Origin of the sequence: Microcoleus sp. w2-18bC1 (assembly GCF_036700365.1) — a bacterium.
Taxonomy (GTDB): domain Bacteria; phylum Cyanobacteriota; class Cyanobacteriia; order Cyanobacteriales; family Microcoleaceae; genus Microcoleus.
Map to the genome: position 1 here is coordinate 1 of NZ_JAUBOS010000015.1, position 57,671 is coordinate 57,671.

The window sequence follows — 57,671 nt, forward strand, 5'->3', positions numbered from 1 at the left end:
GCCGGATGCGGGGAAACCAGCACGTCCGGATCTAACTGAGAGGTGCGGAGGATAATACCTCCCATCGACTCAAACAACGTGCAATCCCCCCGAACTGCAATAAAAAAATAGCCAACCGATCTTTACCTATGAGTATCACCCTCACCCCCGAACAAGAACAACTCATCCAAGCCCAACTCGCTAGCGGGCGCTATACCAACGTTACCGAAATCATTGCTGACGCGCTACGGCTGCTGGAAAAACGCGATCGATACAATAGCTGGGTAGAAGAAGTTTGCGTCAAAATCGACATCGCCTCCACACAACTCAATCGCGGTGAAGGAGTGGATGGTGAAACGGCGATCGCTCAAATCCGAGCCAAATTTCACAAAGCTCGATCGGTATAATCGCCAATGAGCCAATATATCATCTCACCTGAAGCGATTCGCGACCTGGACGAAATCGCAGACTAAGTAAGTCGCACGCAACGTTGAAGCAGGCGAACAATTCATCGACGAATTCACTAAAAAATGCCGCTACTTGACACAATTTCCTCTGATGGGACGCAGTTATAGTCAACTTCGCCCCTACTTGCGCGGTATTCCTGTGCAAAACTACATTATCTTTTACCGCATCGCGAACGATGGAATTGAAATTATGAGAATTATCAGAGGCGATCGGGATTTAGAAGCTTTTTTTGAAGAGAATGGAGCATAGGTTAGGAAATTTGCAATTCTAATGGATTTGCTCGATACTATTTTAGATTTTGGCGATCGATTATGACCATCAAAGAACAACTTCTCCAAACCATTGAAACACTGCCTGATGACTTGCTAGCACAAACCCTACAATTCATCCAAACCCTTCATAATCCCATTCACAAAACTCCAGGAATTTGTGGCGGTGCAGCGCGAATTCGCGATACCCGCATTCCCGTCTGGACGATTATCGCCTACCAACAACAGGGCGCAACTGAATCCGAACTTCTCTATAATTATCCAGGACTCACCCTTCAAGATTTGCAAGCGGTTGCGAACTATTACGAACACAACCGAGAAGAAATCGACCTGTGGCTTGCTGAAAATGAGTAACTAAAAATCCTAAAGTTTTACTCGAATGAAAACTTTCTGATCGCAATGGTTGATTTACTGCGATCGCGTGGCTATGATGTTTTGACATCCTATGAAGCTGGACAAGCCAATCAAAAAATTCCCGATGATGAAGTCTTGATGTACCCGACAAATGCAGGGCGAGTAGTCATTACAGACAATCGTCAAGATTTCATCAATCTCCATTCTACAACCTCAAATCATGCAGGAATGGTAATTTGTAAAGCCGATCGAGACTATGCAGGCAAAGTGCAGGTACTTCATGATTTTTTCACCCAAGATACACAGCAAATGGATAATCGTCTGCTTCGGGTGATGAAACAGAATCTTAAAGGTAGTCAACAGACATTTATACTTCAGGAATACCTAACGTTTTCTTAAAAATAATTGTGACTTTAACTGCTGCTGAGATTCCACCGCGATCGGATAGCGATACTGTATAATTATAATTCCCGTCTTCGCAGTTGGTTCATCGCGACTAAGACCAAATAAACCTGGTTTCTCTGAAAAATATTTGCTTTCTCAACTATATCTACGAATAAACCCAGTTTCTAGCCTCGACGCGCATCAGCCCTGTTTAGATAAACTGGATTAACCTATTCTCAAACAAGCCCGTGAAGCGTAGCAATGCCTAGGGAATCAGCCTTTTCTTAGATAACTCAAGACAGAAGCGATCGCATCACCAATCACACATAACAAACAATTAATACCTATTAACTCACAACTGAATTATTGTCAACAGTATTTTTTCTGAAATATTAAAGCTTAAATAAAAATTGCTACCGACATTTGCGAATTATAGCACTTTGTTCAAACTATTTGAAAATGCTAAGTTAATTAAAGATTTTATAAAAGTGACGCATAAGTATTTACATTGTCGATCGCTATTTTGTTATTCTATTAGTAAGTTTCATTCGAGCGACTGAATTTTTGTACTCCAGTCCTACCCCTAAACAGAACGGCAGTTTCCACAATGAGAATTTTAGTCACAGGCGGTGCGGGTTTCCTCGGTTCCCACCTAATCGATCGCTTAATGGCCCAAGGACACGAGGTAGTCTGCCTGGATAATTTTTACACCGGGACTAAACGCAATATCCTCAAATGGCTGGACAACCCATACTTTGAGCTGATCCGCCACGACATCACGGAACCGATTCGGTTAGAGGTAGATCAGATTTACCATCTGGCTTGTCCCGCTTCCCCTATACACTATCAGTACAACCCTGTCAAGACAATTAAAACAAACGTCATCGGCACGATGAATATGTTGGGATTGGCAAAACGGGTAAAAGCAAGATTTTTTCTCGCTTCCACTTCCGAAGTGTACGGAGATCCTGACGTACATCCACAAACAGAAGATTATCGCGGCAACGTTAATTGTATCGGGATCAGATCGTGTTATGACGAAGGGAAGCGAGTAGCTGAAACCTTATCTTTTGATTACCACCGTCAAAATGGGGTAGACATTCGAGTTGTCCGAATTTTCAATACCTACGGCCCCCGGATGTTGGAAAATGACGGCAGAGTAGTGAGCAATTTTATTGCTCAAGCTTTGCGGAATCAACCACTGACTGTATACGGCGACGGTTCCCAAACACGGAGTTTCTGCTACGTTTCTGATTTGGTAGAAGGATTTATTCGTTTGATGAATAGCGACCAAATCGGGCCGATGAATTTGGGGAATCCCGGCGAATACACTATATTGGAACTGGCACAAAAAATTCAAAACACGATTAATCCAGGGGCAGAAATTATCTTTAAACCGCTGCCGGAAGATGATCCAAAACAGCGACAACCGGATATTACTCGTGCTAAAAATTGGTTGGGGTGGGAGCCAACTGTGCCGCTGGATCAAGGTTTAGAGTTGACTATAAAGGATTTTCGCGATCGCATCGAGGGAAACCAAAAGTAGAGACTGGGAGAGTGAGGGATGGAAAAAAATTTCCTAATTCCCAATTCCCAATTCCCAATTCCTAATTCCCAATTCCCAATTCCTAATTCCCAATTCCCAATTCCCAATTCCCAATTCCCAATTCCTACCTGATTTATTTACTAGCTTTGAGGAGATTTCTATGCAGGTTTGCGTCATCGGTACAGGATATGTTGGCTTAGTCACCGGCACTTGTTTGGCCCACATCGGCCACCACGTGATTTGCGTAGACAACAACGAAGAAAAAGTTAAATTAATGAAGTCTGGACAGTCGCCTATTTTTGAACCTGGACTGTCTGAATTAATGTCTTCTGCATCTGCGTCTGGTAATCTAGAATTTACTTCGGATTTAGCAGCAGGAGTGTCTCACGGGGATATTTTGTTTATTGCCGTGGGAACGCCTCCATTGCCTACTGGGGAAAGCGATACTCGCTACGTGGAAGCGGTTGCTCGTGGCATTGGAGCTCACCTCGACGGCGATTACAAAGTAATCGTAAACAAATCGACAGTGCCCATCGGTTCGGGGGATTGGGTGCGAAGAATTGTACTAGACGGTTTAGCAGAACGTCAAAAACCTCAAAGCGGTGAGGGCGCTACTGGTGAGGAAGTCGCAGCAAAAACAGGTGTTCAATTTGATGTGGTTAGCAACCCGGAGTTTTTGCGGGAGGGCTGTGCTGTTTTCGATACTTTTAATCCCGATCGCATTGTTCTTGGCAGCAACTCTCAGCGCGCTATGGATATGATGCTACAGTTATATCGGCCGATTGTCGATCGCAAGTTTGCAGAAAATCCGTCTTTGCCGGAGGTCCCTGTGGTGATGACGGATATCAGTTCAGCGGAGATGATTAAGTACGCAGCTAATGCTTTTTTAGCTACGAAGATTAGCTTTATTAATGAAGTTGCTAATATTTGCGATCGCGTCGGTGCAGATGTTAGTCAAGTTGCCCGAGGTATCGGCTTAGATTCACGGATTGGCAACAAGTTTCTCCAAGCTGGCATTGGTTGGGGCGGTTCTTGTTTCCCCAAAGATGTCTCGGCTTTAGTTCACACGGCTGAGGATTACGGTTACGAGGCGCATTTGCTGAAAGCGGCAGTGGAAGTTAACGAACGCCAGCGGTTGATTGCTATTGAAAAGTTGCAACAAGTTTTGAAGATTCTCAAAGGTAAAACCGTCGGACTTTTGGGTTTAACTTTCAAGCCGGATACTGACGATTTGCGAGATGCTCCGGCGCTGAATTTAATCGAGAGTCTGAACCGATTGGGAGCGAAAGTTAAAGCTTACGATCCGATTGTTTCTCAAACGGGGATGCGTCACGGTTTGTCGGGAGTTTTGGTAGAAACTGACCCGGAAAGGTTGGCAGACGGTTGCGATGCTTTGGTGTTAGTGACTGACTGGGAACAGTTTCGTAATTTAGATTACGAGAAAATGGCAAAGTTGATGAATCATCCGGTGATGATTGATGGTCGCAATTTCTTAGACAAGAAGGTTTTAGAAGCGGCTGGTTTCCAATATGTGGGGATTGGAAGGTAAAGAATGAGCGTGAAGTTGCGATCGCGATTATATCTTGAGGATAGCGATCGCAACTTATCCGTTAGGTAAGAATTCAGGCTGAGAGGGTGACAACCAAGGGAAAACCCAGACGGGGCAATTGTTTGAGATAATGGAGAAGTCGTAAAAAAGCGAGTGGCCTTGGGAGCCACCCCACAAAAAATACTAAAGACATTATACCAAAAGTTATTACGAATCCACTTGAGCGAGAGTCAAGCACTCACCTTAGAACTCTTAGTTCTAATGCTTCAAAGCCATCGACAAGTCAGATTATCAAGATTGGCTAACATCTTTCCACAACCGATTCAATACAATAGTCGCGTCCGAAGTCTCCAGCGATTTCTTAAGCTCCCCCAGCTCTCGGCCAAGTTGCTGTGGTTTCCTATAATCAAAGTGGCTTTAAAGTCTGAATTTAGAGAGCAAAGATTTAATAGAGCGCAACGGAGAAACCGTTCAAAATTAACATTCTCAACTAAAAAATATGTAGCCGTTGCTCTCGAAAGAACTCAATGGCGAGACCGGAATCTAATCATAGTCACTATAATTTGGGGCAATCATGCTTTGGAATGAAAAATCAATAACTTGATGAATTATTAGATATAATCAAGAACAAGGCTAGATCGCTGAGTTTACCAAAACACCAGAGCAACTTGCAACAGTTTTTTTATTACCGTACACTATTTTACCTTTAAACCCATGTTTTATTCGAGTTCAATTGCGTCTAAAATGAAGAAGTTTTATAACTCTTTATCAGAGAAGGATAAAAGAAGGTATGTAGGGATTGAGGCTCAAAAATTGGGGTTGAATTAGCTATATAATACGACTTTGGGGATGTAGTCGAAATACCGTGGTTCATGGAATTGAAAATTTAAAAAAAATGGAGCAACAGATAGAGACAGTCAATAATTCAAGAATTAGAAATTCTGACGGTGGTAGAAAAAATATTTTTTCTAGCCAAATCGGAATTGATGCCGCATTTTTATAAGTTTTAAAATTTGCGAGAGCCGGAGACCCAATGAATGAGTTAATTTAAGGGACTAATTTAACACATAAAGAAATAGCTTAGGGACTTAAGTCGGTCGGATTTATTATCAGTATTCCCTAGTAAATAAACTCTTAAAAAAGCATGAATATGTCAAGCAACAAGCACAAAAAAGCAAACAATAGGAACTAATAAAAATCGTAATGCTCAATTTTACAATATTGCCATGCTCGACACACAGTATAGATGAAGCAGGCAATCCCATTATTAGTTTTGATACCAAAAAGAAAGAAGTTTTAGGTAATTTGTATCGTTCCGGTACTCTTTATACAACCGAACCTGTCATTACTTTAGACCATGTTTTTTGGAGTTTAGGTTGCGGGAAAGTGATTCCACATGGAATTTACGATGGCCAAAAAAAACGAGGTTATGTAACATTCGGTAACAGTAAGGAGACCAGTGAATTTGGTTGTGAATCCATCAAACACTGGTGGAACAATTATGGAAAAGCTACCTATCCTAATCCCAATTCGATTTGAGCTAAGTGTGATGGTGGTGGCAGAAATAATGCTAATCATTATATCTTTAAACAAAATTTACAAAGTTAGTAGATAAAACCGGAATTGAGCTTGAAATTGCTCATTATCATCCCTATATATCTAAATATAATCCCATTAAACATCGACTCTTCCCTCATATTACCAGAGCTGGTCAAGGAGTATTTTTTACAAGTCTCGATTTAGTCAAGAGTCTCATGGAAAAAACTCACACTAACTAACGATGGTCTATCTGTAGTTGTAAATGTGGCAGATAAAATATATAAAATTGGTCGAAAGGTGACTGATGATTTCAAAAAAAACATGAAAATTGTTTTTGATGAATATTTACCCAAATGGAATTATCGAGCTGTACCTCAACTCACTCACTCATCAATCAAGTTATTAATTTTTCATTTCTTAGCAAAACATGAACGCAACCTGAAAAAAAAAGCAGCAAAAACTAGCCAGAAAGGAGAAAAGAAGCAAGTATAGAAATAAAGCCAGGAAACTGGTTGCTAGGGTTCACGAACAAATTAACAATGTTCGTCAAGACTACTTACATAAGCTACCCTTGAAAGCTTGTTGACGATAACCAAGTCATCGTAGTCGAAAGTCTCAACACAAAGGGCATGGTTCGTAACCACAAACTAGAAGAGAGCAATTTCTGATGTATGTTGGAGGATGGTTGTCAATTTCTTGCAGTACAAACTAGACCGTGAAGGTAAAGTGTTGGTAAAGATTGACCGATGCTTCTCTAGCTCGAAACTCTGTTCAAACTGCCACTATCAGGTGAGTGAAATGCCATTAGATGTTAGGGCATGGACTTGTCCTAGTTGTGGTATCCATCACGATAGAGATGGCAACGCTTCAGCAAATATTAGAGCAGAATGACTCAGAATGCTATCAGTCTTGGAAAGCAGGACTGCTGAGTAGAGGAGGGGATTTGAGCCCGAGACTGGGACGCAAGTCCAAGTTGACGCAATCCCCGTTGAAGTCAGAAGCTCACGCTGTACCTTTATGTCAGCGCTGGGTAGTTCACGAAAACAGGACGCTCTCCGTTCTATGTGAAAATCATAAAGATGTTGTAAAGACACCGCAAATACTTAGTAATGTTTGACGGTCTGTGGCAATATTTAAGTAGAATTACGTAATCAATAAGTCGGACAGCGGCAGGCTGGCAAATTCAGTAACTCCCTGCTCTGTTGCCGGAGTGGTAAACTTTTGCCAGTCTAGTAGAAAAAGGGTTGCTATGAATCAGCAAATATCAGCTCAATCGCAAAAGCTTTTACTCCAAATTGGCAGAAATATTCGTCGCACCTTGGATCTCAATACCATCTGGCAGCAAACAGTTAACAGTCTGGGAGAAACACTAGGCGTCAGCCGCTGTATACTTTGTCCCTATGAAAGTTCTAGCCTGCAAGTCAAAGTAGCTGCTGAATACTGCCAAGAACCATTTTTACCCATGCTGGGAATGGAAATCTCGCTCACAGCAGCACCTCATTTCCTTCAAGCTCTAGCCACCCTCGAACCGGTGGTAGTAGAGTCCTTTGCAGCCAATGACTCTTTTGGGCCGCAGTCGCTGCTAGTGGTGGCTACCGCTTACCAAGAGCAACCTAACGGCATAATTAGCTTGCATCAGTGCAAAGGTCGATCGTCGGGAAAGGGTAAGACCGATCGACGTTGGACTCAATCCCAGATCGAATTCGCACAAGAACTTGCCGAGCAAGTAGGAAGTGCGATCGCCCTTGCTACCCTCTACCAAGAGCGCACCAAGCGAGTACAAGGACTATCCCAGCTCAAAAAGCAATTTTTGTTGAAAGCGTCCCACGAGCTCCGCACTCCCCTAAATCACATCATCGGCTATCTACAACTAACCATAGACGACCAAGCTGACGATCCCATAGAGGAGAGAGATTTTATCCAAGAAGCTCACCGTTCGGCTATCCATCTTTCTCAGGTAATTTCCAATATCTTAGATTACATTGAGTTAAGTGAAGCTTGCCAAACTCACGCAGAGTTAGCCACTTTCAGGAGTCAGGAAAAATCGGGGCATCAGTAAACCTTATAGTGGCGTATTTAACAAGTCTAATATTTACGTTTACACAAGTTTTACACAGGAAAAACCTGACAATTTATCGATAGATTCCCTCAATAAATTCGATAGGTGGTTCATCAATTATTTTTAGGGAATTATAGTTTTACAAAGTACAGCATAGCAACTACTACACGTAGTAAGCTGTCGAGCATTTAAATTACATATTGTCTGTTCCCCGTTTCCAGTTTCCTGTTCCCTTTCACCAAATCCTCACACCCTATTTAAATGCACAACAGCTTAGCGCGGTGTATTTATCATATTATGTCCGCTCGCACGACTCACATCAAATAGGTTATTTTACCGGAAAGGATATTGCAAGCATAAGATTACACTTTTGCACTTTTAATGCTTTTAACTTGTGCTTGATAGAATTACCCGCCGCCCTTTTTTTTCGGAGTTTTTGGAGGGCTGACATAGCGCGCCCAAAAAGGTTCCTCCATATCTTTCATCGCTGCTAGTTTTTGGCGCTCTTCCTCTATGCGCTTGCGTTCTGAAAGACTAGAAAATATGTTGATACTGCCGACAGTCTGGCCGCCCGCATCTCGCACACGTGCGGCCCAAAGCCAAACATCGATCGAACTACCATCTTTTTTCAACAAAGATATTTCCAAACCGTTTTGCGGTTTGCCATTAGACGCAGACTTTAGCAGCGCGTAAAAATCTTGCTTTTGGCCTTCAGGAATATTCGGTAAAGGTTTCCCTAAAACCTCAACTGCAGTCCAGCCAAAAAGTTGTTCGGCGGCGCGGTTCCAAACAACGGTATTGCCGTCATTGCTGGTACAGTTAATCGCCAGCGGCGCCGATGCTATCTGGGCTTGCAAAACTTGGTTAACGAGTTGCAGTTTCAATTCTACTTGCTTGCGATCGGTAATTTCCTGACAAGCACCCCACAAACGGACAACCCGTTCAGCAGTTTTGTCCCACACCACTTGCCAGTAGTCCCGCACCCAGCGCACCTCGCCTTTTTGATTAATAATGCGATACTCATTAGCTCCAGTGCGGCTGAAAGTACAGCCTTCTAACTGTTTAATTAGCATTTCCCTGTCGTCTGGATGAACGAGTTCAGAGTTCCACCAACCAAACGATTCTAATTCTTCAGGAACGCAACCGGTGCAGCGCTCAAAAGCTTCTGTCGCCCACTCGCAGGCGAACTTGCCGTCGGGCTGCCCCTTAAAAGAATAGGCAAAATCCGAAGTAATTTGCGACATAACTCTGTAGTGGAGTTCCGACTCTCGGACTGCAATTTCGGCTTGCTTCCGTTCCCCTATTTCCCGCGAATTAATTATAATTCCCTGCACGCTAGAATCGTAAAGCAAACTGTTACCTATCGACTCCATGTAGATCCAAGAACCGTCAGCGTGGCGTTTCCGATATTCGATTACCCCTCCAATTCCCGGAGATTCTAACAACTTACCAAAATACGTCTGCCAAGCCAGCAAATCGTCTGGATGGATTAACTCGCCGTGAAATTTGCCAATTCTTTCTTCGGGATTGTAACCCAAAAGCCGCTGTAGGGCTCCGCTGTGGTATCGAACTCGCCCGTCGGAGCCGACAATGGTAATTAGATCGGGAGAATTACGCAGCATAGCTTGCAGTTTGGCTTCACTTTTAGTTAATGCTTGAGTGTCCCTGCGATGCTGGCTGATTTGTTTTTCCAACTGCTCCCGTAGCTGTCTGATTTGCCCTACTTGCTGGGCTACAGTGCGTTCCAAAAGGCGATTATTTTTTTCAATTTCAACGAGCTTTGCGGCGTTATTTGTGGCGCTTTCAAACAAGCGGCTGCCTGCCATTTCCTGTAGAGAATTTGATAAATCTTCCAAAACTTTTGTGAAAATTGCCTGTTGCGGGTGTGGCAATTCCCTAGCTTGTTCCTGCAATGTTTCTAAGTGTTTGTAAACAGTTTCTAGCATTTTATTAAGGGGGGAATCTAATAGTTGCCTGCGGGTGCAACCCCTAAAAAGCGGACACAAGTTTTTTCAACATAACCCATAACTAAGACTGGTGTCTGGCGATCGACCCATCGCGCTCTCAATAACCAGGCATTTTGGGACTTTATCTTCAAATCATAGCAACCGATAGAGAAAGTAAATTCTTGTTGCGCCCTAATTGCCACCCCAGCCGCTCCCCCAACAAGTGTTCGCCAGGAGTGCGGGTAACTCCCCTACCCAGTGAATGTGGGGCTTCTCGCGGTTAAGCTAAACTAGATTGGTGTCAAGAGAAAGAGGGATTTATGACAGAGCAAGCCAACGCTCGCGATTTGTTTCGCGCTGCTTACGAACACCGCTATACCTGGGATGCCAATTTTCCCGGTTACAGTGCCGATATTGAACTCAAACAGGGCGACGAAGTATATACGGGTCATGTTTCCATCAAACCCGACATGAGCGTGGAAGTCAGCGGCATTGAAGATGAGGAAGTGCAGCAAAGCGTCTACACCCAAATGCGCGATATTGTCACCCACCGCAAACGATCGACATTTGAAAAATCTCACGGCAAAAATAGCTTCACCCTGGGCGAGAAAGACAGCACCGACGCTGTGGACATCTTGGTGCAAGGCGACTCAATGGGATCGAATTATAAAATCCGAGGTCTCTCAATTTGTCAAGTCAGCCGGGTGATGGGTCGCATGGCTTTCGTAATTGACACGCACAAAAGCTTAGAGACACCCGAAGGTTCTTTGGCCAGCCACTACGATGCCGTTTTCCGCAACCCTCAAACCGACGAAATTATCAAAGAACTCGAATTTGAAGATACCTTTGAGAAGATAGGCGACTATTATGTCATGACCAAGCAAGTAGTTCGAGCCAAAGAAAAAGGTCAACTGACAACAACCGAGTTCAACTACTCCAATGTCAAACTGCTAGAACCAGCAATAGTGTAGCGGCTTCAAAAACCCGATTTCTTAAATAAAACGGGTTTTTTTTAGTTAACGTATCAGAATCAACTTGATTTGGCGACAAGTAACGCTACGATCGAACAAGAGAGCTAATTGGGATCGAGCATCAGCGTGACAGAAACCGGGTTTCCTGCCGCGGGCTCACCTGAGTGCCTAAGTCTTTTATCAAAAAACCCGGTTTCTTAAATCCCGCGCGGGTTGAGAATGCTGCCCTTGAGTCAAATCGAACTTTCATCAACTGCAAGAAATCATCACAGAGGCGAAATATGACACTAGCACTAACCAGAGATAACGTCGAAACAGTTCTCGATGAAATGCGCCCCTACCTGATATCGGACGGTGGCAACGTCGAACTCGTAGAAATTGACGGCCCAGTGGTACACCTGAGACTGCAAGGAGCTTGTGGCTCTTGCCCGAGTTCCACAATGACTCTGAGGATGGGCATTGAACGTCGCCTGCGCGAGGCTATCCCAGAAATTGCCGAAGTCGAACAGGTAATGTAATTAGTCAGTTGGCAATTGGTAGTTGGCAGTTGACGGTTGACAGTTGACGGTTGACAGTTGACGGTTGACAGTTGACAGTTGACTTTGACTGTTACCAATTACCAGTTGACCGTTGACAGTTGGCAGTTGGATGTTAACAGTTGACTGTTACCAATTACCAGTTGACTGTTGACTGTTTCCAATTACCAAATTTAATTGCCAATTACCAATTACCAAATTTAATTACCAATTACCAAATTTAATTACCAATTACCAATTACCAATTACTAAATTCAATGTCTCATCCCCTTTATGTAGCCTTCATTTGGCACCAACACCAACCGCTCTACAAATCCAGAGTATCAGCTAGCCCAGGAGCAGCTCAGTACCGACTGCCTTGGGTGCGCTTGCACGGAGTCAAAGACTACTTGGATTTAGTGCTCCTCCTGGCAAAATATCCCAAGCTTCATCAAACCGTAAACTTGGTTCCCTCCTTGATTTTGCAGATAGAAGACTGCATCGCAGACAAAGCATTAGACCCTTACTTGACGGTGACATTAAAGTCAGCAGAAATTTTAACCCTCCCAGAAAAAGAGTTCATTTTAGAACACTTTTTTGACGCCAATTACCACACTCTTATTCAGCCGCACCCCCGCTACGCTCAACTCTACACTCAGCGGCAGGAAAAAGGCATTCAGTGGTGTTTGGGAAACTGGAAATTGCAGGATTTTAGCGACTTGCTGGCCTGGCATAATTTAGCTTGGATTGACCCGCTGTTTTGGGACGACCCGGAGATTGCAGCGTGGCTGAAACAAGGACAAAATTTTAGTTTGGTAGACAGAAAAAACATCTACTCAAAACAAAAAGAAATCCTCGCTCGCATCATTCCCCAGCACCGTAAAATGCAAGCTGAGGGACAGTTGGAAGTCTCCACAACCCCCTACACGCACCCGATTTTACCGCTGCTTGCCGACACTAATGGCGGCCGCATAGCTATTCCAAACATGACGCTGCCACAACACCGGTTTCAGTGGGCAGAAGATATTCCCCGACACCTGAGAAAAGCCTGGGAAATGTATCAAGACCGGTTTGATTGCCAACCGCGCGGTTTGTGGCCGTCGGAACAAGCAGTTAGCCCGGAAATTTTGCCCTACATTGCCAAACAAGGCTTTAAATGGATAGTCTCGGACGAAGCTGTATTGGGGTGGACAATTAAACACTTTTTCCACCGCGACGCGACAGGGAATGTCTACGAACCAGAATTCTTATATCGCCCTTACCGTTTAGAAACTCCTGACGGCGATTTAGCTATAGTATTTAGAGACCACAGATTGTCCGACTTGATCGGGTTTACTTACGGTTCGATGGAACCGGAAAAAGCAGCATCAGATTTAGTGGGACACTTAGAAGCGATCGGCAGAACTCTCAAACACCGACAACCCGACGGTCAAACCGCTTTAGAAAATCCCTGGTTAGTGACGATCGCCCTAGACGGCGAAAATTGCTGGGAATTCTATCCCCAAGACGGCAAACCCTTCTTAGAATCCCTCTATCAAACTCTCAGCGATAATCCCGATATCAAATTAGTCACCGTCTCAGAATTTCTCGACAAATTCCCAGCAACCGAAACAATTCCCGCAGCCCAACTGCACACCGGTTCCTGGGTGGACGGTTCCCTCACAACTTGGATCGGCGATCCCGCGAAAAATCGTGCTTGGGACATATTAGGGCCCGCCAGACAAATGCTGGCAAACCATCCAGAAGCCACAGAAGAAACCAACCCAGAAGCTTGGGAAGCGCTTTATGCGGCTGAAGGTTCCGACTGGTTCTGGTGGTTTGGCGAAGGCCACACGTCGAACCAAGATGCCATGTTCGACCAGCTATTCCGCGAACACGTAGCGACAATTTACGAAGCTCTCGGCGAGCCCGTACCCCCGGAAGTGCGGCGACAAGTAGAGGTGCACGAGGTTCAAGGCGACCACCTGCCGCTGAGCTTTATTCACCCGGTGATTGACGGTATCGGCAACGAACAGGATTGGGACAAAGCCGGTCGGATTGAAGTTGGGGGAGCAAGGGGTACGATGCACCGGAGTTCGGCAATTCAGCGTCTTTGGTACGGGGTTGACCACTTGAATTTTTACATTCGCGCCGACTTCAAGGTAGGCGTGCGGCCGGGAATTGATTGCCCGCAGCAGTTAAATTTGTTCTGGTTTTATCCCGATCGCACGATGAACAACAGTCTGATCCCGCTGTCAGGTTTGCCTGACGAAGCACCGCTAAACTATAGATACCACCATCAGTTAGAGATTAATTTGCTGACGAAATCGATTTGGTTTCAGGAAGCAGAAGAGGGCGATCAGTGGCAGCCCCGCATTAGCCGCGCTCAAGTGGGAGTGGATAAATGTTTGGAGGTAGCAGTGCCCTGGGCGGATTTGCAGATTATGCCCGACTGGCAGGTGAGGCTAATTGCGGTTTTATCGGAAGGAAGTCGTTACTCTAGCTGTATGCCGGAAGATGCTTTGATTCCGATCGGAATGCCGTAAAAAGTCATTAGTCCTTAGTCATTAGTCATTAGGCTGTAGGGGCGGGTTGCACCAGCTTTCATAGAACTGCCAACCCAAATAAATATAAACCCGCCCCCTGAATTAGTCCTTAGTCCTTAGTCATTTTTTGAACCAACAAACAATTAAATAATTATCAAATTATATTAAATTGGGGCTTCAACTCTGGCTACTTAATGCCTTAATAACTTCGATCGCGTCCGGTCTATCTAAGGCTATAAAATTTGTTGTAGTGAAGGCTTCATTGCCTCCTAGAAAAGAGGACTTAGGTCCTGACTACCAAACATATAATGGTTAATTTACCGGACATCATATCATTAGTCATGGGGAAATTAACAAACTAATGAGCCGCATTTTACTCTTGGTCGATCGCCACCAACAACTTAATTTGCCGATCGCCCACCTCAACACCGAGCATGAGGTGATCGTACTCGATCGCGCTTTAGATCCCAACTCCGAATTTCCCATTCCCCAAATCGCTTTTGACTTGTGCATTCTTGACGAGGCAAATTTCGATCGCATCGGGCCGCTGGTAGAATCATTAAAAACAGCCGCCGAGCCGATATTTTTACCGTTCTTGCTGGTTAGTAAATCCCAAACGCCTGCTCTTGCTGAGCAGCTATTTTCGCAGCAGATCAAACAACTCGAACGCAGAATAGACGATGTGATAGTAAGTCCTGTCGAACCCACCCAACTGCACTTGCGGGTAGAGAATTTGTTGGCCCGAAGGCGACTGTCGGTAGAACTCCACAGACTTCAAGAAGTAATTAAAGAACGGAATTTTACAGAAAGTTTGTTAAAGGACTCGCTGCAAACGGCAAACGAAAACCTGCAACGGGAAATCGCCAAGCGGGCGGAGGTAGAAACTGCACTGCGAGAAAACTCCTATCTCGACTTGCTGATGAATGCCATGCCAGATATTGTCTGTTTCAAAGATGGCGAGGGCAGGTGGCAGGAGGCAAATCAAGCGATATTGGAAGTGTTCGAGCTAGAACAAATAGACTACCGTGGTCTTAAAGATTCTCAGCTAGGAGAACTCAGCATTTTTTACCGCGAGGCGCTACAGGCGTGCGAGGTGAGTGATCAAGAAGCGTGGGAAAAAGGTGAGCTTTCTAGGGGAGAAGAAGTGATTCTCCGCTCAAACGGTACTGTGAAAATCTACGACGTGATTAAAGTACCCGTATTTCACCCCGACGGCAGACGCAAAAGTATAGTGATTTTGGGTCGCGACATTACCGAACACAAGCAAACTAGAGACGAACTCGTGCGCTTGGCGTCGATTGTCGAGTCTTCCGACGACGGCATCGTCGGCAAAACCCTCGCCGGGACAATTCAGAGCTGGAACGCAGGAGCAGAGAAGATTTATGGCTACTGTGCTGCGGAAATCAAGGGGCAGTCGATCGAGATTTTAGCCATACCCGAACGCCCCAAGGAAATGCCCCAAATTTTGGAAAATATTAGGGCTGGAGCCACCATCGACCATTACGAAACCGTACACTTGCGGAAAGATGGTCAACAGATAGATGTGTCCCTGACGATTTCTCCGATTAAAGACGCGACTGGAGCGGTAACGGGGGTTTCGACAATCGCTCGCGACATCAGCGACAGCAAGCGAGTCGAAAAAGCCTTTGAACAACTCCGCCACCAAACAGAAATGATTTTGTTCTCCGCAGGAGAAGGAATTTGCGGGTTGAACAAACAGGGAAAAGTAACTTTTGTCAATCCTGCAGCGGTGAGAATGGCTGGGTGCGAATCGAAGCAATTGATCGATCGACCACTCTATGAAAGTTTACACCGTTCACAGCAAGAATGCTCAAGGGCGATCGAGCAACTCTCACCTGCAACAGACATCTATTCAGGCTCTGAACTTGTCCCACACTGCGCCGCACCGCAGGCGGACAAACGGCTGCCGCCGAGGGTAAGTTCTCAAAGGGTAAGTTCTCAAATTTTAGCCACATTGGAAGACGGAGAGGCGCGCCGCGTCACGGATGAGGTTTTTTGGCGGCGAGACGGCAGCAGTTTTCCGGTTGAGTACGTTGTCGCTCCGATGCGAGAAGAAGGCGAAATTATTGGAGCTGTGGTGACTTTTAAAGATATCACGGAGCGGCTTGCCGTCGAGCGCATGAAAGATGAATTCATCTCTGTTGTCAGCCACGAACTGCGGACGCCCATGACCTCGATTCACGGTGCCCTGGGCCTCCTCAACAGCGGCCTGCTTGACGCTTACCCCCAGAAAGCTAAGCGGATGCTGGAGATTGCTGTCACTAACACTGACCGTTTGGTGCGCTTGGTCAATGACATCCTAGATTTAGAGCGGATGGAGTCGAGTTACAGCACTGCCATCAAACAAACTTGCAATGTGGCTGACCTGATGTTGCAGGCGGCTGACGAGATGCAGGGAATGGCTCAGCAGGCGGGAGTTACTCTGTCGGTGAAGCCTGTGGGGGCGCAATTGCAAGCTGTTCCCGATCGGCTAATTCAAGCCTTGACAAATTTACTCAGTAATGCTATAAAATTTTCCCCCTCCGGCGCTACGGTTTGGCTGAGCGGGGAGTTGACCCACAATCCCGATTTGGCAGAAAAAGCAGCGCACAAGTCGGTGTCGTCTCCGTCTTTGTTATCTCCTGAGCCTGCCGCCGCGCCTCCGCATTTGCCAGTTCCGAGCTCGTGGTACATCGTGATTGCTGTGAAAGACCAAGGGCGGGGTATTCCGCCAGACAAACTGGAGATGGTTTTTGAACGCTTTCAACAGGTTGATGCTTCTGATTCTCGCCAGAAGGGAGGTACTGGTTTGGGGCTGGCTATTTGTCGCAGTATTGTGCAGCAGCACGGGGGGCGGATGTGGGTGGAGAGCGTTGTGGGGGAGGGCAGCACTTTTTTCTTAAGTCTGCCACTTCTGAGGGAGGGGCTTGCAACTGAAAGTTAATTTCTACCTAGGTGTACCCAAAGTTACTGATTTGGTGCAGATTGTTCGATCGAGTCATCGACAAACAATCTCAGCCTTTTCGGCAGTTTGGGGACTGGGGGCAAAAAGCACAATTTGAGGTCGAAAAGTGGCTGTTTTTGGGTGGGATATTTTACAGCAACCGCGCCAGACGGTTAGGATGTTCTTAGTTGAAATCCTGCAGCTCGATTGCAACTTCGGTCTTCCTTGTTCCTTCTTCCTTCAACATCTGCTATACAGTTTTGAAAATTTACTGTAAAGTCCGATCGGGTAAGATAATTTGCTTTACAAAATATTCGCATTTCGCATCTAATCTATGATCAGTTCTCATTCATAAAAAAATGTTAATTTTGACTGCCAAGCGCATCTTGGTTATTGACGATGCGGAAGATATTCGGGAAGTAGCTCAAGTCAGTCTTGAACTGGTGGGGGGCTGGGAAGTCCTGACAGCGAGTTCGGGCCGCGAGGGTGTTGCTAAGGCTCTTGCCGAACAGCCTGATGCTATTCTATTGGACGTGATGATGCCCGACCAAGACGGGCCTACTACTTTTATACAGTTACAAGCTAATAAGGCTACGCAGCACATTCCGGTAATTTTATTGACAGCTAAGGCTCTGGCTGGCGACAGGCGGATGTTCGCGGATTTGGGGGTGGTGAGTGTGATTGCTAAGCCTTTTGAACCGATGTTTTTGGCGGCTCAGGTCGCTGAAGCTTTGGGCTGGGAGCAAGAATAGATCGATCGCCCGCATTGAATTGTGCAGCTTTTCAAGCAGTAGTTTTGCAGGCAAAGAGAGTTAAAAAAACTTGGTTTCTTTGCTAGGGTTCCTTAGAGAAAATCCGGTTGATCGGACAGGATATATGTAGCGACTTAGGCGCCGTGCCTATCGTCCTGTCAGCTTCAGACTAAAAACCGCAGTCCCGAAGGCGTTTAGGCGTTTCAACCCTGCCGATATTTGAGGTGAAATTGACACAGATAGATGATGCCTAAGTCCCTATTTCTAGTGCGTTCATTTAACCGAATTCGGCCTCAGCCATGAGAACAGTATTCCTACTGATGTATCGGGAAAATATAAGCTAGCAGGATTATTTTACTTTTTGTAACAACTCACTCGTCTTCATAAGTTCTTCAGGTTTTAGTTTTATGTTTAAGCAGAACGTCAGGGATCGCTCCTGACTGTTGGCAGACACATTGGGAGAAGACGACTATGCCCTCAGCTTACATTTTGCTACTAATAGTTTCTCTGGCAGCAGTCTGGGTTTACTGGCAAACCTCTCAAGATATTTTTGTTCTTGTGGCTTGGGCCGGGTTGGGTTGTTTTATTTGGGGTTTCTCTTGGGCTCCTTGGAGCGTTCAGCTTTTGATTGTGGTGTTACTGTTGGGCCTCCAAAAGTGCTACTTGCGCGACGCTCAAAGCTGTGAGTGAAAGAGATTTTTTATTTTTGTGCCTGGAATTGAGATGTGCAGGCATTTGTGAATCTCTCTAATGATTTGGTTATCGCTCCATATCTTCAAAAAAGGTTTAAAATATCATGAATAGTTGCCCTTGTTGCTCCTCTAAATTGCTCCGCCACGCTCGCCACAATCGCGTTTATTGGTTCTGCTCGCACTGCTGGCAGGAAATGCCGGATCTGTCGGAGATGATTTTACTTAAGGGGGGGCGGACTAACAAACGCGACGGTTTGGTGAAACATCCGGCTTTGACTCCTAAATTGAGGATTTTGGATTCCGTAGGAATTGCTTAGTTTGCTGGAGTTAGTCTCGCGATAAATATTGAGACGGAAAAGATTTTTGATTGTGCCATTTGTTGGATTTTTTGATTAAAAATGCAAAAGCCCCCTCCGTGTGAAGTGAAGGGGACTTATTAGCGGGGGGCTTTTGCACTTGTGATGGGGTCGATCGCCTGAATTTCAGCTATTAGTATGCAGTTAAGCTGATTACATCAAACCGATTTGAGAGAGAATGCCTTGACCGGTGAGGAATTCGGTAGCTAAGCCGATAACGAAGCCCAACATTGCCAAACGGCCGTTCCAGGTTTCAGCAAACTCAGTGAAGCCAACTTTTGCGTTTTTGTTTTCCATGACCAGAAACCTCGTTTAATTTCAACCTTATGTAACTAAACTTAACACAGCAGTACAAAGTTTGCAACATATTTTTACATTTACTGTTCAAATGCCGGAGATCAGCGGGATGATCCCGCAGGGAGATGGGCTCGCGGGCGATCGCATCGGAGGCGAGAAACCCGGTTTCTACGAGATTTTGCGACGAGCCACGAAAAATACAAGAAGAAACCGGGTTTCTGAGGTCAGGGCGCGTGGGTCGAAGGATGTCAGAAAAATAATTTTTAGTTAACATAAAATAGCAAAAATCTAGTGACACTCCGCCTGGGTTGCCCCGGAAGAGCAAACCCTAATTGTTTCGCACACAGCATAATTCCGGGGCACCATGCAATCTGAATCTATTAGATGCGAAGGTATTTCACAAAAATACTCATCACCTCACCACTTTTAGCAGTTGGTAGCAGGGGACTCCAGACACCAACCTCAGCGTACCCGCGCGCGTGGAGTAGGTAAATTGTACTCCTGACAGCTTGGGGAGAACCTATCAGCAGATGTTTGAGGGGTTCTTTCTCAGGATTTGCTGTGTCGGGAGTTAGCTGGGACGCGGGAAGTTGAATGGCGTCGCTGCTGGAATTGGATAAAAAACTCTGTGTCACAGTGATTAAAGGCTTTTGCTAGTTGAGTGCTACATCCAAAAAATACAACACCCAGCCCGCTTGACGCCACCAATTCAGTGTAAATATTCCCCTATTTTCTTAGATTTGTTTTTGATTCGTTCTAGTACCTCCTCCAAAAAATCTTCATTTTTGCCAGCAACCTCTATCATCTCTCGCAGCGTGTCAGCGTATGACAAGGTACGCTTGTGGTGGTCTGGCATTTTTTCAAAACTCGGCCCCCACCGCTTGACGGCATCAATATTAACGCCTAAAACCTTTACCAGAAGCAGGTTGCAACGCGCTTTGTAGCCTCTGGCTTTTTCTTCTTCTTGTGTGGCGTGGAACCACCGACGGCAAAAATCCCAAGCTTCCATTGACTCACTCAGCCAGCTAAACCATTTGTCGCGTCGCGACGTTCTGCAAGTTCGCAACATAGGGTAAAAATTACACTGTTTTAGGATTATGGTATCATCCCATTTGGTGTAAAATTTCCCCTAATAGACTATAGCTGAGAATTGAGACTTACCCACAAGTAGCCAGAAACCGGGTTTTTTTGCGAAAATACTTCGCTGCATCCCGCAGATTCGATAAAAAACCCGGTTTCTTTTGTCGGATCGCATAAGTCCCGTTCATAAAATCAAGCTCAAAAAATAAATCAGATTACCCATTGACATTTTAGAATTAATGTGCAAGCATCAAAGTAGTATAGCTGAGATAAACACCCTCATTCAAAAGCAAGGAGTGTTGGTTAAGTCGTCTCAGCGAGGATGATGGGTTTATTTCGGCTGGCACAACATTTGTTTAAATGTGTATATCAACGGGTTTTTAGAACCCCTAGCCGAAGTTTACACATCGTATCGCTGAGACGCTAACCAAACAACTACAAACTAAATTCATAGTTTCTTACTAGAGCCATTTGTTAAATGGGCGAGCTCATTTTTGAGCGAACCCAAAAACAATACTTCGTGCTAGATGGGTAATTTATTGATGCTGTCTGCTCACCCTTTTTTAGGAACGATTCAATGACAGACAATCATCGAACCACAGGCCAACAAAAAAGCCAGTCTCAGCCTTTAGTTTCCATTTATTGGGATCATCAGAACATCCCAGATAAAAAGCTAGCAAACAACTTCTTACTTTTGGGAAATTCATTGGGATATGTAGTCAACAGAAAAGCTTACGACTATTGGGAAAAAGACCACAAGGTTTATCAAGAAAAAAAAAGAACCTTAGTTAATCTTGGCTGGGAATGTGTTAATGTATATCAGACAATCAGAAATGCTGCTGACTTTAGTTTGTTGTTCGACTGTTCTGGTGAAGCAGCAATTAGTCCATATTCACATACATTTATCATTGGGTCTGGAGACGGCTATAACGAAATCTTGATTCCTAAGCTGCAAGACAAGGGTAAAAAGGTGATAATCGTGGCTCGACGAGATAGTGAAAATAAGAATCTGGAAAGGCTCGCCAATGAATTCTACTTTCTGGATGAATTACCGAAGTTGCTTGAAAGCTACAAACTAGCAGCCTAAATGTCCCTGAAATTTACCTCGCCGCAGATAGCAAAAATCTAGTTTATTTGATAAACTAGATTCTCCCAACCTACCGCTATTTGCGGCTCTTTCATGTCCACATAATAACACCAAAGTCCACAAACAATAACCCTTACAAAACTCCCATGCAATTAACTAACCCAACAAAAGAAATACAAATGACCATTCCCGAATTCAACAATGAAAAACTGCTGCGCCAAGCACTAACCCATCGTTCCTACGTCAACGAAAACCCCACATTCCGCGAAGAAGACAACGAACGCTTAGAATTTCTCGGCGATGCTTTGCTGACTTTTCTCAGCGGCGAATATCTCTATCAGCGTCATCCAGAAATGGGAGAAGACCAACTGACTCGCCGGCGTTCTGCATTAGTAGATGAAAAACAATTAGCCAGATTTGCTACTGAAATAGGTTTAGACTTAAAAATGCGGCTCGGAAAAGGAGCTTATCGAGAAGGTGGGATTACTAATCCAAATTTGCTCAGTAGCACTTTTGAAGCATTTATTGGCGCTTACTATCTCGACACGCAAGACATGGACAAAGTTCGCAGCTTTGTCCAACAAATGTTTGATTCTGTTCCCGAAAATGTAGTGGAAACTCGATCGACTGTAGACTCGAAAAATCGCTTCCAAGAATGGGTACAGGCCAATGGTGACACGACTCCCCCCAAATACGTGACTATCCAAGCAGGAGGCACACCCCACAAGCCGGAATTTCTCGCTAAAGTTTATGTTGCAGAGAAACTCTATGGAGAAGGTAAAGGCAAAAGCAAAAAAGATGCTGAGAAAAATGCGGCAGAAGATGCACTAGCAAAGCTGAAAAAACGCGGATTGATCTAAATTTGAAAACATCGGTAAAAACTACTAACTTTTTTGTGCGATACGGGCATTGGCGAAGTCCTCGAAGACGATCGCCCGAATTGATTGCCAGAGCACACAATGGGCTATAATCAGAACTTGTGCAAGTGTTACCGCCGTCGATCGAGGGTCGCAATGGCAGAAATTCGTTGACGAGTACCCCAGTGTCGATCCTAATTTTGGGAAATATCAGAGCAATTCATGTCTACTCAAAACCCGACTACCCTAACTGTTGAAGAAGCACAGCAAATCCTCAAAGATTTCACTTGTCTGGATATGCAATCTGTAGCATCGCCGTTGGAAAAAAAGGCACTCCGTCAAGCGATTTTGCTGGTAGCAAGTTTGTCGGATTATCAAATGTTGGGAGTGTGCGCTTCTTCGATGGATGAGGGGTTTTTAGCTTTAGAAGCTTATTTAAAAGCTTTGGGATATCAAGCTGTTTTAGAGCCCAATGCTGTCTCGACCTTTGCGGGTTCCGTTTATATTAAGTTCAATACTTTGAAGGGGTCGTATTATGTTGACGGCTATCCCGGAACTTACCGGGGCGTTTTGATTTCGTGTCAATCTGCCTCAGAAGATGGAGTTACTGGCACTTATGGTCATTTACCTCTCGATTTATTTGATTAATTGGTCATTAGTCAGTAGTCATTAGTCAGTAGTCAGTCGATCAACTAAATTGAATCAAAAACCGACTGAAAGCATCCAGGATACAAGCCCCCGAATTTATCCGTGGGGTCAATGCTTCAATCTAAAATCTAAAATCTAAAATCTAAAATCGATTGACTGACTGCGGACTAAGCTGTAGGGTGCGTCAGCCGATCGCCCTTCGATTCAGTCGAATCAAACACCGACTGACGCACCTTACTAAGATTAACCCTTACCAACGATCAATTCTGGCTCTTGTTCCGGTGCGATTCCTTCGGGTGGCAGTCCCAAAATATCGCTGTACAAGTTGACGTATTTCCGGGCCGAAATATCCCAGCTAAAATCTTCTCTCATGCCGCGCTGTTGCAGTTCTCTCCACTTATCTTTGTAGCGGAAACCTTCCCAAGTTCTGATCATGCAGGTGAACAAGTCCAGGGGTTCGTAGCGATCGAAACAGTAACCGGTACCGGTATTGTCGATCGGGTTGTTGTGGGAAACGGTATCGACTAAACCGCCGGTGCGACGAACCATTGGCACGCACCCGTAGCGGAGGGCGAGCATTTGACTGATGCCGCAGGGCTCGAAACGGCTGGGCATCAGGAAGCTGTCGCAGCCTGCGTAAACGCGCCGGGAGAGGGCCTCGTTGTAAAGTAGTTGGGTGGACATCCGACCGGGATAGCGGGCTGTCATTTGCCAGAGTTGGGTTTCGTAGTAGCGATCGCCCGTTCCGAGTACAATAAATTGAGCGTCGGTATAGGCCATGAACAGATCGAGCATTTGAATTATCAAATCCAATCCTTTCTGTTCTACCAGCCGCGTCACCATGCCGATCAAAAAGGCATTTTTATTTACTTCCAAACCGACTTCTTCTTGCAGCGCAATTTTATTAGCGGGGCGCTTTTCAATAGTATCAACACTAAATTGTTGATGGAGGTACTTGTCAGTTGCTGGGTTGTAAGATTCTGTATCAATTCCATTCAAAATGCCCGATACTTTACCGCCGAGGTAAGACAGCAAACCTTCCAAAGTTTCCCCATAAGCTGGGGTTTTGATTTGCTCGGCGTAAGTCGGTGAAACTGTATTTACTCGATCGGCAAACTGTACTGCGGCAGCCATTGTATTGTGACCTTGCATATACCAAGGACACCAAGTCATCTGCTCCAAACGCCAGCGCCACGGCCCTTGATAAGCTAAATTGTGAATAGTAAAAACCGTGCTGATATCGGGGTCTTGGCTCATCCAAACAGGTATCATCCCCGTATGCCAGTCGTGACAGTGAATAATTTGAGGCTTCCAATGATTCCAGGCAAATTCAGCCGCAGCATTGGCAAAGAAAGTGAACCTCCAATCTTCATCTACACCGCCGTAAACGCGGCGCGGCAAGAAAGATGGATGTTGTAATAAGTATAAAGGTACATCGGTTCCCGGCAAAACAGTTTCAAACACCGAGAAGCTTTGGAACATGGCAGACCCATCCCAAACAGGTTTTTTGGGAACGTCCATTTTGTCGGGGACGAAACCGTAGTAGGGCATGAAGATGCGGACATCGTGGCCCATGCGCCGCAGAAATTTCGGCAAAGCGCCGACGACATCGCCCATACCGCCGACTTTGGCGAGGGGTGATGCTTCGGCGGATACAAATAAAATACGCATTATTTTTTTGTGTTCCTTGAGATTGTTAGTCTAGATTAAGTTTAAATGGCGAGTGGCACAATATTAACGCGCCTGCCAAAAACAAGTATAAATCTGAGTTGCTGTAGCGATCGCAGTTTACTCAAGAATGCGATCGCCCTTTTTCCATCCGCGTCGCTGTGCAGTGAAAAAAATAGTCCTCGCCCCGACTCCCCTCCCGCGACAATTTTCAGGTTCTAATCAAATTTATATGTCACTTTCTGAATGACGGTAAACATCAAAAATGGTATGCTGTTTGAGATTTTTTACGCATTAGTAAAACTGAACGCAAAGCCCTCAATATGTAATTCAGTATGTAATTAAAAAAATAGCGATCGCCTTTTCCATCCCCTCTGAGAACAAGGGCGATCGCCCGAATCACATATTACGGATAACTCCCGACTAATTCTGAGAATTCTCCTCAAATGTCTCCTCAAATCCCGCTAGAAAATCATCCAAAGCTTCAGAGGCGATCGCCAAATTAATACTGTCGGCATCTTCCAATCCCCAGGTATTCACACCAACCACTTGACCAGCCATATTAATCAACGGGCCGCCAGAATTTCCCGGATTAATCGCCGCATCAGTTTGCAACACCTTCACCTCAGCAACATCATCTTCATCGTCGCCTTCCTCATATTCCTCTGGTTCGCGAATTGCACTCACAATACCTTGAGTTACAGTTGAAGCAAACTGCCCCAAAGGATTGCCGACGGCAATTACTCTATCTCCCACTTTCACATCAAAAGACAACTCTAGGGGAGGATATTCTTGGGGAGAGTCCACTTGTTCCCCTGTATTCGGGTCGAAGGTAAAATCGCTAATTAAGAGTAATGCTAAATCTTCTTCAGCATTACCAGTAAACACCACCTCGGCCAATCTCAATTTTCCGTCGTGAGTTTCGACTAAAACCTGTTCGATTTCATCTTCTTCATAGAAGTAATCTTGATCGGCAATATCTTCTACGACGTGATAGTTCGTAACAATTATGTCCGGCGATACAAAGAACCCACTTCCTGAAGAAATCTCTTCTTCTGTATCCCAATCCATGACGTAAATTGAAACTAAGGACGGCAAGACTTGCTCGACTACATCAGAAAAATTTCCTGCTTGAGTTTTGAACTCTTTCAATTGCTTCTGCAAAGCTTGTTGGTCTGCTTGCATTTTTCTATATAGTTGCTGAACCTTTTTCAATTCCAGCTTTAATTGAATTTCTCTAGCGCTCATATTGGGCCTTTACCTGAAATAAATTGCTGATTAATTTTGGATGTTTGATTGTAGATTGTGGATGGGGATGTTAAGAATTATAGGACTTACGAAAAAAAAACCGGTTTTTACCATAAATCTTGGGCTATACAGCGAGACTTACATCAGAAACCGGGTTGCTTAACACCCGTGCGGATCGTCCTAAATTAGTCAGATATTTTTGAAATCTATCGCACAAGTCCTACCTAAAATCCCATCAAAAATCTACAATCAGACTGCTACTCTACCTGTGAAAGCCAAAGCAAACCGCCTGTTATTTTTATTTTACAAAAGGCGATATATTGCGTCTCAAAGCATTTACAAACAGATGCGAATCGGTTTTATGAACCACGTTGAACTTCGACAAATATTTCCTCCAAAATTGCACTAGCACCCTGTTGGCGCAGTCGGTGAGCGAGGTCAATTCCCAGCATTTCAGCAGTCTCGGCGGCGCCGGAAACAGTATCTTTGACGAATCGCTGGCCGTCGAGACTCGATACCATTCCGGTTAAGGTTAATTGACCGTTTTCTATTTTGGTATTGACGCCGATCGGCACTTGACAGCCGCCTTCTAATTCCCGCAGAAATGCGCGTTCAGCATAACATCTTTGGGCGGTTTCCGAGTGTTCAAGAGCTTTAATCACTGCCATGATTTCGGTGTCTCCGGCGCGGCATTCGATGCCCAAAGCACCTTGTCCGACGGCGTGAAGGGAGATTTCAGCAGGGATAATTTGGTGGATGCGATCGCCCATTCCCAATCTTTCGAGGCCGGCAACTGCTAAAATAATCGCGTCGTAACCTCCCTCATCTAATTTAGCGAGTCTAGTATTGAGATTGCCGCGAATATCTTTAAATTCAAAATGAGGGAAATGGTGTCGCAGTTGAGCTAGCCGCCGCAGGGAAGAAGTGCCGATTACTGAACCTTCTGGGAGGGTGTCGAGTTGCTTGTCTTTGTGCTTGGAGTGAACTACCAGGGCGTCAGCGGGATTTTCCCGTTCGGTGACGCATCCTAAAATTAAACCTTCGGGCAAATTGGTAGGCAAATCTTTGAGGGAATGAACGGCAAAGTCCGTTTCATTGTTAATCATCCCCGTTTCTAATTCTTTGGTGAAAAGTCCTTTATCGCCAATTTTAGCGAGGGCGACATCAAGAATTATGTCCCCTTGGGTGGACATGGTGTGGACTTCAAAAGTGTGTTGCGGGAAGTGTTTCTGTAGCTGTTCTTGCACCCAGTGGGTTTGCACGAGAGCGAGTTGGCTTTTGCGGGAACCGATGCGAACGGTTCGGGAAGGGGCAGATGTGGTTGGGGACATAAGATCGATCGGAGGATAGCTTGAAATCAGCCAATATATTCACCTGATCTAGCGTACCGCAGGTGGGGACTTTAATTGCTGGTTGGGATAATTCGGGCGATCAAATAGAAATACCAGATTTTGACCGCCTGTTTGAAAAAAGGATGCAACGGTAGGCAAGCTCCAAACCTTTACATAATAAGCCCTTGCCAATCTAAAATCTAAAATCTAAAATCTAAAATCTAAAATGGTATGACCGCCAGTAGCAGTGAGCGTTGATGATGTTTCCCATCCAGCATTGGGCGTCGCTGGCATGGGGGCGATCGACATTCCGAAGCAAAGGCTGCCGATGATGTACTATTCACTGAGAGGTTGCACCATTGTCAATAAGCCTTTTAGGAACTGGCAAGATGCCCGTTCCACAAGAAAATCTACTCTTTGTGGAACAGGCATCTTGCCTGTTCTTGAGAATGGTGCAAGATGTACGATTTACCTAGGGTCGATCCGGATGAACCTGGTTGGCATGACGAGTTAGCTCAGCAGCAGCGAGAAAGAATTAGCTCAAAGGTTGCGGGATTTGGGGAGAGAAATGTAGTTGCGAGGGGAAAAGGGCGATCGTAATTGCGATCGTACTTCTAAAGCCACCAAATAGCTTAGCATCAAAAGTGAATTTGTCAAATTACTAAAATCCTAAAACTATGAAAAGTGCTCTTGACGTAGCTCGTTACTTTTTATGTCGTGTCGATCGAGAAGCAGGCGATACCATTTCTCCTCTGAAACTGCAAAAGCTCGTGTATTATGCACAAGCTTGGAGTTTAGTCTTTAGAAGCCAGCCGCTATTTGAGCAAGATATTGAAGCTTGGGTTTCCGGCCCCATTGTCCGCGATGTTTGGGATGAGTACAAAGCTTACAAATATAGCGATATTCCAGCTCCAGATAATTTTGAAGAAGAATTTGATGAAGATGAGATCGAGGTTCTCGAAGAAGTTTGGAATGCTTATGGAGAATTAAGTGCTAAACATCTTGCAGAATTGACGCAATCAGAGACACCTTGGCTCAACGCCCGCAAGGGATTAGAACCTGCCGAAACCTCAACTAAAATCATCTCCCGCGAGGATATGAAATCCTGCTATGCACCTTTGGTGGAGGCGTAAGTGGGGAAAAAAAGTCAAATACCAAAGCCATCTCAAAAAAAGCAACAAAGTAGAATTCCAGAGCAAGCAACTCAGTTAAATCGACCAAGCAGTACAGATGATGAGCATCCTAGCTTCAGATTTACCTATGCAGATAAAAATCGTTGGCTTTTGTCTGACTGGACATCATCAGAAATCAATGACCTAATTGAAGGACTAAAGAAAATTGATAAATATACTTGGGGCCAAATCAAAGGTCACGGATCAAAAAAACGAGGTGAATCAGTGGGAACTGGTTATAAGTTGATTAACCTTCATCCGACTTTGCCTGACAATATTCCTGAAGATGAGAGGTTATCCGAAATGCGAATTGATGAGAAAAAACGGATATTTGGGTTTCGCGTTCAGTCTGTTTACTACATCATTTGGTTTGACCGCGACCATTCAGTTTGTCCAGAATAAAGTTTATGAGGAGTGAAAAAGGTCGATTCCCTACCCTGCGGGAACGCACGCGCGTTCGGGATAGCTTGGCTCGCCCGTACCTTTTCCATTTATCACCCAAATTTAACGTTGGCCTGCTTGAAGTGCAGAATTTGCTATCTGGACAACTTCTTGCTGCCGTGCGTTTTTCCTTGTGACTCGGTACAGCACCCCCAGCCTTTGCCACTCAACAAAAGCAGTGCAGTAAGCACCGCAATTATTGAAATAAATCCCCCTGAATCCGCCCGCCAATTCAACGCTTCTGTAAGTATCCTGCGGCAATCGGGAAGGAGGCGAAAACGGTTCATTTCTTTTAGCTTCGATTGTGCCGAAATAACAGGCTCCGGCGCGGCATCCTTTGCCTAAATACATTCCCACAATGTAACCGTTGGCACCGGCTTGCACATCAAAATCAAGTTGCTGAATGTCTGATAAAGGAAGTCTACTCGGAAGAAAAACAGGCACTCGCGTTTTGCCTTTGATTTGTCTGAAGATGTTACTCGCAGGAAAACGACTGTTAGCCTGTTTTGCGCCTGAATAATCGGGGATTGAGGGAAACTTTTGCACAAACTCTCTCCACTGCACAACTCTATTTTTAGCAATGTTGAGAGTGGGAATCGAGTATTTTTCTAGTGCAAAAGAAGGGCGACCGTTGTTCAGGTTGAAGTTGCGGCGAATCACTGTAATTTCGGGTTTTCCTAAGCCGTAAGCTGTGGCTATGGAACGGGCGAGATTGCAGGTAATTTTGAAGCGTCCCATCTCAATACTGCCATTTTCTGCTTGATAAGACCAATTGTAACCCTCAGAAGCACGATCGCGATCGCACAAAAAACGCGAAATCTCAAACATCTTGGCAATATGAACATCGTACAACCGCAACTTGCGGCTGCCGGCAGATGTTGCAGTGTTGCGATCGGGTACAATAAATTGTATCGGTTGCCAGCTATCTTCAGGGGAATAATTAAACCAGCGGATTTCTGTAATCGGGACTTGAGTCCTTGCTAACGCTGAGTTTGGTGTCAAAGGTGCGTGAAGCGAAGCTATCCCGTTCCCCGCAGGGGTTCCCGAAGGGTAGGGAATCGTAAAAGCAGTCACCACACCAGTAAAAATCGCCGCCAATAGCCATTTTCCCCTCATCCTCATTTCTCCCTAAGTAGGTAAGCGCAAAAAAATATAGCATCTTGTAAGGGGCGAGTGCGAGTTAAGATATATCATACAATAAACGTAAGGTGCGCCCTTACGCACCCTACATATAGAAGTTGTGCCTCTCCGACTGCCAAACTTAACGCTTCCCACCTTGAATAGCAGAATTTCCTATTAAAATTAAATCAGATTCTCGTCCGTTCTTAATGGCGACGGTATACATAAAACCCTGAGTTTTCCATTGAAGAGTTGCTGTGCAGTAAGCCCCGCAACCGTTATGATAAACTCCTTTCACTCCGCCCGCAAGTTTGACATTTTTTAACGTCTTAGTTACCCCTTCTAGTTTTGTAGTAAACTCCCCGCCTTTTTGACCTAGAATTGACCCAAAAGAGCAAACTGTCGTACCGCCGCAATCTGGTTTATGATCGATTGAAATAGCATAGCTGTTTGCTTGTGCTGTAGTTGGATAGTACATTTTTCCCGAAAGCGGAATCCTGCTGGAAATAAAAATAGGCACTTGCGTTTTGCCTTTTAACTTTTGCAAAATTTGATTTACCGGAACCGCAGTGCCTCCTTGAGCAATTTGTGTTGTTCCCGATTGTCGCTGCGACAATTGCGAAGAGCCAAAAACAACCGAGAGAGGTACTAAAGCAGTCAATACACCAGCAGAAGTAGCCAAAAGTAATAATTTCTTCTTCACGGTCTTTTTCCTTAATATTCCAAGAGTTTAGTTGGGCGGCAAACCGCATTCACCTATCTACAACCCTAATTCAAAATACCAAATTAACACTCGCTTTTCCGGGAAAAATGTTTTTTGACTATCTTGACAAGGTTGCCAGAATATGAAGTCATCTATAATATAGAGAAGGCGAGCAATTTAGGAGTCGATCGTGGAACTGCAAGAGTATTTGCGCCAGTACGGATTGGAAACTTTGTCCGAAACTTATCATATCAAAGTTACCCGCCACCGCCAATATCCCGATTTAGTCTGTCTGAAATACTCGCAGATAGAATCTCCCCTGGGCGAAAAAATAGTCCAGCAGTGCCGAGGCATTATTTTAGATTCATCTCAAAATTGGCAGATAGTTTCTTATCCCTACGACAAATTTTTTAATTACGGAGAAATTCACGCCACTGCAATTGATTGGACAAATGCCAAAGTTTACGAAAAACTAGACGGTTCTCTGACTGTACTGTATTTTTACAAGGGAGAATGGAGAGTGCAATCTAGCGGCACTCCCGACGCCGCCGGCGAAGTTAATGGTTTTGGGTTCAGCTTTGCCGAACTTTTTTGGAAAGTCTGGCAAGAATTGGGATATCAATTGCCACAAGAAACCGACCAGTGTTTTATCTTTGAGTTGATGACGCCTTACAATAGAATAGTTGTCCAGCAACAAAACAATCAAATCGTGCTGCACGGGGTTCGCAACACTCAAACGCTGCTAGAAACAGACCCGAGTCTTTGGGCAAATAAATACGGCTGGGAATTGGTAGCATCCTATCCTTTAACTAGCTGGAAAGAAGTTATTGAAGCGGCTCAACATTTAGATCCGATGGATTCGGAAGGGTATATTATCTGCGACGCTAACTTCAACAGAGTTAAAGTTAAGTCTCCGCAATATGTCGCGATTTCCCATCTCCGCGAAGGGTTTTCGACCCGCCGCCTGATAGAAATTGTTTTAACTAATGAAGGAGAAGAGTTTTTAGCTTATTTTCCTGAGTGGAGTGGGTTGTATCAACAAGTTAAGGACAAATATCAATCTTTGGTTGAAGAAATCGAGGAAGCTTACCGACAGCATGAACATATCGAAGTTCAGAAAGATTTTGCCTTAGCTGTGAAACATTTGCCGTATTCCGGGATTTTGTTTTCTTTGCGGGCCAGAAGAGTTGCGGGAGTGAAAGAAGCTCTCCGCGATGTTACTATTCATAAAATAGAGGATCTATTGGGTTTAGATTACATCCATCTAGGTTTGTAGAAGAAGGCACGACACGGATTTTGACACGGATAGACGGATTAATTATCGAGCGTGAGGCAGATGTTTAAGGAAGAGGGAAAAGGGAAGTTCGGCAACGGATTATGTAACGGATGTAACGGATGTCAGGAAGAGGTAAGTATTTAAACAATGCCCAATGCCCAATGCCCAATGCCCAATGCCCACTGCCCAATTACCAATTACCAATTACCACTTACCAATTGCCATGAAAAGAGTTATTGTACTTGTCGGTTTACCTGCTTCGGGAAAATCTCAATTTGCTAGGGAATTGCTGCTGTCTGAACCTGCCAAGTGGGTGCGTAGCAATAAAGATTTGCTCAGAGAAATGGCTCACGCTTCTCATTGGTCGCCGGCAAATGAAAAGTTTATTGTGAAATTGAGAGATACGATTATTTTGATGGCTTTGGAAAGTGGCAAACACGTCATTGTTGATGATACTAATTTTGGTCATCACATCGAGCATATCAAGGAGTTGGTTAAAGGTAAAGCTGTTGTCGAAGTTAATGATTCTTTCCTGCAAGTTCCGGTTGAAGAATGTATTAAACGGGATTTGAAAAGGCTTAATTCGGTGGGCAAAGATGTGATCATGAAGATGTACAATAAGTATGTGCGGGTTCCGGTTGGGCCGCCGGAATATAACCCGGATTTGCCGGATGCAATTATTGTTGATATGGACGGTACGCTGGCACTTCTCAACGGTAGAAATCCTTTTGATGCTTCAACGTGCGATCGCGATTTACCGAATCAGCCCGTCTTAGATACCGTTCGCAAGTGGCAAACCAGCGCCCATATTATTGTAGTGTCGGGCCGAACAGATGACTGTCAGCCTCAAACTGAAAAATGGTTGCAGCAGTATGAGGTTAATTATGCTGCCCTTTATCTGCGGAAAACCGGAGATATGAGGAAGGATGCGATTATGAAAGAAGAGTTGTATCGGCAGCATATTGCAGGGAAATATAATGTTAAGTTTGTGTTGGACGATCGCCAGCAAGTTGTTGATATGTGGAGAGGCTTGGGATTGACGGTATTCCAAGTAGATGAAGGGGATTTTTGACCTATGGTTTTTCTGACAATTGTCCCATGCCTAATGCTATAATCAAAGTAACATTACAAAAAATTTTGTTATGATAGCCATTCCCCAAGCACCCCAAAAAATGACGGTTGAGGAATACCTAGAATGGGAAGCTCAACAAGAGATTCGCCACGAATATGTCAACGGCGAAGTTTTTGCCATGACAGGCAGTACAATTCCTCATAACGATCTGGCACTTAACTTTTACAGGAACTTGTACCCGCATCTGCGTTCCAGAGGCTGTCGAATGAACGTGTCAGATGTTAAATTGCAAGTTAACTTTCAAAGCCGTTACTACTACCCGGATGTGATAGTCAGTTGCGATCCAGAAGACATTAATTCACGCAATTTCATTCAGAATCCTAAAATCATTGTGGAAGTTCTTTCTCCCAGTACAAGTGCTAAAGATCGGGATGAAAAATTCACTTGTTACCTAAAAATTCCGACTTTGCAAGAGTATATCTTGATTGATTCACAAAAGATTTTTGTTGAGCGTTACTGTCGGGGCGAGGGCAGAATGTGGCTGTACTATTCTTACACTGCTGGGGAGATTATCACTTTATCAAGCATTGAGTTTGATTTGCCGATCGCACTTTTGTATGAAGGTGTTGGATTGGAAACAGAAACAGAAGGATAAAAACACACCTAATTTTGCAGCTTTTTTATGAACAGGCAAGATGCCTGTTCCACAGAGAGTGAAATTTAGTTTGTGGTGGGCTTAGACGCCGCCCATAAAAGCCGATAATGAACAAGCAAGATGCCTATTCCACAATTATTTACTTATCGCGTCCAAGCCAGCCAGCGATTAAACAAATTTTTCACAAACGGAGTCAAACGAGTGCGATTGTAAGCATCTCCCGCTTTCCGGATTGCATCAGCTTGTGTGGGATACGGGTGAATTGTGCTAGCAATCTTTCCCAAACCAATATTGTTAACCATTGCCAAAGTAATCTCGCTAATCATATCCCCAGCGTGCGGCGCTACAATAGTTGCACCTAATATTTTATCGCTGCCTTTCTTGACGTGGATTTTCACAAATCCTTCCTCTTCGCCGTCAATAATTGCCCGATCGACTTGACTGAAAGGAATTAAAAATGTATCTAGATCAATGCCTTTTTCCTTAGCCTCGTGTTCCCCAATTCCCACGCGCGCAATTTCCGGGTTTGTGTAAGTACACCAAGGTATCGTCAAAGCGCTGAGTTTTTTGCGCCCGAAAAATAGAGTGTTTTGAATTACCATTCTCGCGGCAAAATCAGCAGCGTGAGTAAATTTATGTTTCATGCAAATATCGCCGGCGGCATAAATGCGGGGATTAGTAGTTTGCAAGTTGTCGTTGACAAATACGCCCGTGTATGTATCGTATTCAACGCCGATCGCCTCCAGATTCAGCCCTTCCACATTGGGCGATCGCCCTGTACTCACAATAATTTCATCTACTGTTACCGATGCTTCCTTACCCTGAGATTTATAATAAATTATTTTGCCTGCATTTGTTGGCTCAACGCGCTCTATTGTGGATTCTAGTATTAGTTGAATTTCTTCGCGTACAAAAGCCTGCTGCACGATTTTAGCAGCATCCGCATCTTCTTTGTCTAAAATCTGAGCATTTTTGTGCAGCAATACGACTTCCGAACCCAGCCGCCGAAAGGCTTGACCCAATTCGCAGCCGATCGGCCCTGCGCCAATTACTGCCAAACGCTGAGGTCTTTCCGTCAGGTTAAACACAGTTTCATTTGTCAGATATCCAGCTTCTTGTAAGCCGGGAATTTGTGGTTGTAGCGCCCTTGCACCTGTGGCAATTACTGCTTTTTTAAAGCGAAGAGTTTGACCTGCAACTTCTATGGTATTATTGCTAGTAAAACTACCCGAACCTAAAAAAACATCAACTCCTAATTTGTACTGGTAGCGTTCAACAGAATCAACATCGCTGATTCCCGCCCTGATGCGGCGCAGCCGTTCCATCACAGCGGCAAAATCCACTTCTACACTGTCAGAAACATTAACACCAAATTTATTGGCTTCCCAGATATCGCCAACAGTGCGAGACGATCGAATTAAAGCTTTTGACGGCACACAACCGACATTCAAACAGTCGCCGCCCATCAAATGTTTTTCAATCAAAGCAACTTTCGCGCCCAAACCCGCGGCACCGGCAGCAACAATTAATCCAGCGGGCCCCGCGCCAATTACTACTAAATTATAAGAACTAGCCGGCTGCGGATTTACCCAATCGGGGGGATGCAAATAGGAGACTAATTTTTGGTTGTGCTCGTCCATCGGGGGGACAGTTACGCGATCAACTTTTGACTGCGACATTGGCCAATTCTCCTAATTAAATACTTTTTTCCAAAGCTTTGCTGGCTATGCGAGTGATAAATACAGTAACAGCGACAGTAGCAAGAAAACTGATAATATTAATCAACCATTTTACTGCGGAATCTTGAGGACTTTCATACACAGTTGCCGTGCCTATCGCAGCAACCTCTCCCACCAAAGAACCGGAGTAAACGTACATAATTGTACCCGGTATCATGCCAAAGGAACCTAATACGTAATCTTTCAAAGAAACTTGAGTGATTCCCAGAGCGTAATTCAATAAATTGAAAGGAAATAAAGGACAAAGACGAGTCAAAAAAACTATTTTTAATCCTTGTTGGGAAACTGCGCGATCGAGAGCTTTAAACTTGGGGTGAGATTCCATATATTTTACCACGCGATCGCGGCACAAATAGCGCCCGATCGCAAAAGCAAATACAGCACCTAAAATGGACGCCGCAAAAACGTAAACAGAACCCCACCACAAACCAAAAATCGCCCCCCCTCCCAGCGTCAGTAGCGAACCCGGTACAAACAGCACAGTAGCCAAGTTATAAGTAGCTACAAAAGCCACTGGCCCCCACCACCCTAAATCCTCGATCCGCATTAACAGAGTTCTCAAAACATCTTGAACGTAGGCAGATCTAGTTGCTACAATTAAGATAGCAAGCAAAAGTGCGATCGAAAAAAACAACAGTATGCGTTTAAATTTTACCCTAGCATAATCTTGGATTCGTGCTTTTGCCATGATTCACCCGCAAATATTGATCAGCATTATACTCCAAACTTAAATTATTACTGTCAACTACCATAAAAGCGATAGGTTATGACACCAAAAGCCCAACTCCCAATCCCCGAACATTTTGACCCCAAAAAAATAGGCGAAGTCTGGCGAGTCCCCTACCAAGAACGCGCCACCCAAGCGAAAGATTGGGCAAAGCAGCACAACATCCAACCAGCATCCAGCGACAAAAACCGCATTTGTTTGATGATAATCGATGCCCAAAATACCTTTTGTCTGCCCGAATTTGAATTATTTGTGGGCGGGCGTTCGGGTAGCGGTGCTATCGATGACAACCTGCGGCTGTGCGAATTTATTTACCGCAATTTAAACGCGATTACAACCATTGCGCCGACAATGGACACCCACACCGCCATGCAAATTTTTCATCCAATTTTTTGGATAAACGAAGCTGGCGAACACCCCCTACCCGCCGCAACTTCTATTACACTTGAAGATGTCGAAAAAGGCATTTGGAAAGTCAATCCAGCCGTCGCCGCTAGCATCAGCGGGGGCAATTTTTCAGCACTGGAAAAACAGGCTTGCCACTACGTCAAAAAACTCAGCGCCGATGGGAAATACCCCCTGACAATTTGGCCCTATCACTCGATGCTGGGTGGCATCGGACACGCGCTGGTTTCTGCGGTGGAAGAAGCAATATTTTTTCATACTATAGCCCGCAACAGCCAAGCACTTTTTGAAATCAAAGGGGGGAATCCACTGACAGAAAACTATTCGGTTTTGCGGCCGGAAGTTTTAGATGGATTCGACGGCAATCCGATTGCGGAAAAGAATGCTAAGTTTATTGATAAATTACTCGATTTTGATGCGGTAATTATTGCCGGACAAGCCAAAAGTCACTGCGTTGCTTGGACAATTGATGATTTGTTAACGGAAATTTTGGCGCGAGATCCGAATTTGGCAAACAAGGTTTATTTGCTGGAAGATTGCACTTCGCCTGTGGTTGTTCCGGGTGTTGTTGATTTTACGGAACAAGCAGATGCAGCTTATCAAAAATTTGCGGCGGCGGGAATGAATATTGTTCAATCTACTCAGTTAATTCTGGGGGATTAAAGACGTTTGTTTTCTGTTGAGGTTTTCAGTGCAAAAAAGTATACCTTATTCACCAGTGACGGTAATTTTTGTTAGCTGGGAAGTTTGCTGCGATCGCATTTAACGGATTACTTATGATATCATATCCGAAAAATCACTTACTGTAGAAGTGTAATCAAGGAGTTTCCTGATGGCTGCAAGCGAAATTTATAGTGTTGTTCCTTTTCGGGATGCGAGTGTGCGAGCAATTTCAAAACTCTCGGTAGCCATCGCCACGACTCTTCTGAGCACAGTTGTCACTGCAACCCAAGCCTACGCAGTTCCCGTAACCTACGATTTCACCATCACTGTTACCAAAGGCGGGTTAGCGGGCAATTCCTTCGACGGTTCTTTCAGCTACGATGATGGCAAATTGAAGGGAACGGGAGTCGAAGAATTGGGAATTACTGAGGGATTAACTACCTGCCTAAATTACCTGGGACGCACTTATCGCGAAACCGATGATACCAGTTATCCTAACTTTCCCACACTCAGATTTGAGGATGGTAAGATTACACAACTAAACTTCTGGATTCAGCCGAATCAGCGAGTTAATTGGTGGAATTTACCTGGATGGGAAGTCAAGCTGTCTGAGCCTAAAATGAGCGACTCAACTGTTCCCAATTGTCAAAAACGGTGAGGCGTACTCAAGGTGCAATCGAGGGTAAAAATATACGAGAAATTAGATGCAACTGCCTACGCTTACGGTAATTTCAGGCAGCCATGCTACCAAGGTGCGATCGCCGATCATCTGCTGGGGCGATCGAATATTTGCGATATCGAGGAACGAATGACTCAAAGATTGTTTGAAAAAAACCGCATGATTCCTCTTCTCTGTCGGTCAATAGTTCCTCTGCAGTTGACGATTTTCAATAACTATTTCCCATCTAATCTGGGGACTTCTTGCAAAAAACTGCCGCTCAACATTAACTCAGTCATTCGGTCTAATTTGCCGCTGACCTTTAACTTTTTCTCTGTTTGAAAGCGCTCGATATCTGCTTGCAAATTACCAGAATTATATCCTAATTTACTCAAATAGTCAACAGCTTGTTTGTCACTTAACAAGATATCCGCCGAACGAAAAATCGGCACGTATTCTTCGCGCCAAATCTGGGTAAAAGTTGCCCTATCTAAATAGAAAATCCTGCCCCGCGCCGGGTCTCCAATGGCAGCTACACTGTCATTCATGCCCAGCAAAGCGACCGCGTGGGGTAGCTTCCGAGGGCCGTCAAATAGCCAAACTGCTAGCACTCCGGGGCGATTAATTTGCTGAATTTGCTCCCAAGTAGGCCTTAGTTCGATCGCATTTACGCCCAAAGCTCTTGCTGCTATAATTAACTGCGGCATGGAAGTTCCCAAGCGACTCGTCCGGGCAAAACGCGCTACACTCGATTCCGTCGCCTCGATTCCCCAACGCCTTAACACTGTTGCTAGGGCCGCGGGGGCGCAACTGCTGTTAGATGTTTGCCGAAATACACCGTTTGGCTGCAAATTATCTATTAAATCATCGTAAATTGGCGCCATGAAATAGTTTTCAGCGCCTGTAAATCCTCCCAATCCCAACAAGCAAATTAAAATTACTGCGATTACTTGGGGTCGCGCTGTCAACCAACTTATACTAAAGCCAATACCGCAGACTCCCATCAACATCACTCGTAGCAAAGTCCAAGTAACTTGCATCCCGTGAAAGCGCCACTCGATCGGCAAAACAGGCATTTGAGGCATATTTAGAGCCAGTAGCAGCAAGGCAATATAAAAAACCAAAAAAGCTAGGGCGATCGAATTTCGACCCTTAAACAAATCATTAGCCGTCACTCCCGATCGAACTAACACCCGCCCAAACCGCATTCCCCAAACAAACAGCACCGAACCCAGCACCAGCGTCACTACTATTTCCATGAACTCAAAATTTTGTTGCTTAACTAGGTTGTAACATTTATGCGATCGACTTGAACCCCAATCAATAGTAGGAGAGAGGAAGAGTGGGAGAGAGAATTTGACGATGTTTGGGTTTCGTTCTTCAATTTCCCGCTACAATCGAATAAACAAGATTTATCCAACCAAAATCGCAGCAGGTAGAACAACCGTTAATCCTAAAGGCTTGGCCTGCATCGCTTGCTCGACATTAAGTTTTGCCAGGTTTTTATTGATGAGTGTGAATCAATGGTTGACAATCAGATAATTCAGCTACCTAACCCCAAAGGAGAGATTGCTATGTTTGTCAACTTAAAGCTGAGAAACCAGATGTTACTCGGATATGCAGTTCCCATTGCTTTATTTGTAGGATTAGTAGCGCCAGTTTTCTCTAGCGCCAGTAAGATAGCCGAGTCATATAAACAAACAAAAAGCTCGCTTATTGCCATAGAAGGGACAGATTCTATGAGTTTTTACATGGCCAAGATGGTGGGAGATACTAGGGGCTATATTCTGATCAAGGATGGAGATTATTTAAATGCTTATCAGAAAAATTTACAAACATTTAAAGAAACAGCAGCATCTCTAGGCAAGACGATTGAAAATCCCAGACAAAAAGAGCGATTGCAAAAATTAATGGGCTTACAAAAACAATATGATGATTTTGCTGGACAAATGATTAATTTAGTCAAGCAAGGAAAGCAAAAAGAAGCGCTAGAAGTTTTTGCCACGAAAAAAGGGACATTAATCATCAATGAATTCAACGAATTAAATCGCTCTTTTAATGAAAAAGAGCATGAAATTTTGGACGCTGCAACTTCCAAGGCAGAAGAAAATATCAGATTTTTAGTCGCTGCCGTTTTGGTTGGTGCCGTCTTAGGCATCACGATCGCCTTACTTGCTGCCTTTTTAATCTCTTCAGGTATTGCTAAAACAATTAGTGACGCAGTGAATGCGATCGCCAGTTCTTCCACAGAGATTGCGGCCACAGTGGAAGAACAGGAACGCACAGCCGCACACCAATCGAGCTCTGTAAATCAAACTACAATCACAATGGATGAGTTGGGCGCGGCTTCCCAACAATCAGCCCAACAAGCCCAAGCTGGTGCGGAATCTGCACGGCAAGCTTTAAAGAGCACTGAAAAGGGAACCCTAGCCGTGGAGCAAACCCTGGAATCGATGATAATATTGAAAGAAAATGTCGGGGCAATCGCAGCACAAATTCTGCAATTGAGCGAACAGACCCATCAGATTGGCAATATCTCTACTGATGTCACAGATTTAGCCAATCAAACAAATATGCTGGCACTGAATGCCTCAGTAGAAGCAGTCCGGGCCGGCGAAAACGCCAAAGGTTTTACTGTCATAGCCACAGAAATCCGCAAACTAGCAGACCAAAGTAAGAAATCAGCCGAGAAAATTAACCGCCTAGTCGATGATATCAAGAATGCGATAAATTCCACCGTAACTGTGACAAAGGAAGGTACTAGAACAGTAGAATTAGGAACAAAAATTAGTCAAGAAACGGCAGCAGCTTTCTCGGAAATAGCAAATGCTGTTAACAATCTGGTATTGAACAATCAACAAATTTCTCTAACTGCTCAACAACAAGCAGTGGCTATTCAACAAGTAGTGGAGGCGATGAACAGCCTCAACCTATCGGCACAAGAAACTGCTAGTGGTATTACTCAAACCAAAGTAGGCACTCAACAATTGAACGATGCAGCCCAAAATCTCAATTCAATTGTCTAAGTTAGTGGGTAGATGCTGGTTTTCTGTGGATGTCAAGTAATAATATTTATGGGAGCATCTCAATGAAAGCAGCCAAGGTAGAAATGGGAGTTGGGAGTTGGGAGTTGGGAGCCAGGAGCCAGGAGGAAAGAGTCAGAAGGAAGGAGCCAGAAGAAGTGTTTTTACAAATATGAGATGCTCCCATATTTATTATATTCCCCATTAAACCCGCCCCTAGAGTCGCTAGTGAAAAACCCTACTAAGATCGACGGATATATGCGTAAAGAAATAGGCTAATAACGCAAGTTGCTAGTTATTCCCCCTCATCCCCCAGCCCGCAATTCTGCACCAGGGGATAAGGGCAGTAAGAGTAGGATTAAAGCTTCTCGCCCATCTATAAAATTTTTTCCTTTTCCCCTTGCTCTTTTAGGAGGGGCAGGCGGAGGTGGCAGAAGGCTTGGGAAGAGGGTGAATCAATGTATAGGACATAATTAGCAACTTATTTTAATAGGACTTACGCAAGGAATCATTTTTCACACTATCTATTTTGCCAAAGTAAATAACTAATCAAGGAGTAAAAAGGGCAATGTCGCAAAATATTATTCGGCTGAGTAAAGTAGTTCCGTTAGGCTTCGGCTCAATTTTTTTGTTAATGATTAGCATCGGATTGGCTACTAAATTGAGTATGGATAATTTAGCCGAAGCTATTGAGTTGCAAACGCACACCTATGTAGTCAAGACAAACTTGCAAGCTATAGAAAAAGGTTTATTGGATGCTGAAACAGGACAGCGGGGGTTTATCTTCGCTGGAAATGAGGAATTTTTAGAACCTTACAACAAGGGGAGAGTCGCCTTTTATAAAACAGTAAATGATACAAAAGAGTTAATAAAAGATAACCCGGAGCAAGTTAAAAGGTTGGAGCAAGTTGAAAATTTTGCTCAGCAAAAACTAGATGAATTAGCGGAAACTATATCCCTGAAAAGGGCTGGAAAAGAACCCGAATTAAGAGCCTTGGTGATTTCAGGTAAAGGCAAGATATTTATGGATGAAATTAGGGATAAGCTGGCAGAAATGCTTAAGGTAGAAGATACTCTACTGGTTCAACGAACAAAAATAGCAAAACAGTCGGAGCAATTAGCGACGATTGTTTCTATAGGGGGTACGGTTATTGCTGTAGTATTGGGTTCATTTATTGTCTTGTTTATTTCAAATAAAATTATCCGACCAATCAATCAGGTAGCAAATACGATCGCCAGTTCTTCCACAGAGATTGCTGCTACAGTTGAACAGCAGGAACGTACAGCAGCACAGCAATCGAGATCGGTAAATCAAACTACAACCACAATGGATGAGTTGGGCGCTGCTTCCCAACAATCAGCCCAGCAAGCCCACGCTGGTGCGGAATCTGCACGGCAAGCTTTAAAGATCGCTGAAAAGGGAACCCTAGCAGTGGAGCAAACACTGGAATCGATGACAATCTTGAAAAAAAATGTCGGGGCGATAGCGTCACAAATTCTGAACTTGAGCGAACAAACCCATCAGATTGGCAATATCTCTACGGATGTCACAGATTTAGCCAATCAAACAAATATGCTGGCACTGAATGCCTCAGTAGAAGCAGTCCGGGCCGGCGAAAACGCCAAAGGTTTTACTGTCATAGCCACAGAAATCCGCAAACTAGCAGATAAAAGTAAGAAATCAGCCGAGAAAATTAACCGCCTAGTCGATGATATCAAGAATGCGATAAATTCCACCGTAACGGTGACAAAGGAAGGTACTAAAACAGTAGAAGAAGGAACCAAAATCAGTCAAGAAACGGCAGCAGCTTTCTCGGAAGTGGCAAATGCTGTTAACAATGTGGTATTAAACAATCAACAAATTTCTCTAACTGCTCAACAACAAGCAGTGGCCATTCAACAAGTAGTCGATGCGATGAACAGCCTCAACCTAGCGGCAAAAGAAACCGCTAGTGGTATTACTCAAACCAAAGTAGGCACTCAACAATTGAACGATGCAGCCCAAAATCTCAATTCAATTGTCTAAATGGCGCTCAGTCTTTTGGGGATAGCAGACGAGCAATTGATAGCATTGAGTCATGAATTGAGCTCCCTGCCCTCCCAGCTTGTCAAACAGTCGGCATCCAAGTCAAAGTGTTCGCAGGCGATCGCATCGCCAAAGCCAGGGCTATCGAATTTCTGCCCTTAAACAAATCCTAAACAGTAACGGACGATCGAACTAACACCCGCCCGAAGCGCATTCCCCAGACAAACAGCACCGAACCCAGCACCAGCGTCACAAGTATTTCCATAAGTTCAGAATATGGTCGCTTAACTAGGTTGTAACACGCTCTGCGATCGTCCGTGGGGCAGCGGAGGAGGAGGAGAGTAGGGGAAGGGCAGCATTTTTCTTTTGCCTCCTGCCTTCTTCCCTCTTTCTTCAACCACACCTAAAATTTGCAAAATGTCAAGGGATTCGATCGACTTTTCCCCACCTTAGCCACCAAGTCCCAAACAAGATTTAGCCCCGAAAAAAATCCCCCAAATTTCTTGCCACAAACGGCCACATCGGTTGTAATATAGATGTAAGTCACCGCCCGTTAAAGTAATCAAAACAATTAAGCCGCTCAATATATTCACGCTCCAACGAGCGATGAATTGTATTGAGCGTGCCTATTAAAGAGCGGCAAAGCTCGTCAGACACCCCAAATATTCAGGAAGAATCATGCCATCAAGATCCGCCAACGATGTAGACGTAGCAGAGCAATATTGGCACTACCTAGAAATATCCAAGGTTGCAACTATCTTAGAAACCAACCTGGAAAGCGGTTTAGAACCGACAGAAGCCAACCATCGCCAACAGAAATTCGGGCCCAACGAACTCACGGTTAAAGCAGGGAAACCAGCCTGGTTAAAATTTATCTTGCAATTTAACCAACCCCTCCTGATCATCTTGCTGAGTGCAGGTTTAATCAAAGCAGTGATCGGAGAATGGCTAAACGCTAGCGTAATTTGGGGGGTAACAACCACCAACGCTACTATTAGTTTCATCCAAGAAGCTGGAGCTGAGAAAAAAATTGAAGCCCTAGCCCAAGCTGTCACCACCGAAGCCACAGTCATTCGGGGCGGCAAAAAATTAAGAATTCCCTCCAAAGAACTCGTAGTCGGTGACTTAGTAACCCTGACTTCCGGCGACAAAGTACCGGCAGACTTGCGCTTAGTGAAAGTCCGCGACTTGCAAATCGACGAATCGGGACTCACCGGGGAATCTGTTGCTGTCGAAAAAGAATTAGGACAGTCTGGAGACATAGTTCTGCCAAAAGAAACGCCACTAGCAGAACGGGATAACATGGCCTATGCCGGCAGTTTTGTCACTTTTGGCCAAGCTAGCGGCATCGTAATTGCGATCGCCAATAAAACCGAAACCGGCAAAATCTCCCAACTATTAGATCGCCACATCGACCTCACCACCCCCTTAACCCGCAAATTCAACCAATTTAGTCAAAACTGGCTGTTATTCGTGTTGGGAATGGCAACCTTGACCTTCGCCGTCAGATTGGGACGGCCAGTCCCTGCGGGAGTTTCAGCCTTTAAAGAAGCAGTCGAACCCGCTGTCGCCCTGATTGTCGGCGCCATTCCCGAAGGCTTACCCGCCGTCATTACCGTCACCCTAGCCGTAGGCGTTTCCCGGATGGCAAACCGCCACGCGATCGTCCGCAAATTGCCCGCAGTGGAAACCCTCGGCGGCGCTACAGTCATCTGTTCCGACAAAACCGGAACTTTGACGGAAAACCAAATGACGGTGCAAGAAATCTATTCTGGCGGCGAATCCTACTCGGTTACGGGTACGGGATACAGCCCCGAAGGTGAAATTCAACTCAACCAACTGCCAATTACTGTCAGCCAAACTCCTACTTTGCAAGAATGTTTGCAAGCTGGACTCCTTTGCAACGACTCTCACTTGGAATTCAAAGACGATAATTGGATTGTCGTCGGAGATCCGACAGAAGGAGCGTTAATTGCTGCGGGCAAAAAAGCTGATTTGAGCCAGCAAATTTTGTCCAAGTCAATGCAGCGGCTGGATTCAATTCCCTTTGAATCTCAGTTTCAATACATGGCGACGCTGCACCGAACTCCCAGTGGCAAAATTTTGTACGTCAAAGGTTCCGTAGAATCAATTCTCGGCCGCTGCGGTTCCAGTCTCGACACTCAAGGAAATCCGGTAGAAGCCGATCGGGAACAAATCCACCATCAAGTCGATGAAATGGCAAAGCAAGGCTTGCGCGTCTTGGCTTTAGCGAAAAAGCCAGTACCCGAAAGCCAAAATTCCGTCGATCACTCGGATTTGGAGTCAGGGCTGGTTTTCTTGGGACTGCAAGGCATGATTGACCCGCCGCGGGCAGAAGCGATCGCAGCCGTCCAAGCTTGTCAAACCGCCGGCATCCAAGTCAAAATGATTACCGGCGACCACATCGCTACAGCTAAGGCGATCGCCCGCCGCATGGGATTCCGCAAAACTAAACACCACAGAGAACTTGTAGCCTACACCGGCGCTCAACTCGCAGCAATGAGCAAGCAGGAACTCGGCGAAGCCGTAGAAGCCGGCTCAGTTTTTGCCCGCGTCGCCCCCGAACAAAAACTCCGCCTGGTAGAAGCTTTGCAGCAAAAAGGCGAAATTGTGGCGATGACGGGAGACGGCGTTAACGACGCGCCGGCGCTGAAACAAGCGGATATCGGTATTGCGATGGGCAGCGGTACTGAGGTTTCTAAGGAAGCCGCCGACATGATTCTTACCGATGATAACTTTGCGTCGATCGAATCTGCTGTCGAAGAAGGGCGCTCGGTTTACAAAAATCTGCTCAAAGCAATCAGCTTCATTCTCCCAGTCAACGGCGGAGAATCAATGACAATTTTGCTCAGCACCCTCCTAGGTCGAGAATTGCCGATTTTGTCGCTACAAATTCTCTGGCTGAATATGCTCAACTCGATCACCATGACAGTGCCTCTGGCTTTCGAGCCCAAGTCAGCGGGAGTCATGAAACAGCAGCCCCGACCGGTAAACGAACCTTTCCTGACTCAAAATCGGATCAAGCGGATCATCGCTATTTCTCTTTACAACTGGACTCTGATTTTCGGAATGTTTGAATGGGTACGCCAAGCTCCTTGGGGAACCTTGGAACTGGCCCGCACGATGGCGATTCAAGCTTTGGTAATGGGGAGAATTTTTTACCTGTTGAGTCTCAGCCAGTTGTTGCCTTCTTTGATTGCTAAATTTAGCGGTTCTAAGGAAGAAGTTAGTGGCGCCCCCGCCCTCGGTGTGGGAATTGTTCTGGCGATAATTTTGCAGATTATCTTTGCTAACTCTCCCTTTGTCAATCGCATATTTGAGACGGCTCCGATGAATCTGGATCAGTGGCTGATTTGCTTCGGTGTCGCTCTGCCAATGATCGGTGTTGCTCTCTCCGTCAACCGCTTTGATCCACCGAACTAATCGAACTTGTAGGTACTGCGACCGATTAGTAATTTCGGGTGCTTAGAAACCGGGTTTCTTGAAGAAACCCGGTTTCTCTGTTTTACAGAAATCGCAACTGAAAGCCCACGTCATATCATATCCGGTAAATTACTTACGATTAAGCGCCAATTTTAGTCCACCACTGAAAACCAGTTAACCCTTTGAAAATAGGCGAATCGTACAATGTTAATTTTTTCTGTATAAAAGACTACAATAGCTCTGAAGAAAAATAGACATATATTAACAAAGTAAATGTGCGGTAGCTGCGATGTTGGCAACTTATTGACAATAGAGTTGAAGGCTGCCCGATCGGCCTTCGTTACAACCTTTACCCAGCAAGTCTTAGTTTGAAGCAGTTTTGATAAGCCAACCAGCTCGCCCTTTCCAACGGTTCGTTATCGATAGCGTGATCCTAAAAGATTTACTTATCAATCAAATTTAATAATTGTTTTAGAATTTCTGCAATAGTACGGTAGAGTTAATTATCAAGCCAAGAAAATGTGCTGCTCGCTTTTTGGGAGATCGCACCGCTCGGCCGATCGTCGAGATATTGAGTTAATCAAAAGTGTAAAATCAGCAGGGATAGTTTAAAGACTTATGCTAGCTATAAATCTTTTGATCCCTCCTGCGAACCAGCGCCCAAAACAGTTCGCTAAATTCCATTAACGAACAGAAAAAAAGCGCATTGATAAACTTCAGTGATGTCGTTACAGAAGATTATGAATTGCAGCGAGGCTAGACTATGACAAAATTTTCAGAGCAATTTTCTCGGCGTAAATTTATCGTTACAGCAGGTGCATCTGCTGTCAGTTCAATACTGCTCAAAGGCTGTTTGGGAAATCCTCCAGAACCCGGTGCCACTGCTGGTGCTGACGGCGCGATACCCGCAGCTACCTCAGTAATGGCTGTTGCCAACGAGAAAAGAGTCGAAGGAATTGAAAGCACTAAAATCACATTGGGATACATCCCGATCGTCGAAGCAGCACCTTTAATCATTGCCCAAGAAAAAGGCTTTTTTGCCAAATACGGCATGACTGAGGTAACAGTTGCTAAGCAAGCCAACTGGGGTTCTGCCAGAGATAACCTAGAAATTGGATCGGCAGGCGGCGGCATTGACGGTGGCCAGTGGCAAATGCCGATGCCTTATCAAATTAGTAAAGGGTTGATTACCAAAAACAGCGTCCAAATCCCCATGTATGTTCTAGCCCAGTTGAACACTCAAGGAAATGGAATTGCGATCGCAGCCAAACACCGAGGCAAAGGCATCGGGCTTAAACTAGACCAAGCGGCCCAAGACTACATGAAAGGCCTCAAAAAAGCAGGCACGCCCTTCAAAGCAGCCTACACCTTTCCCAAAGCCAATCAAGACTTTTGGATTCGCTACTGGCTAGCAGCTAACGGCATCGATCCCGACACAGAAGCCGAGTTGCTAACAGTACCGTCAGCGCAAACCGTAGCCAACATGAAAACCGGCAGCATGGACGGTTTCAGTACCGGCGACCCCTGGCCCCTGCGGATCGTCACAGAGGACATCGGCTTCATGTCCGCCCTGACTGGCCAAATCTGGAAAGATCACCCAGAGGAATATCTCGCTATTCGTGGCGACTGGGTAGACAAACACCCCAAGGCCACAGAAGCCCTGCTAGCAGGACTGATCGAAGCGCAGCAGTGGTGCGACAAACCAGAAAATCGCCCAGAATTAGTAGCCATTACTTCTGGCAGAAACTACTTTGACGTAGCTCCGGCAGTTTTGACACCTCCCTACCAAGGCAAGTACCTCATGGGTGACGGCCAACCAGCGATCGACGATTTCAAGATGAGTCCGCTGTACTGGAAAGACGACCTCGGCAACGTTTCTTATCCCTACAAGAGTCACGATTTGTGGTTCTTAACCGAAAGCGTGCGCTGGGGTTTCTTGCCAACTAACACCTTGGCCGATTCTAAGACAATCATCGATAAAGTCAACCGAGAAGATTTGTGGAAAGCCGCAGCCAAATTAGCCGGAGTTGCTGATGCTGACATTCCGAAAAGTACGTCTCGGGGTGTTGAGAAGTTCTTTGACGGCACAGAATTCAACCCGGAAAATCCAGAAGCTTATCTCAAGAGTTTGGCAATTAAAAAAGTGTGATGGGGTCTTAGCTTCCCATAATTTACTCTCAAAGTTTAGTCTCGAAAATACACAGCACCAGACATAGGAGATTAGCAGCATGGCTGTAAGTACAAGTCGGAGAGGCGGCAATGCACAAGGAGCATTTGGCGAATTTTGGAAGAAGAATTCCCCAAATATCTTGCCGCCAATTTTAGGAGTTTTGGGCTTTCTGTTGGTTTGGCAATTCTTGTCAAGTACGGGACTGATCAAACTGCCGGGGCCGATCAGCATTTGGACGGACGAACGGACGCGGATTTTGTTGCTGTATCCTTTCATGAACTCCAAAACCTACGGAATTGGATTATTTTGGCAGACTTTGGCGAGTTTGGAACGGGTGGCAAAAGGCTACACTCTCGCGGCCATTGTGGGAATTGGTACGGGTGTTTTGGTAGGTACAAATCCTTTTCTAAACCGCGCTTTAGATCCGCTTTTTCAGTTTTTGCGGATGGTGGCGCCTTTGGCTTGGGTGCCCATTGCCCTGGCTGCACTGCAACAAAACGAACCTGCTGCTTTGTTCGTGATTTTTATCACTTCAGTTTGGCCGATTTTAATCAACACGGCTGAAGGTGTTCGCCAAATTCCCGACGATTACAACAACGTGGCGAAAGTGCTGCAACTTTCTCGTCAGGAATATTACATGAATATTTTGTTTCCGTCGGCGCTTCCTTATATCTTCACAGGATTGAGAATTGCGATCGGTTTGGCTTGGCTGGCGATTATTGCTGCGGAAATCGTGATGTCTGGGATTACGGGTATCGGCTTCTTTATTTGGAATGCTTACCAGCAAAACTACATCAGCGAAATTCTGTTAGCGGTGTTCTACATTGGGGCTGTTGGTTTATTGCTCGATCGCATGATGGCTTGGTTGCAGCAAAAGATTGCTCCTTCTCAAGGAAAGTAGCTAATTAGATATGTTGACTGTTCACAGTTGACTGTTGACGGTTGACTGTTGACGGTTCACGGTTACAGCAATTACGAACTCCCTGGCTGAGAAACCTTTTTTTTTAACTGTTGTTAATGGATTAAAAAAAGTTTTTTGGTTGCTTTAAGAAACAGGTTGCTGTCTCCAGTCATATATTAACTATTAGCTGTTATATATCAACAGCGAACAGTCAACAGTCAACAGTCAAGAGTCAAATAACAAACTTACAAAAAAGGCAAGAAAATCATGTCTGTTTTGATTGCAGTAGAACAAGTCGGAAAAGTATTTAATTTAACAGACGGCGGCACATACATAGCCCTCAAAGGCATCGACTTAGAAATTAAAAAAGGAGAATTTATCTCCTTAATCGGACACTCCGGCTGCGGTAAATCTACGCTACTAAATATGGTGGCAGGTTTGGATCTACCCACAGAAGGATTGGTGACGATCGACGGACAAAGAATCACCCAGCCAGGCCCCGATCGCATGGTAGTATTCCAAAACTATTCGCTGCTACCTTGGCGGACGGTCAGAGAAAATATTACCCTAGCCGTAGACTCGGTAATGAGCGGCTTACCCAAAGCCGAACGCCTCGAAATCATTCAAAAACACATCGATATGGTGGGCTTGACGCCCCACGCCGAGAAGCAACCCGCACTGCTATCAGGCGGACAAAAACAGCGGGTGGCGATCGCCCGTGCTCTGGCCCTGCGCCCCAAACTGTTACTCTTAGACGAACCCTTCGGCGCTTTGGATGCTTTGACTCGCGGCAACTTGCAAGAAAAGTTGATGGAAATTTGCCAAGAGTACGAAATTAGTGCTCTGATGGTGACTCACGACGTGGATGAGGCGGTGTTGCTGAGCGATCGCATCGTCATGCTCACCAACGGCCCAGAATCGAAGATTGGCGGCATTCTCGAAGTAGACATCCCCCGCCCCCGCAAACGGATGGAAGTAGTCTCACACCCCAGCTACTACGCTCTACGTAGCGAAATGATTTACTTCCTCAACCAGCAGAAGCGCGTCAAAAAACTGCGGGCGCGGAAAGTACCCGCGATCGCCCGCCACGGCCTAGAAAAAGTCAACCTCGAACTCGGCTTTATTCCTCTGGCAGCCTGTGCTCCCCTCGCTGTCGCTAAAGAAAAAGGCTTTTTTGCCAAGCACGGTCTCGATGAAGTCCACCTCGTGCGGGAAACAAGCTGGCGCGGCATCGTAGACGGCATCGCGGCAGGTTACTTAGACGCAGCCCAAATGCCCTCTGGGATGGCGATGTGGTTGAGCTTGGGGGGCCACCAAGAGCAGCCGATTCCGACGGTTACAGCCCTCACCATGAGCCGCAATGGTAACGGAATTACCCTCGCGAGGCGCTTTTACGACCAAGGGATCTACACTCTGGCAGACTTTAAAAAAATGCTCCAGAGAACGCCCGCGCAAACCCACCGTATGGGCATCGTTCACCCTTCTTCGATGCACAACCTGTTGCTGCGTTACTGGCTGGCTTCCGGTGGCATTGACCCGGATCGCGATGTGTTGCTGAAAAATATCCCACCAGCTCAAATGATCGTTGACTTGCAGGGCGGCACTATTGACGGTTTCTGCGTCGGCGAACCTTGGAACTTGCGGGCATCCATGGAAGGAGTTGGCTTTACAGTGGCTACAGATTTGGAACTGTGGCCCGGACACCCCGGCAAAATTCTCGGAGTTCGGGAAGACTGGGCAAATGCTTATCCCAACACTCACATTGCTCTAGTCAAAGCTTTGCTGGAAGCTTGTCACTACTGCGCCGATCCAAATCACGCCGCCGAGGTTTCGGAAATTGTCGCGGGAAGGGAGTACGTCGCTACTGATAAGAGTTACATCCAACTAGGCGACCCGAGATCTGTTGCTTGCAACCTCGATACTCCGATGCGGGAATACGCCCACCACTTGTTTTCTGGAGATGGGGTGAATCGCCCAAGCCGCACCGAACAACTCTGGCACATGGTGCAGATGGCGCGCTGGGGCGATACTGTGTTCCCGCGCAACTGGGTGGAAATTCTGGAGCGGGTGGTGCGAGTCGGTGCGTTCAGCACGGCTGCGCGAGAGCTGGGGATGGCTGATATTACTTATACTCGCGGTTCTCTCAGCTTGTTTGACGGCTCGGTGTTTAATGCTGACGATCCGATCGGCTATCTCAACAATCTGGCGATTAAACGCGATTTCACGATGGCGGAAGTTGTACTCGATTCCGGCCGCCGAGCTGCTTAGAGCGGTTTTTAGTTAGATAAAAACAGGGTAATTGCTAATTGTTAGTTGTTAGTTTTTAAGTGCTAATTGCTAGTGAGCAATTCCCTCTTCATGACCTCCGTTATATCCGTTACATCCGTTACATCCGTTACATAATCCGTTGCCGAACTTTCCTCGCAAATCACCCAATCACAATTTCCTAAACCCATGCTCAACACCACTAAAAACCAGACGAACACCAAAACTCAAATCCAGCCGGGAAAAGGCCGCCGCCAACCTTTTTTGGTGATGGACAATGTTTATAAAGTATACCCAAACGGTTACAGGGCTTTAGAAAACGTCAATCTGAATGTAGCTGAGGGAGAGTTTATTACTCTGATTGGACACTCGGGCTGTGGCAAATCAACACTGTTAAATATGGTGTCGGGTTTTAGCCATCCCAGCCAGGGCACCGTGTCGATTAACGGAGAGCGGATTACGAAGCCGGGCCCCGATCGCATGGTGGTGTTCCAGGGTTATGCTTTACTACCTTGGCGCACGGTGTTTGAAAATGTTTATCTGGCGGTTAATGCTGTATTTCCTGAGAAGTCGAAGGTGGAAAAAAATGCGATCGTCAAAGAGCATTTGGCGATGGTGGGATTGACAGAAGCTGCTGAGAAAAGACCGCCACAAATTTCGGGGGGGATGAAGCAGCGGGTTTCGATTGCCCGCGCTTTGGCAATTCGCCCAAAAGTGCTAATTTTAGACGAACCTTTTGGTGCTCTGGACGCAATTACTAAGGAGGAATTGCAAGAAGAGTTGCTGAAAATCTGGAACGATCACCGCTGTACGGTGTTGATGATTACTCACGATATTGATGAAGCGCTGTTTTTGGCCGATCGACTGGTGATGATGACTAACGGCCCGTCGGCGACAATTGGCGAAGTTTTGGAGATTCCTTTTCCGCGTCCGCGCGATCGGGTTCAAATGATGGAAGATCCGGAATACTACAATTTGCGGAACTACGCCCTAGATTTCCTGTTCCGTCGTTTTGCACACGATCACGATGCCTAATCGGTTGGCAAATCAAAGTTAAAGAGGAGAATTAGGAGACTTCTCGAAAAATTTGAATTCTTTTGCGGAGTAGGGGTTAGGCATCCTGCCGCCCCAAGACGAGCTTTTTTTGCAGAAGTCTATTGAAAAGTTTAAGCCCCAGTGTTCCCCGATGTCCGGGGCACATCGCTGCGGGCGCAATTTTCCCGATCCGGTTGGGTAAACTGAAGCTTAATGGTGGACGAGAAGTTTTTTCGGACGTTCGGATCTTTTTCCGATATTTTACGTCTACCAGCGAAGAGACCCGATTGCCTAGCTGTCGGTAAGCTGGCATGAACTGAGCCCACCTTCGATTCGAGGGTGGGCTTCTTCTTCATGTTATTAAAAGTTTTTGGGCGATCGGTGGTTGGTGCATTCCACCCTGGGAACTGGCACACTGCAGGAACGTTTATGGGTGTTTCATGGGTTAAGGCTGTTGTCAATAGAAAGGTTTTCAGTTGAGTGAACTACAGATGCTCGGCTAGGGAAACGGCTGAGCCTAAGTCCGGCGCGGTGTTCTGTGACTTTTAACAATTGGTATAAGAGTGATGATTGTAGCAAGACTTTTTTGAATTTGTATTACTCAGGTTTGTACGGAAAACTCCTCTGGGTCAATATCCCAATTTACCCAGCGAATTGCTTCTTGAGCCGAGCGCATATCAGGTGGCACTCGCAAAGCGTGAATGAATCCCGTGCTCGGACAGGTCATTTTTAATAAATAAATATCTTCTTTTTTCGGAGCATCTCGATCCCCCTCGAAATCATCAGAATCGAAGCCGTCAATATCAGTATTAATTCTGAGCAGCGTGTATTCTTGCCAGCAATCTAACTCTGTTGCTTCCAGTTCTTCGCAAATTCTAGCATAACCAATTCCCTGAATTAATACTCGTCTTAATTCAGCATTGTCTTCTTCTAAAAACCATTGCGATCGCCAGTTGGCGGGGTGAATTTTCCCGTATTTTTCAGGTAATGTTACGCCGTGATAGGAATAGAGTTTGTAACCATCGGGGAATTCCAGTGCGCTTTCGGCATCTGCATGAAGGCGGTACTTGCTGTCAAGCCGAAACTGGCAAGGGCGCGAACACACATAACAGACATTCTCAAACGCAAAAATCCAGCCGCATTCTGCTAAAAGCTGCTTGACTGCTTCAAAAAATTTCTGTGCCTCTGGTTTGAGAACAATGCCCAAGCCAGAAACATAGAAATCTAGAAGAGTTAGAGCCTGAACTAAGTCTTGCGTAGTAACTTTAGAGCTTGAGTATTTCCAATAGTCATAAAATTCTTTATACAATTGTTGTTCTAGCTGTCCCCATCTATTGGTAAAAATATTGAACCTCGAAACTTCACTCAACAATTCATTTATTAAGGAAAAGGGGCACACCGCATCTTTTACCTGTTTGTCAAGTCGCTCGTTAAACTCAGTTTTATTTGACGTTTGCAGCATTTGTATTTGTGCTAGCGCTTCGTTAGGGCTACTGCAAAAAGTTATTTCTGGAGCTTCTAAACCGAGGAGATCGTAGGCAGCTTTAACGGCGGCTGTGGCTTTGGGAGCATCGATGGGTTTGGTAGAGTTGGCGAGAGATTCCCACGAATGACGACACTCTTCAATGAGAGCCTTCTGTTCTGGTGTAAAGTTTACCCATAGCACAGTCAAATTAGTCAGAGATTGCAGGGGCGTGATATCTGATATTTGATTGTGCCTCAGATCCAGAGAAGTCAAATTAGTCAGAGATTGCAGTGCTGTGATGTCTGATATTTGAGTATCGAACAGAGTCAGATGAGTCAAATTAGTCAGAGATTGCAGTGCTGTGATGTCTGATATTTGATTGTCGAACAGAGTCAGATGAGTCAAATTAGTTAGAGATTGCAGTGCTGTGATGTCTGATATGTGATTGTTGTAGTACAAATTCAGCTCTGTCAAATTAGTCAGAAATTGCAAGGGTGTAATCTCTAATATTTGATTGTTGAATAACAAAGTCAGCTCTGTCAAATTAGTCAGAGATTGCAGAGGTGTGATGTCTGATATTCGTTCGCAGCCCACAGTCAACTCTGTCAAATTAGTCAGAGATTGCAGAGGTGTGATGTCTGATATTCGATCGCAGCCCACAGTCAGCTCTGTCAAATTAGTCAGAGATTGCAGAGGTGTGATGTCTGATATTTGATTGTCGTGCAGAGTCAGATGAGTCAAATTAGTCAGAGATTGCAGAGGTGTGATGTCTGTTCGATCGCAGTACAGATTCAGAGAAGTCAAATTAGTCAGAGATTGCAGGGGTGTGATGTCTGATATTTGATTGTGGCTCAGATCCAGCTCATTGCTACTTGACAGTATCTGGTTCGCTTCATAAATGTCAGAAGTGCCAGCTTTTTTTAACAGCATCTCAACTGTATGCCTTGCCTCTCTTGTCAGACGATTTTTGTGCTTGCACCAGTCCGCAAAGCTACTGAGATTAATTGGTTGGTTTGCTTGTTGTTCTGGCATAGTCAATTTTGATTCAAGTTTGGTAAAATGTCAGTTTTTCATGTTTGTACGCTAAACTCCTCTGGATCGATTTCCCAATTTACCCAGCGAATTGCCTCTTGAGCTGATTCTAGATCAGGCGACACTCGCAAAGCGTGAATAAATCCCGTGCTCGGACAAGTCATTTTTAACAAATAAACAGGCTTTGGATTACCCGCGTTATCAAAATCATCGTCAAACTCGATGCTTAAGAGAGTGTATTCCTGCCAACTATCTAATTCTTTCACCGCTAATTCTTGACAAATGCGATCGTAAGTAATTCCCTGAATTAACGCGCGCCGAACTTCTACATTCTGTTCCTTCAACACCCACTTAGACTGCCACTGGTGCGGGTGCAGCCTACCGTACCATTCGGGCAAAATCACGCCGTGATAGGCGTAAATCGAAACACCGTCGGCAAATTGTACCGCTGGTGTTCCTTCGGCGTGCAAGCGGTAGTTGCTATCTGCAGAAAGTGCGATCGGCTTGGAGCAGACAATGCAAACTTTGTCATAGGGATAAATCCAGCCGCAATCCCGGACAATCGATTGAAAAACAATCCAATTTTTGGCGTAGGAATGATGTAAATTTAGAACGGAAATGCAGAAATCCAACAAACTCCCATAAGCAGCCCACAACTCTGGTTGAATGCAATTACTGAGGTGTTTTCCTAATGTTGGCCGGATTTCTCCACTCCGCTCATCGATCACCTGTTGCAGTGGCAATTGGCTTGATATTTCGCCAGCTAAATAATTTCGCTCCGGCTCCCACAATTGCGTTTTCAGTTGAGTATAAAGTCGTTGTTCCAGTTGAGTTGGCAGTTGGTTTTGCAGTTCGGTTTCTAGTTGGCTTCCCAAATAACCCCGCAGTTGTTTTTCTAGCGGGCTGCGAAGTTTTGTCTCGAATTGGCTCCGCAGTTGGCTCCTGCGATTGTTAAATCGACTGACGATTAGATCCGCAGCTTCGTAGGGGCGATCGACAAAAATGATTTCCGGTGCTTTGAGGCCGATCGCACTGTAAGCCGATTTAACTGTTTCCGCAGCTTGCGATCGATTTATCGGGCCAGTGGAAAGCGATCTCGCTCTCCACTTTTCCCGATAAACTGGAATCAAAGCTGCTTGTTCTGGCGTCAGTTTTTTAACCTTAGTCTGTGACATACCTCCAACCTTGCGGCTCATATTCCCGCTGAATTCGCACCATCCAATTACCTTCGGGAATTGCGATCGCATGGTGTTCTTCGTGACTCAATAAAGCTGTCGGTGAAAGCACCCGCAAGTACAGAGTGCCGTCTTTTTCGTAAAGTTCAGCTTGCCCCTCAATAATCTGGTGAGAATGTCCGGTGACTTCACCTTCGGCGAGAGTGAGGTGAGGTTTTTTTTCCCCTTCGATTTTCGGTACGGGGGTGAGAATCACGTCGCCTTGTCGGATGGGTTGCATAGGTTTTTTCTAAATTTTGTTTACTGGTGTCGATTGATCGAGCTTTTCTATCGTAACTCAATACTACATTGGTAATACACGGGAGTCAAGATCCACAAACCACATTCCATAACTCTTTGCTGCAGTGACAGGCGTTATCTTGGATCGTGAAAGCCGCCTGGGTGAGGGCGGGTTTATAGATATTGTCGATGTGAATGAAAGATTGTTCGTGAAACCCGCCACTACAAATATTGTGGTTAATTTATGGAATCACTTATTACTTGACATATTTGGCATTGCAACCTATTAACCTCGTCTGTGTTGACGACAGAAGCAAAAAGTTGTTCGTATTGGCTGGATATGACGAGGAAATTGAGATTGAAATTGCTCCAAATGGGGAGGTAGTTTAATGAGCCAAGTAGATTATACTGCAATGTCAGATGGAGAATTGAAGCGTTAGTTTCTTAAAAATTGCGGGAATAAAGCTGCACTACAAGCCTACTTAGACAGGCAGAAAAAGCGCTATAATTCAATCATAAAAAAAGTGGAAATTCGGTCGATACTAAGATTGAGGCAGCCATTCGCCAGCAAATGCAAGAATATAAAGGTTAGTCTTCAGTCCGCGCACTTGGACGAAAGTTGGTGTAGGATAGGTTTCAACTACCGACTCTTATCAACTAGGTTTCTAACTTGCCCTAAATTTCAAGTTGGAACCCAAAAATCCTCATAATCGATATCCTAATTCACCCAGCGAATCGCTCCCCTTGCAGATTGCATCTCAGGCGGAGCCAGCAAAGCATGAATGAATCCGGTACTCTGGCAAGTCATTTTTAACAAGTAGATTGCCTCTTTTTCAGGAACATCATCATCAGGATCGAAATTAGCAGGATCGAAGCCATCAATATCAGCATCAATTCTTAGCAGGGTGTATTCTTGCCAGCAATCTAATTCTGTGGCTTGCAATTCTTGGCAAATTCTGGCTTAACCAATTCCCTGAATTAACACTCGCCTTAATTCGGCATTTTCTTCTTCTAAAATCCAGGTAGATTCCCACTGATCGGGGTGGATTTGTCCGTATTTTTCGGGCAAGGTGACGCCGTGGTAGGAGTAGAGTTTGTAGCCGTCGCTAAATTCGATCGCGCTTTCTCCTTCTGCGTGTGGCCGATGTTCGCTGTCGAGAGA

At 45.2% G+C, this 57,671-nt stretch carries 54 protein-coding genes and 4 pseudogenes (1 of these 58 running past the window's edge); 41 read left to right on the plus strand and 17 right to left on the minus strand.

Annotated features, from left to right (window positions below; translation table 11 throughout):
- The first annotated feature begins 128 nt into the window (after positions 1-128).
- The 14 genes and pseudogenes from QT979_RS11130 (at position 129) to QT979_RS11195 (ending at position 8,147) form a co-directional block, all read left to right on the plus strand.
- Positions 129-386, plus strand: coding sequence for a type II toxin-antitoxin system ParD family antitoxin (locus QT979_RS11130; RefSeq protein WP_333309877.1), 258 nt, complete (start codon positions 129-131; stop codon positions 384-386).
- A 91-nt stretch (positions 387-477) separates the two neighbouring features.
- Positions 478-696 (plus strand): annotated as a pseudogene (locus QT979_RS11135) (type II toxin-antitoxin system RelE/ParE family toxin); the annotation flags it as partial.
- A 62-nt stretch (positions 697-758) separates the two neighbouring features.
- Positions 759-1,070 carry a DUF433 domain-containing protein gene (locus tag QT979_RS11140; RefSeq protein ID WP_333309884.1) on the plus strand — a complete coding sequence of 104 codons (312 nt, stop codon included), beginning with the start codon at positions 759-761 and terminating at the stop codon, positions 1,068-1,070.
- A 6-nt stretch (positions 1,071-1,076) separates the two neighbouring features.
- Complete coding sequence (locus tag QT979_RS11145; RefSeq protein ID WP_333310029.1) at positions 1,077-1,469, plus strand: DUF5615 family PIN-like protein; 393 nt, start codon at positions 1,077-1,079, stop codon at positions 1,467-1,469.
- 592 nt (positions 1,470-2,061) lie between these two features.
- Positions 2,062-3,000, plus strand: coding sequence for a UDP-glucuronic acid decarboxylase family protein (locus QT979_RS11150; RefSeq protein ID WP_333038674.1), 939 nt, complete (start codon positions 2,062-2,064; stop codon positions 2,998-3,000).
- A 160-nt stretch (positions 3,001-3,160) separates the two neighbouring features.
- Positions 3,161-4,549 carry a UDP-glucose/GDP-mannose dehydrogenase family protein gene (locus QT979_RS11155; protein WP_333210861.1) on the plus strand — a complete coding sequence of 463 codons (1,389 nt, stop codon included), beginning with the start codon at positions 3,161-3,163 and terminating at the stop codon, positions 4,547-4,549.
- A gap of 180 nt (positions 4,550-4,729) precedes the next feature.
- Positions 4,730-5,131: pseudogene (locus tag QT979_RS11160) on the plus strand (IS4 family transposase); the annotation flags it as partial.
- A 283-nt stretch (positions 5,132-5,414) separates the two neighbouring features.
- On the plus strand, positions 5,415-5,552 hold the full coding sequence (locus tag QT979_RS11165; RefSeq protein WP_333309886.1) for a hypothetical protein: 138 nt from the start codon (positions 5,415-5,417) through the stop codon (positions 5,550-5,552).
- 200 nt (positions 5,553-5,752) lie between these two features.
- Entirely contained in the window at positions 5,753-6,088 is a 336-nt protein-coding gene (locus QT979_RS11170) for an ISAzo13-like element transposase-related protein (protein WP_333309888.1), read from the plus strand.
- Between the two features lie 95 nt (positions 6,089-6,183).
- Positions 6,184-6,327 (plus strand): ISAzo13-like element transposase-related protein, encoded by a 144-nt coding sequence (locus QT979_RS11175; RefSeq protein ID WP_333210982.1) that lies wholly within the window; start codon positions 6,184-6,186, stop codon positions 6,325-6,327.
- Positions 6,323-6,580: pseudogene (locus QT979_RS11180) on the plus strand (ISAzo13-like element transposase-related protein); the annotation flags it as partial. The gene QT979_RS11175 and the pseudogene QT979_RS11180, both read left to right, overlap by 5 nt.
- 10 nt (positions 6,581-6,590) lie before the next feature.
- A pseudogene (locus tag QT979_RS11185) lies at positions 6,591-6,674 on the plus strand (hypothetical protein); the annotation flags it as partial.
- Between the two features lie 95 nt (positions 6,675-6,769).
- Entirely contained in the window at positions 6,770-6,979 is a 210-nt protein-coding gene (locus QT979_RS11190; RefSeq protein WP_333210866.1) for a zinc ribbon domain-containing protein, read from the plus strand.
- 358 nt (positions 6,980-7,337) lie between these two features.
- A complete protein-coding gene (locus QT979_RS11195; protein ID WP_333309891.1) occupies positions 7,338-8,147 on the plus strand; it encodes a GAF domain-containing protein in 810 nt (269 codons plus the stop codon).
- A 407-nt stretch (positions 8,148-8,554) separates the two neighbouring features.
- On the opposite strand, the gene QT979_RS11200 is transcribed toward QT979_RS11195, so the two are convergent.
- Positions 8,555-10,093: a PAS domain S-box protein gene (locus tag QT979_RS11200; RefSeq protein WP_333309893.1), complete on the minus strand. Its 1,539-nt coding sequence runs from the start codon at positions 10,091-10,093 to the stop codon at positions 8,555-8,557.
- Between the two features lie 320 nt (positions 10,094-10,413).
- Here QT979_RS11200 and QT979_RS11205 point away from each other — a divergent pair, with 320 nt between their 5' ends.
- The 8 genes from QT979_RS11205 (at position 10,414) to QT979_RS11240 (ending at position 18,809) form a co-directional block, all read left to right on the plus strand.
- Positions 10,414-11,064, plus strand: a complete 651-nt coding sequence (locus QT979_RS11205; protein ID WP_333210871.1) for a DUF3386 domain-containing protein — start codon at positions 10,414-10,416, stop codon at positions 11,062-11,064.
- 281 nt (positions 11,065-11,345) lie between these two features.
- Positions 11,346-11,582: a NifU family protein gene (locus QT979_RS11210; RefSeq protein ID WP_006632519.1), complete on the plus strand. Its 237-nt coding sequence runs from the start codon at positions 11,346-11,348 to the stop codon at positions 11,580-11,582.
- 275 nt (positions 11,583-11,857) lie between these two features.
- Positions 11,858-14,104 (plus strand): glycoside hydrolase, encoded by a 2,247-nt coding sequence (locus QT979_RS11215; RefSeq protein ID WP_333210873.1) that lies wholly within the window; start codon positions 11,858-11,860, stop codon positions 14,102-14,104.
- Positions 14,105-14,465: 361 nt separating this feature from the next.
- Complete coding sequence (locus QT979_RS11220; RefSeq protein WP_333309898.1) at positions 14,466-17,048, plus strand: PAS domain S-box protein; 2,583 nt, start codon at positions 14,466-14,468, stop codon at positions 17,046-17,048.
- Between the two features lie 11 nt (positions 17,049-17,059).
- Positions 17,060-17,236, plus strand: coding sequence for a hypothetical protein (locus QT979_RS11225; RefSeq protein WP_333309901.1), 177 nt, complete (start codon positions 17,060-17,062; stop codon positions 17,234-17,236).
- A 171-nt stretch (positions 17,237-17,407) separates the two neighbouring features.
- Entirely contained in the window at positions 17,408-17,800 is a 393-nt protein-coding gene (locus QT979_RS11230) for a response regulator (RefSeq protein WP_333104178.1), read from the plus strand.
- A gap of 471 nt (positions 17,801-18,271) precedes the next feature.
- On the plus strand, positions 18,272-18,490 hold the full coding sequence (locus QT979_RS11235; protein WP_190655558.1) for a hypothetical protein: 219 nt from the start codon (positions 18,272-18,274) through the stop codon (positions 18,488-18,490).
- A 106-nt stretch (positions 18,491-18,596) separates the two neighbouring features.
- On the plus strand, positions 18,597-18,809 hold the full coding sequence (locus tag QT979_RS11240) for a hypothetical protein (RefSeq protein WP_333210878.1): 213 nt from the start codon (positions 18,597-18,599) through the stop codon (positions 18,807-18,809).
- Between the two features lie 192 nt (positions 18,810-19,001).
- Here the strand turns inward: QT979_RS11240 and QT979_RS11245 are convergent, their stop codons facing one another.
- The 3 genes from QT979_RS11245 to QT979_RS11255 form a co-directional block, all read right to left on the minus strand.
- Complete coding sequence (locus QT979_RS11245; protein ID WP_333082210.1) at positions 19,002-19,145, minus strand: chlorophyll a/b-binding protein; 144 nt, start codon at positions 19,143-19,145, stop codon at positions 19,002-19,004.
- 380 nt (positions 19,146-19,525) lie between these two features.
- Positions 19,526-19,780, minus strand: coding sequence for a hypothetical protein (locus QT979_RS11250; protein ID WP_333210880.1), 255 nt, complete (start codon positions 19,778-19,780; stop codon positions 19,526-19,528).
- A 74-nt stretch (positions 19,781-19,854) separates the two neighbouring features.
- On the minus strand, positions 19,855-20,214 hold the full coding sequence (locus QT979_RS11255) for a hypothetical protein (protein WP_333172864.1): 360 nt from the start codon (positions 20,212-20,214) through the stop codon (positions 19,855-19,857).
- Positions 20,215-20,802: 588 nt separating this feature from the next.
- On the opposite strand from QT979_RS11255, the gene QT979_RS11260 reads away from it, so the two are divergent.
- The 3 genes from QT979_RS11260 (at position 20,803) to QT979_RS11270 (ending at position 22,817) form a co-directional block, all read left to right on the plus strand.
- A complete protein-coding gene (locus QT979_RS11260; RefSeq protein WP_333210882.1) occupies positions 20,803-21,312 on the plus strand; it encodes an NYN domain-containing protein in 510 nt (169 codons plus the stop codon).
- Between the two features lie 179 nt (positions 21,313-21,491).
- Positions 21,492-22,172: a ribonuclease III gene (gene rnc, locus QT979_RS11265; RefSeq protein WP_333309906.1), complete on the plus strand. Its 681-nt coding sequence runs from the start codon at positions 21,492-21,494 to the stop codon at positions 22,170-22,172.
- A 219-nt stretch (positions 22,173-22,391) separates the two neighbouring features.
- The gene (locus tag QT979_RS11270) at positions 22,392-22,817 is read left to right on the plus strand and encodes a DUF1824 family protein (protein ID WP_333210886.1); all 426 of its coding nucleotides are present in this window, start codon (positions 22,392-22,394) and stop codon (positions 22,815-22,817) included.
- A 243-nt stretch (positions 22,818-23,060) separates the two neighbouring features.
- Here the strand turns inward: QT979_RS11270 and glgA are convergent, their stop codons facing one another.
- The 3 genes from glgA to hemC form a co-directional block, all read right to left on the minus strand.
- Entirely contained in the window at positions 23,061-24,488 is a 1,428-nt protein-coding gene (glgA, locus tag QT979_RS11275; RefSeq protein ID WP_333210888.1) for a glycogen synthase GlgA, read from the minus strand.
- Between the two features lie 420 nt (positions 24,489-24,908).
- Positions 24,909-25,733 (minus strand): S1C family serine protease, encoded by an 825-nt coding sequence (locus tag QT979_RS11280; protein WP_333210890.1) that lies wholly within the window; start codon positions 25,731-25,733, stop codon positions 24,909-24,911.
- Positions 25,734-26,092: 359 nt separating this feature from the next.
- Positions 26,093-27,064, minus strand: a complete 972-nt coding sequence (hemC, locus tag QT979_RS11285; protein WP_333210892.1) for a hydroxymethylbilane synthase — start codon at positions 27,062-27,064, stop codon at positions 26,093-26,095.
- A gap of 247 nt (positions 27,065-27,311) precedes the next feature.
- On the opposite strand from hemC, the gene QT979_RS11290 reads away from it, so the two are divergent.
- From QT979_RS11290 to QT979_RS11300, 3 genes are all read left to right on the plus strand, one after another.
- Positions 27,312-27,578, plus strand: coding sequence for a hypothetical protein (locus QT979_RS11290; protein WP_333309909.1), 267 nt, complete (start codon positions 27,312-27,314; stop codon positions 27,576-27,578).
- 163 nt (positions 27,579-27,741) lie between these two features.
- The gene (locus tag QT979_RS11295; RefSeq protein WP_333210895.1) at positions 27,742-28,197 is read left to right on the plus strand and encodes a type II toxin-antitoxin system antitoxin SocA domain-containing protein; all 456 of its coding nucleotides are present in this window, start codon (positions 27,742-27,744) and stop codon (positions 28,195-28,197) included.
- Positions 28,198-28,638, plus strand: coding sequence for an MAG6450 family protein (locus QT979_RS11300; protein WP_333309912.1), 441 nt, complete (start codon positions 28,198-28,200; stop codon positions 28,636-28,638). It abuts the gene before it with no gap.
- Between the two features lie 102 nt (positions 28,639-28,740).
- Here QT979_RS11300 and QT979_RS11305 read toward each other — a convergent pair whose 3' ends face one another.
- Entirely contained in the window at positions 28,741-29,793 is a 1,053-nt protein-coding gene (locus QT979_RS11305) for a hypothetical protein (RefSeq protein WP_333309914.1), read from the minus strand.
- Positions 29,794-29,938: 145 nt separating this feature from the next.
- Positions 29,939-30,499 carry a hypothetical protein gene (locus QT979_RS11310; RefSeq protein ID WP_333309917.1) on the minus strand — a complete coding sequence of 187 codons (561 nt, stop codon included), beginning with the start codon at positions 30,497-30,499 and terminating at the stop codon, positions 29,939-29,941.
- A 190-nt stretch (positions 30,500-30,689) separates the two neighbouring features.
- On the opposite strand from QT979_RS11310, the gene QT979_RS11315 reads away from it, so the two are divergent.
- From QT979_RS11315 to QT979_RS11325, 3 genes are all read left to right on the plus strand, one after another.
- On the plus strand, positions 30,690-31,775 hold the full coding sequence (locus QT979_RS11315; protein ID WP_333309919.1) for a T4 RnlA family RNA ligase: 1,086 nt from the start codon (positions 30,690-30,692) through the stop codon (positions 31,773-31,775).
- A gap of 175 nt (positions 31,776-31,950) precedes the next feature.
- Complete coding sequence (locus tag QT979_RS11320) at positions 31,951-32,847, plus strand: phosphatase domain-containing protein (RefSeq protein WP_333309922.1); 897 nt, start codon at positions 31,951-31,953, stop codon at positions 32,845-32,847.
- A 70-nt stretch (positions 32,848-32,917) separates the two neighbouring features.
- Positions 32,918-33,502, plus strand: coding sequence for a Uma2 family endonuclease (locus QT979_RS11325; RefSeq protein WP_333309925.1), 585 nt, complete (start codon positions 32,918-32,920; stop codon positions 33,500-33,502).
- Positions 33,503-33,645: 143 nt separating this feature from the next.
- On the opposite strand, the gene QT979_RS11330 is transcribed toward QT979_RS11325, so the two are convergent.
- Both QT979_RS11330 and QT979_RS11335 read right to left on the minus strand, forming a co-directional pair.
- Positions 33,646-35,181 carry a mercuric reductase gene (locus tag QT979_RS11330; protein WP_333309927.1) on the minus strand — a complete coding sequence of 512 codons (1,536 nt, stop codon included), beginning with the start codon at positions 35,179-35,181 and terminating at the stop codon, positions 33,646-33,648.
- 16 nt (positions 35,182-35,197) lie between these two features.
- Positions 35,198-35,929, minus strand: coding sequence for a TVP38/TMEM64 family protein (locus QT979_RS11335; RefSeq protein WP_333309930.1), 732 nt, complete (start codon positions 35,927-35,929; stop codon positions 35,198-35,200).
- Between the two features lie 78 nt (positions 35,930-36,007).
- On the opposite strand from QT979_RS11335, the gene QT979_RS11340 reads away from it, so the two are divergent.
- Positions 36,008-37,036, plus strand: a complete 1,029-nt coding sequence (locus QT979_RS11340; protein WP_333309933.1) for an isochorismatase — start codon at positions 36,008-36,010, stop codon at positions 37,034-37,036.
- Positions 37,037-37,205: 169 nt separating this feature from the next.
- Positions 37,206-37,694, plus strand: coding sequence for a hypothetical protein (locus tag QT979_RS11345; RefSeq protein ID WP_333210914.1), 489 nt, complete (start codon positions 37,206-37,208; stop codon positions 37,692-37,694).
- A 236-nt stretch (positions 37,695-37,930) separates the two neighbouring features.
- On the opposite strand, the gene QT979_RS11350 is transcribed toward QT979_RS11345, so the two are convergent.
- The gene (locus QT979_RS11350) at positions 37,931-38,953 is read right to left on the minus strand and encodes a cysteine peptidase family C39 domain-containing protein (protein WP_333210916.1); all 1,023 of its coding nucleotides are present in this window, start codon (positions 38,951-38,953) and stop codon (positions 37,931-37,933) included.
- 264 nt (positions 38,954-39,217) lie between these two features.
- Here QT979_RS11350 and QT979_RS11355 point away from each other — a divergent pair, with 264 nt between their 5' ends.
- From QT979_RS11355 to QT979_RS11385, 7 genes are all read left to right on the plus strand, one after another.
- A complete protein-coding gene (locus tag QT979_RS11355) occupies positions 39,218-40,720 on the plus strand; it encodes a methyl-accepting chemotaxis protein (RefSeq protein WP_333309936.1) in 1,503 nt (500 codons plus the stop codon).
- Between the two features lie 565 nt (positions 40,721-41,285).
- Positions 41,286-42,743, plus strand: coding sequence for a CHASE3 domain-containing protein (locus QT979_RS11360; protein ID WP_333309938.1), 1,458 nt, complete (start codon positions 41,286-41,288; stop codon positions 42,741-42,743).
- Positions 42,744-43,421: 678 nt separating this feature from the next.
- The gene (locus QT979_RS11365) at positions 43,422-46,187 is read left to right on the plus strand and encodes an HAD-IC family P-type ATPase (protein WP_333309941.1); all 2,766 of its coding nucleotides are present in this window, start codon (positions 43,422-43,424) and stop codon (positions 46,185-46,187) included.
- Positions 46,188-46,950: 763 nt separating this feature from the next.
- Positions 46,951-48,336 carry a CmpA/NrtA family ABC transporter substrate-binding protein gene (locus tag QT979_RS11370; protein ID WP_333309944.1) on the plus strand — a complete coding sequence of 462 codons (1,386 nt, stop codon included), beginning with the start codon at positions 46,951-46,953 and terminating at the stop codon, positions 48,334-48,336.
- A gap of 79 nt (positions 48,337-48,415) precedes the next feature.
- Entirely contained in the window at positions 48,416-49,258 is an 843-nt protein-coding gene (gene ntrB, locus QT979_RS11375; protein ID WP_333309946.1) for a nitrate ABC transporter permease, read from the plus strand.
- A 267-nt stretch (positions 49,259-49,525) separates the two neighbouring features.
- Positions 49,526-51,526, plus strand: a complete 2,001-nt coding sequence (locus QT979_RS11380; protein ID WP_333207146.1) for a nitrate ABC transporter ATP-binding protein — start codon at positions 49,526-49,528, stop codon at positions 51,524-51,526.
- A gap of 186 nt (positions 51,527-51,712) precedes the next feature.
- Positions 51,713-52,558 carry a nitrate ABC transporter ATP-binding protein gene (locus tag QT979_RS11385; RefSeq protein WP_333082180.1) on the plus strand — a complete coding sequence of 282 codons (846 nt, stop codon included), beginning with the start codon at positions 51,713-51,715 and terminating at the stop codon, positions 52,556-52,558.
- A 601-nt stretch (positions 52,559-53,159) separates the two neighbouring features.
- Here the strand turns inward: QT979_RS11385 and QT979_RS11390 are convergent.
- Genes QT979_RS11390 through QT979_RS11400 form a run of 3 tightly spaced genes read right to left on the minus strand, consistent with a single transcriptional unit; the run spans position 53,160 to position 56,510 of the window.
- On the minus strand, positions 53,160-55,055 hold the full coding sequence (locus tag QT979_RS11390; RefSeq protein ID WP_333309950.1) for a leucine-rich repeat domain-containing protein: 1,896 nt from the start codon (positions 55,053-55,055) through the stop codon (positions 53,160-53,162).
- Positions 55,056-55,093: 38 nt separating this feature from the next.
- A complete protein-coding gene (locus QT979_RS11395) occupies positions 55,094-56,230 on the minus strand; it encodes a DUF6745 domain-containing protein (RefSeq protein ID WP_333309952.1) in 1,137 nt (378 codons plus the stop codon).
- Positions 56,217-56,510, minus strand: a complete 294-nt coding sequence (locus QT979_RS11400; protein WP_190661966.1) for a hypothetical protein — start codon at positions 56,508-56,510, stop codon at positions 56,217-56,219. Before QT979_RS11400 ends, QT979_RS11395 begins: the two co-directional genes overlap by 14 nt.
- Before the next feature lie 230 nt (positions 56,511-56,740).
- Between QT979_RS11400 and QT979_RS29030 the strand changes: the two genes are divergently transcribed.
- Positions 56,741-56,899: a DUF6888 family protein gene (locus QT979_RS29030; RefSeq protein WP_445304776.1), complete on the plus strand. Its 159-nt coding sequence runs from the start codon at positions 56,741-56,743 to the stop codon at positions 56,897-56,899.
- Positions 56,900-57,227: 328 nt separating this feature from the next.
- Here the strand turns inward: QT979_RS29030 and QT979_RS11405 are convergent, their stop codons facing one another.
- A complete protein-coding gene (locus QT979_RS11405) occupies positions 57,228-57,452 on the minus strand; it encodes a hypothetical protein (protein ID WP_333210930.1) in 225 nt (74 codons plus the stop codon).
- Positions 57,453-57,470: 18 nt separating this feature from the next.
- A protein-coding gene (locus QT979_RS11410) for a leucine-rich repeat domain-containing protein (RefSeq protein ID WP_333309955.1) crosses the window boundary here: on the minus strand, positions 57,471-57,671 show its 3' end. The gene runs 1,512 nt beyond the window's last position; 201 of the gene's 1,713 nt are visible here — the last part of the coding sequence; the start codon falls outside the window, past its right edge; its stop codon occupies positions 57,471-57,473.

Bases quoted from the DNA above. Each gene is read 5' to 3' on its own strand.
- QT979_RS11215 (WP_333210873.1), top strand. From the start codon at position 11,858: ATGTCTCATCCCCTTTATGTAGCCTTCATTTGGCACCAACACCAACCG.
- ntrB (WP_333309946.1), top strand. From the start codon at position 48,416: ATGGCTGTAAGTACAAGTCGGAGAGGCGGCAATGCACAAGGAGCATTT.
- QT979_RS11200 (WP_333309893.1), bottom strand. From the start codon at position 10,093: ATGCTAGAAACTGTTTACAAACACTTAGAAACATTGCAGGAACAAGCT.
- hemC (WP_333210892.1), bottom strand. From the start codon at position 27,064: ATGTCCCCAACCACATCTGCCCCTTCCCGAACCGTTCGCATCGGTTCC.
- QT979_RS11150 (WP_333038674.1), top strand. From the start codon at position 2,062: ATGAGAATTTTAGTCACAGGCGGTGCGGGTTTCCTCGGTTCCCACCTA.
- QT979_RS11155 (WP_333210861.1), top strand. From the start codon at position 3,161: ATGCAGGTTTGCGTCATCGGTACAGGATATGTTGGCTTAGTCACCGGC.
- QT979_RS11320 (WP_333309922.1), top strand. From the start codon at position 31,951: ATGCCCACTGCCCAATTACCAATTACCAATTACCACTTACCAATTGCC.
- QT979_RS11190 (WP_333210866.1), top strand. From the start codon at position 6,770: ATGGTTGTCAATTTCTTGCAGTACAAACTAGACCGTGAAGGTAAAGTG.
- QT979_RS11230 (WP_333104178.1), top strand. From the start codon at position 17,408: ATGTTAATTTTGACTGCCAAGCGCATCTTGGTTATTGACGATGCGGAA.
- QT979_RS11400 (WP_190661966.1), bottom strand. From the start codon at position 56,510: ATGCAACCCATCCGACAAGGCGACGTGATTCTCACCCCCGTACCGAAA.
- QT979_RS11170 (WP_333309888.1), top strand. From the start codon at position 5,753: ATGCTCAATTTTACAATATTGCCATGCTCGACACACAGTATAGATGAA.
- QT979_RS11350 (WP_333210916.1), bottom strand. From the start codon at position 38,953: ATGGAAATAGTAGTGACGCTGGTGCTGGGTTCGGTGCTGTTTGTTTGG.
- QT979_RS11330 (WP_333309927.1), bottom strand. From the start codon at position 35,181: ATGTCGCAGTCAAAAGTTGATCGCGTAACTGTCCCCCCGATGGACGAG.
- QT979_RS11360 (WP_333309938.1), top strand. From the start codon at position 41,286: ATGTCGCAAAATATTATTCGGCTGAGTAAAGTAGTTCCGTTAGGCTTC.
- QT979_RS11220 (WP_333309898.1), top strand. From the start codon at position 14,466: ATGAGCCGCATTTTACTCTTGGTCGATCGCCACCAACAACTTAATTTG.
- QT979_RS11205 (WP_333210871.1), top strand. From the start codon at position 10,414: ATGACAGAGCAAGCCAACGCTCGCGATTTGTTTCGCGCTGCTTACGAA.
- QT979_RS11280 (WP_333210890.1), bottom strand. From the start codon at position 25,733: ATGAGCGCTAGAGAAATTCAATTAAAGCTGGAATTGAAAAAGGTTCAG.
- QT979_RS11370 (WP_333309944.1), top strand. From the start codon at position 46,951: ATGACAAAATTTTCAGAGCAATTTTCTCGGCGTAAATTTATCGTTACA.
- QT979_RS11195 (WP_333309891.1), top strand. From the start codon at position 7,338: ATGAATCAGCAAATATCAGCTCAATCGCAAAAGCTTTTACTCCAAATT.
- QT979_RS11255 (WP_333172864.1), bottom strand. From the start codon at position 20,214: ATGTTGCGAACTTGCAGAACGTCGCGACGCGACAAATGGTTTAGCTGG.
- glgA (WP_333210888.1), bottom strand. From the start codon at position 24,488: ATGCGTATTTTATTTGTATCCGCCGAAGCATCACCCCTCGCCAAAGTC.
- QT979_RS11245 (WP_333082210.1), bottom strand. From the start codon at position 19,145: ATGGAAAACAAAAACGCAAAAGTTGGCTTCACTGAGTTTGCTGAAACC.
- QT979_RS11380 (WP_333207146.1), top strand. From the start codon at position 49,526: ATGTCTGTTTTGATTGCAGTAGAACAAGTCGGAAAAGTATTTAATTTA.
- QT979_RS11395 (WP_333309952.1), bottom strand. From the start codon at position 56,230: ATGTCACAGACTAAGGTTAAAAAACTGACGCCAGAACAAGCAGCTTTG.
- QT979_RS11235 (WP_190655558.1), top strand. From the start codon at position 18,272: ATGCCCTCAGCTTACATTTTGCTACTAATAGTTTCTCTGGCAGCAGTC.
- QT979_RS11335 (WP_333309930.1), bottom strand. From the start codon at position 35,929: ATGGCAAAAGCACGAATCCAAGATTATGCTAGGGTAAAATTTAAACGC.
- QT979_RS11385 (WP_333082180.1), top strand. From the start codon at position 51,713: ATGCTCAACACCACTAAAAACCAGACGAACACCAAAACTCAAATCCAG.
- QT979_RS11390 (WP_333309950.1), bottom strand. From the start codon at position 55,055: ATGCCAGAACAACAAGCAAACCAACCAATTAATCTCAGTAGCTTTGCG.
- QT979_RS11305 (WP_333309914.1), bottom strand. From the start codon at position 29,793: ATGAGGGGAAAATGGCTATTGGCGGCGATTTTTACTGGTGTGGTGACT.
- rnc (WP_333309906.1), top strand. From the start codon at position 21,492: ATGACCATTCCCGAATTCAACAATGAAAAACTGCTGCGCCAAGCACTA.
- QT979_RS11210 (WP_006632519.1), top strand. From the start codon at position 11,346: ATGACACTAGCACTAACCAGAGATAACGTCGAAACAGTTCTCGATGAA.
- QT979_RS11240 (WP_333210878.1), top strand. From the start codon at position 18,597: ATGAATAGTTGCCCTTGTTGCTCCTCTAAATTGCTCCGCCACGCTCGC.
- QT979_RS11355 (WP_333309936.1), top strand. From the start codon at position 39,218: ATGGTTGACAATCAGATAATTCAGCTACCTAACCCCAAAGGAGAGATT.
- QT979_RS11340 (WP_333309933.1), top strand. From the start codon at position 36,008: ATGACACCAAAAGCCCAACTCCCAATCCCCGAACATTTTGACCCCAAA.
- QT979_RS11270 (WP_333210886.1), top strand. From the start codon at position 22,392: ATGTCTACTCAAAACCCGACTACCCTAACTGTTGAAGAAGCACAGCAA.
- QT979_RS11130 (WP_333309877.1), top strand. From the start codon at position 129: ATGAGTATCACCCTCACCCCCGAACAAGAACAACTCATCCAAGCCCAA.
- QT979_RS11140 (WP_333309884.1), top strand. From the start codon at position 759: ATGACCATCAAAGAACAACTTCTCCAAACCATTGAAACACTGCCTGAT.
- QT979_RS11345 (WP_333210914.1), top strand. From the start codon at position 37,206: ATGGCTGCAAGCGAAATTTATAGTGTTGTTCCTTTTCGGGATGCGAGT.
- QT979_RS11325 (WP_333309925.1), top strand. From the start codon at position 32,918: ATGATAGCCATTCCCCAAGCACCCCAAAAAATGACGGTTGAGGAATAC.
- QT979_RS11295 (WP_333210895.1), top strand. From the start codon at position 27,742: ATGAAAAGTGCTCTTGACGTAGCTCGTTACTTTTTATGTCGTGTCGAT.
- QT979_RS11365 (WP_333309941.1), top strand. From the start codon at position 43,422: ATGCCATCAAGATCCGCCAACGATGTAGACGTAGCAGAGCAATATTGG.
- QT979_RS11260 (WP_333210882.1), top strand. From the start codon at position 20,803: ATGACAGACAATCATCGAACCACAGGCCAACAAAAAAGCCAGTCTCAG.